The organism is Streptomyces sp. NBC_01244, from assembly GCF_035987325.1.
Lineage (GTDB): Bacteria > Actinomycetota > Actinomycetes > Streptomycetales > Streptomycetaceae > Streptomyces.
In genome coordinates this window covers 1,377,616-1,435,286 of record NZ_CP108488.1, presented here as the reverse complement: position 1 = coordinate 1,435,286, position 57,671 = coordinate 1,377,616, and the positions used below count along the sequence as shown (strand labels likewise).

At 72.7% G+C, this 57,671-nt stretch carries 46 protein-coding genes and 1 pseudogene (2 of these 47 only partly in view); 31 read left to right on the top strand and 16 right to left on the bottom strand.

Annotated elements, in window-relative coordinates:
• The 3 genes in view from OG247_RS06110 to OG247_RS06100 are tightly spaced (at most 34 nt apart) and all read left to right on the top strand, a layout consistent with a single transcriptional unit that may run on beyond the window.
• Positions 1–534: the 3' portion of an oxygenase MpaB family protein gene (locus OG247_RS06110; RefSeq protein WP_327251250.1), read on the top strand. The gene continues 375 nt to the left of window position 1, outside the view; only the last 534 of its 909 coding nucleotides appear in the window; its start codon lies off the left edge, out of view; the stop codon is at positions 532–534.
• A 34-nt stretch (positions 535–568) separates the two neighbouring features.
• Complete coding sequence (locus OG247_RS06105; protein WP_327251249.1) at positions 569–2,695, top strand: serine/threonine-protein kinase; 2,127 nt, start codon at positions 569–571, stop codon at positions 2,693–2,695.
• Positions 2,692–4,266 carry a phytoene desaturase family protein gene (locus OG247_RS06100; RefSeq protein WP_327251248.1) on the top strand — a complete coding sequence of 525 codons (1,575 nt, stop codon included), beginning with the start codon at positions 2,692–2,694 and terminating at the stop codon, positions 4,264–4,266. The genes OG247_RS06105 and OG247_RS06100 overlap by 4 nt, the downstream gene beginning before the upstream one ends.
• A 28-nt stretch (positions 4,267–4,294) precedes the next feature.
• On the opposite strand, the gene OG247_RS06095 is transcribed toward OG247_RS06100, so the two are convergent.
• From OG247_RS06095 to OG247_RS06080, 4 genes are all read right to left on the bottom strand, one after another.
• A complete protein-coding gene (locus OG247_RS06095; RefSeq protein ID WP_327251247.1) occupies positions 4,295–5,359 on the bottom strand; it encodes a LamG domain-containing protein in 1,065 nt (354 codons plus the stop codon).
• A complete protein-coding gene (locus OG247_RS06090) occupies positions 5,356–6,147 on the bottom strand; it encodes an endonuclease/exonuclease/phosphatase family protein (protein WP_327251246.1) in 792 nt (263 codons plus the stop codon). The genes OG247_RS06095 and OG247_RS06090 overlap by 4 nt, the downstream gene beginning before the upstream one ends.
• Positions 6,148–6,239: 92 nt before the next feature.
• Complete coding sequence (locus OG247_RS06085) at positions 6,240–6,683, bottom strand: nitroreductase family deazaflavin-dependent oxidoreductase (protein ID WP_327251245.1); 444 nt, start codon at positions 6,681–6,683, stop codon at positions 6,240–6,242.
• Positions 6,684–6,764: 81 nt separating this feature from the next.
• Positions 6,765–7,919, bottom strand: coding sequence for an FAD-dependent monooxygenase (locus OG247_RS06080; protein ID WP_327251244.1), 1,155 nt, complete (start codon positions 7,917–7,919; stop codon positions 6,765–6,767).
• A 79-nt stretch (positions 7,920–7,998) separates the two neighbouring features.
• On the opposite strand from OG247_RS06080, the gene OG247_RS06075 reads away from it, so the two are divergent.
• A complete protein-coding gene (locus OG247_RS06075) occupies positions 7,999–8,610 on the top strand; it encodes a TetR/AcrR family transcriptional regulator (RefSeq protein WP_327251243.1) in 612 nt (203 codons plus the stop codon).
• A gap of 37 nt (positions 8,611–8,647) precedes the next feature.
• Here OG247_RS06075 and OG247_RS06070 read toward each other — a convergent pair whose 3' ends face one another.
• The gene (locus OG247_RS06070; RefSeq protein WP_327251242.1) at positions 8,648–10,609 is read right to left on the bottom strand and encodes a serine hydrolase; all 1,962 of its coding nucleotides are present in this window, start codon (positions 10,607–10,609) and stop codon (positions 8,648–8,650) included.
• A 145-nt stretch (positions 10,610–10,754) separates the two neighbouring features.
• On the opposite strand from OG247_RS06070, the gene OG247_RS06065 reads away from it, so the two are divergent.
• The 3 genes from OG247_RS06065 to OG247_RS06055 all read left to right on the top strand — a co-directional run bounded on the left by OG247_RS06065 (position 10,755) and on the right by OG247_RS06055 (position 14,711).
• Positions 10,755–11,861, top strand: coding sequence for a nitronate monooxygenase (locus tag OG247_RS06065; protein WP_327251241.1), 1,107 nt, complete (start codon positions 10,755–10,757; stop codon positions 11,859–11,861).
• 20 nt (positions 11,862–11,881) lie between these two features.
• Positions 11,882–13,435: an acyl-CoA synthetase gene (locus tag OG247_RS06060; RefSeq protein WP_327251240.1), complete on the top strand. Its 1,554-nt coding sequence runs from the start codon at positions 11,882–11,884 to the stop codon at positions 13,433–13,435.
• 136 nt (positions 13,436–13,571) lie between these two features.
• Positions 13,572–14,711, top strand: a complete 1,140-nt coding sequence (locus OG247_RS06055; protein ID WP_327251239.1) for a calcium:proton antiporter — start codon at positions 13,572–13,574, stop codon at positions 14,709–14,711.
• Between the two features lie 63 nt (positions 14,712–14,774).
• Here OG247_RS06055 and OG247_RS06050 read toward each other — a convergent pair whose 3' ends face one another.
• A complete protein-coding gene (locus OG247_RS06050) occupies positions 14,775–17,249 on the bottom strand; it encodes a penicillin acylase family protein (protein WP_442813228.1) in 2,475 nt (824 codons plus the stop codon).
• A 191-nt stretch (positions 17,250–17,440) separates the two neighbouring features.
• On the opposite strand from OG247_RS06050, the gene OG247_RS06045 reads away from it, so the two are divergent.
• Positions 17,441–18,970 carry a fatty acyl-CoA synthetase gene (locus OG247_RS06045; RefSeq protein ID WP_327251238.1) on the top strand — a complete coding sequence of 510 codons (1,530 nt, stop codon included), beginning with the start codon at positions 17,441–17,443 and terminating at the stop codon, positions 18,968–18,970.
• A 6-nt stretch (positions 18,971–18,976) separates the two neighbouring features.
• Here OG247_RS06045 and OG247_RS06040 read toward each other — a convergent pair whose 3' ends face one another.
• From OG247_RS06040 to paaK, 3 genes are all read right to left on the bottom strand, one after another.
• Positions 18,977–19,501, bottom strand: coding sequence for a GNAT family N-acetyltransferase (locus tag OG247_RS06040; protein WP_327251237.1), 525 nt, complete (start codon positions 19,499–19,501; stop codon positions 18,977–18,979).
• Positions 19,502–19,575: 74 nt separating this feature from the next.
• Positions 19,576–20,391: a YhjD/YihY/BrkB family envelope integrity protein gene (locus OG247_RS06035; RefSeq protein ID WP_327251236.1), complete on the bottom strand. Its 816-nt coding sequence runs from the start codon at positions 20,389–20,391 to the stop codon at positions 19,576–19,578.
• A gap of 164 nt (positions 20,392–20,555) precedes the next feature.
• Positions 20,556–21,866 (bottom strand): phenylacetate--CoA ligase PaaK, encoded by a 1,311-nt coding sequence (gene paaK, locus OG247_RS06030; RefSeq protein WP_327251235.1) that lies wholly within the window; start codon positions 21,864–21,866, stop codon positions 20,556–20,558.
• A gap of 108 nt (positions 21,867–21,974) precedes the next feature.
• Here paaK and OG247_RS06025 point away from each other — a divergent pair, with 108 nt between their 5' ends.
• Complete coding sequence (locus tag OG247_RS06025) at positions 21,975–22,865, top strand: alpha/beta fold hydrolase (RefSeq protein WP_327251234.1); 891 nt, start codon at positions 21,975–21,977, stop codon at positions 22,863–22,865.
• Between the two features lie 134 nt (positions 22,866–22,999).
• Here OG247_RS06025 and OG247_RS06020 read toward each other — a convergent pair whose 3' ends face one another.
• Positions 23,000–24,643: an acyl-CoA synthetase gene (locus OG247_RS06020; protein ID WP_327251233.1), complete on the bottom strand. Its 1,644-nt coding sequence runs from the start codon at positions 24,641–24,643 to the stop codon at positions 23,000–23,002.
• Positions 24,644–24,817: 174 nt separating this feature from the next.
• Between OG247_RS06020 and OG247_RS06015 the strand changes: the two genes are divergently transcribed.
• From OG247_RS06015 to OG247_RS05975, 9 genes are all read left to right on the top strand, one after another.
• Entirely contained in the window at positions 24,818–25,618 is an 801-nt protein-coding gene (locus tag OG247_RS06015) for a crotonase/enoyl-CoA hydratase family protein (RefSeq protein WP_327251232.1), read from the top strand.
• A gap of 357 nt (positions 25,619–25,975) precedes the next feature.
• Positions 25,976–26,938: an OB-fold nucleic acid binding domain-containing protein gene (locus tag OG247_RS06010; protein ID WP_327251231.1), complete on the top strand. Its 963-nt coding sequence runs from the start codon at positions 25,976–25,978 to the stop codon at positions 26,936–26,938.
• Positions 26,938–27,996, top strand: coding sequence for a thiolase domain-containing protein (locus OG247_RS06005; protein ID WP_327251230.1), 1,059 nt, complete (start codon positions 26,938–26,940; stop codon positions 27,994–27,996). Before OG247_RS06010 ends, OG247_RS06005 begins: the two co-directional genes overlap by 1 nt.
• The gene (locus OG247_RS06000) at positions 27,993–29,168 is read left to right on the top strand and encodes a thiolase domain-containing protein (RefSeq protein WP_266911458.1); all 1,176 of its coding nucleotides are present in this window, start codon (positions 27,993–27,995) and stop codon (positions 29,166–29,168) included. The genes OG247_RS06005 and OG247_RS06000 overlap by 4 nt, the downstream gene beginning before the upstream one ends.
• 141 nt (positions 29,169–29,309) lie before the next feature.
• Complete coding sequence (locus OG247_RS05995; RefSeq protein ID WP_388495840.1) at positions 29,310–29,537, top strand: DUF397 domain-containing protein; 228 nt, start codon at positions 29,310–29,312, stop codon at positions 29,535–29,537.
• 149 nt (positions 29,538–29,686) lie between these two features.
• A complete protein-coding gene (locus OG247_RS05990; protein WP_327251228.1) occupies positions 29,687–30,133 on the top strand; it encodes a hypothetical protein in 447 nt (148 codons plus the stop codon).
• A 144-nt stretch (positions 30,134–30,277) separates the two neighbouring features.
• The gene (locus tag OG247_RS05985) at positions 30,278–30,694 is read left to right on the top strand and encodes an ACT domain-containing protein (RefSeq protein WP_327251227.1); all 417 of its coding nucleotides are present in this window, start codon (positions 30,278–30,280) and stop codon (positions 30,692–30,694) included.
• A gap of 125 nt (positions 30,695–30,819) precedes the next feature.
• Positions 30,820–33,537 (top strand): ATP-binding protein, encoded by a 2,718-nt coding sequence (locus tag OG247_RS05980; RefSeq protein ID WP_327251226.1) that lies wholly within the window; start codon positions 30,820–30,822, stop codon positions 33,535–33,537.
• A 442-nt stretch (positions 33,538–33,979) separates the two neighbouring features.
• Positions 33,980–34,480 carry a hypothetical protein gene (locus tag OG247_RS05975; RefSeq protein ID WP_266911468.1) on the top strand — a complete coding sequence of 167 codons (501 nt, stop codon included), beginning with the start codon at positions 33,980–33,982 and terminating at the stop codon, positions 34,478–34,480.
• Between the two features lie 43 nt (positions 34,481–34,523).
• Here OG247_RS05975 and kstD read toward each other — a convergent pair whose 3' ends face one another.
• The 3 genes from kstD to OG247_RS05960 form a co-directional block, all read right to left on the bottom strand.
• Complete coding sequence (gene kstD / locus OG247_RS05970; protein WP_327251225.1) at positions 34,524–36,320, bottom strand: 3-oxosteroid 1-dehydrogenase; 1,797 nt, start codon at positions 36,318–36,320, stop codon at positions 34,524–34,526.
• A gap of 201 nt (positions 36,321–36,521) precedes the next feature.
• Positions 36,522–36,725, bottom strand: a complete 204-nt coding sequence (locus OG247_RS05965) for a hypothetical protein (RefSeq protein WP_327251224.1) — start codon at positions 36,723–36,725, stop codon at positions 36,522–36,524.
• Between the two features lie 120 nt (positions 36,726–36,845).
• On the bottom strand, positions 36,846–37,970 hold the full coding sequence (locus tag OG247_RS05960; protein ID WP_327251223.1) for an aminoglycoside phosphotransferase family protein: 1,125 nt from the start codon (positions 37,968–37,970) through the stop codon (positions 36,846–36,848).
• A gap of 230 nt (positions 37,971–38,200) precedes the next feature.
• Here OG247_RS05960 and OG247_RS05955 point away from each other — a divergent pair, with 230 nt between their 5' ends.
• Positions 38,201–39,682, top strand: a complete 1,482-nt coding sequence (locus OG247_RS05955; protein ID WP_327251222.1) for a DNA-binding protein NsdB — start codon at positions 38,201–38,203, stop codon at positions 39,680–39,682.
• Between the two features lie 145 nt (positions 39,683–39,827).
• Here the strand turns inward: OG247_RS05955 and OG247_RS05950 are convergent, their stop codons facing one another.
• Complete coding sequence (locus OG247_RS05950) at positions 39,828–41,255, bottom strand: PP2C family protein-serine/threonine phosphatase (RefSeq protein ID WP_327251221.1); 1,428 nt, start codon at positions 41,253–41,255, stop codon at positions 39,828–39,830.
• 665 nt (positions 41,256–41,920) lie between these two features.
• On the opposite strand from OG247_RS05950, the gene OG247_RS05945 reads away from it, so the two are divergent.
• From OG247_RS05945 to OG247_RS05935, 3 genes are all read left to right on the top strand, one after another.
• Positions 41,921–44,155, top strand: a complete 2,235-nt coding sequence (locus tag OG247_RS05945; protein ID WP_327251220.1) for a xanthine dehydrogenase family protein molybdopterin-binding subunit — start codon at positions 41,921–41,923, stop codon at positions 44,153–44,155.
• Positions 44,156–44,179: 24 nt separating this feature from the next.
• Complete coding sequence (locus OG247_RS05940; protein WP_327251219.1) at positions 44,180–44,635, top strand: (2Fe-2S)-binding protein; 456 nt, start codon at positions 44,180–44,182, stop codon at positions 44,633–44,635.
• A 67-nt stretch (positions 44,636–44,702) separates the two neighbouring features.
• Positions 44,703–46,679 carry an APC family permease gene (locus OG247_RS05935; RefSeq protein WP_327251218.1) on the top strand — a complete coding sequence of 659 codons (1,977 nt, stop codon included), beginning with the start codon at positions 44,703–44,705 and terminating at the stop codon, positions 46,677–46,679.
• Here OG247_RS05935 and OG247_RS05930 read toward each other — a convergent pair.
• Entirely contained in the window at positions 46,561–47,820 is a 1,260-nt protein-coding gene (locus OG247_RS05930) for a helix-turn-helix domain-containing protein (RefSeq protein ID WP_327251217.1), read from the bottom strand. The two genes, OG247_RS05935 and OG247_RS05930, sit on opposite strands and share 119 nt — an antisense overlap.
• Positions 47,821–47,964: 144 nt before the next feature.
• Between OG247_RS05930 and OG247_RS05925 the strand changes: the two genes are divergently transcribed.
• The 3 genes from OG247_RS05925 to OG247_RS05915 all read left to right on the top strand — a co-directional run bounded on the left by OG247_RS05925 (position 47,965) and on the right by OG247_RS05915 (position 50,279).
• On the top strand, positions 47,965–48,537 hold the full coding sequence (locus tag OG247_RS05925) for a TetR/AcrR family transcriptional regulator (protein ID WP_327251216.1): 573 nt from the start codon (positions 47,965–47,967) through the stop codon (positions 48,535–48,537).
• An 88-nt stretch (positions 48,538–48,625) separates the two neighbouring features.
• Complete coding sequence (locus tag OG247_RS05920; RefSeq protein ID WP_327251215.1) at positions 48,626–49,270, top strand: DUF6461 domain-containing protein; 645 nt, start codon at positions 48,626–48,628, stop codon at positions 49,268–49,270.
• A gap of 55 nt (positions 49,271–49,325) precedes the next feature.
• Complete coding sequence (locus OG247_RS05915; RefSeq protein ID WP_327251214.1) at positions 49,326–50,279, top strand: DUF4304 domain-containing protein; 954 nt, start codon at positions 49,326–49,328, stop codon at positions 50,277–50,279.
• A gap of 50 nt (positions 50,280–50,329) precedes the next feature.
• On the opposite strand, the gene OG247_RS05910 is transcribed toward OG247_RS05915, so the two are convergent.
• On the bottom strand, positions 50,330–51,226 hold the full coding sequence (locus tag OG247_RS05910; RefSeq protein ID WP_327251213.1) for a LysR family transcriptional regulator: 897 nt from the start codon (positions 51,224–51,226) through the stop codon (positions 50,330–50,332).
• A 202-nt stretch (positions 51,227–51,428) separates the two neighbouring features.
• On the opposite strand from OG247_RS05910, the pseudogene OG247_RS05905 reads away from it, so the two are divergent.
• From OG247_RS05905 to OG247_RS05880, 6 genes and pseudogenes are all read left to right on the top strand, one after another.
• Positions 51,429–51,596: pseudogene (locus OG247_RS05905) on the top strand (helix-turn-helix domain-containing protein); the annotation flags it as partial.
• A 197-nt stretch (positions 51,597–51,793) separates the two neighbouring features.
• Positions 51,794–52,192, top strand: a complete 399-nt coding sequence (locus tag OG247_RS05900; RefSeq protein WP_327251212.1) for a hypothetical protein — start codon at positions 51,794–51,796, stop codon at positions 52,190–52,192.
• The gene (locus OG247_RS05895) at positions 52,189–52,962 is read left to right on the top strand and encodes a transcriptional regulator (RefSeq protein WP_327251211.1); all 774 of its coding nucleotides are present in this window, start codon (positions 52,189–52,191) and stop codon (positions 52,960–52,962) included. Before OG247_RS05900 ends, OG247_RS05895 begins: the two co-directional genes overlap by 4 nt.
• A gap of 71 nt (positions 52,963–53,033) precedes the next feature.
• Entirely contained in the window at positions 53,034–53,462 is a 429-nt protein-coding gene (locus tag OG247_RS05890; RefSeq protein WP_327251210.1) for a roadblock/LC7 domain-containing protein, read from the top strand.
• A gap of 111 nt (positions 53,463–53,573) precedes the next feature.
• Entirely contained in the window at positions 53,574–53,948 is a 375-nt protein-coding gene (locus OG247_RS05885) for a hypothetical protein (protein ID WP_327251209.1), read from the top strand.
• 162 nt (positions 53,949–54,110) lie between these two features.
• Positions 54,111–57,671: the 5' portion of a bifunctional glycosyltransferase/CDP-glycerol:glycerophosphate glycerophosphotransferase gene (locus OG247_RS05880; RefSeq protein WP_327251208.1), read on the top strand. It continues 15 nt past the right edge of the window; 3,561 of the gene's 3,576 nt are visible here — the first part of the coding sequence; its start codon is at positions 54,111–54,113; the stop codon falls past the right edge of the window.

Sequence of the window (57,671 nt, the reverse complement as noted above, 5' to 3'; positions counted from 1 at the left end):
CAGATCGACAGTTTCCTGCACGTCCTGCGCCGCTCCGGGGTCCCGCTCACCCCCGCGCAGGCGGACCGTTACGTGGCCGAGAACCGCGTCAACGCCCGTCTTGTCGGCCTCGACCCGTCCGGGGTACCGGGGGACACCGCTGCCCTGTCCGCCTACTTCGAGCGGATCCGCCCCGAGCTCACCGCCGGACCCGACGCCCGCGCCGTCGACGCCTTCCTGTGCGCCCCGCCCATCCACCCTCTCCTCGTCCCTGGCCGAAACCTGGTGTGGCGCCCACTCGCGGCCCTCGCCTACGGATCCCTCCCCGGCTGGGCGCACCAGCTGTACGGCCGCCCCGCACCGGCCCCGCGCAGCGTCACGCGCCGCCTGCGTCTCACCGGTAGCCTGCTGCGCAGCATTCCCGCAGGTCTGCGCTGGCAGCTGCCTCCAGGTCACATCTTGAAAGCGATGCGCCGCATGGGCCCCGGGAGCCGCCCCGCGCCGTACACACTGCGTACATCAGCGGCCATACTGGACCGGCCGGGGAGGGCGTAGGACGCAGGGCGACACACGGGGGCGACTTCAAGACATGGCGGAGTCCAGACTGATCCACGGCCGGTACAGGTCGCTCGATCTGATCGGCCGCGGCGGCATGGGCGAGGTGTGGCGGGCCCGCGACGAGTCGCTGGGCCGGCAGGTCGCCGTCAAATGCCTCAAGCCCATGGGGCCCGAGCAGGACACCCACTTCACCCAGGTGCTGCGCGAGCGCTTCCGCCGCGAGGCCCGCGTCGCCGCCTCCCTCCAGCACCGCGGCGTCACCGTCGTCCACGACTTCGGCGACGACAGCGCCGCCGGCGGGCCCCTCTACCTCGTCATGGAGCTCCTCGAAGGCCGCAACCTCAGCCAGCTCCTGGAGGACAACGACGCGCGCCCGCTCCCCGTGGACGTGGTCGTCGACATCGCCGAGCAGATGGCCGCCGCCCTCGGCTACACCCACGAGCAGGGCGTCGTCCACCGCGACCTGAAGCCCGCCAACATCATGCGGCTCACCGACGGCACGGTGAAGATCTGCGACTTCGGCATCGCCCGGCTCGCCGCCGACATCGGCTTCACCGCGAAGCTGACCGGCGGCGGCATGGCCATGGGCACCCCGCACTACATGTCGCCCGAGCAGATCGCGGGCGGCGAGGTGGACCATCGCAGCGACCTCTACTCCCTCGGCTGCGTCCTGTACGAGATCGCCACCGGAGCCCCGCCCTTCGACCTCGGCGACTCCTGGTCCGTGCTGGTCGGCCACCGCGACACCGCGCCCGTGCCGCCGCGCGAGCACCGCCCCGAACTGCCGCTCTCCTTCGAGCGGCTGGTGCTCGACCTGCTCGCCAAATGCCCCGAGGACCGGCCGGGCGACGCCCGCCACCTGCACCGGCAGCTCGTCGAGGCCAGGCTGGGCCCCGGCGCGGCGACCGGAGCGCACCCGCCGCTGCCCGAGTGGGCCGACGGGATGACCGCCGGACGCAAGGCCGGCATCGAGGCCCGCCCCGCGAGCGGGGAGTGGGCCGTCCTCACCGGCTCCTGGACCGCCGCACGCCCGGACGGGGAGCAGCGGACGACCGCCGGAGCCGCCATCGCCCCCACCGGCACCGCCGCCCGGGCCACGCCGACCGTCGTACGCCCGCGTCCGGCCGAGGACCCCCGGCTCACCGCCGTCTACGGGTTCCCGCACGGCCCCGGCTCCGCCGAGGATCCTCGGGGTGGCGTGGCCGCGCTCGACGCCGGCCATGCGCGGGCCTTCGCCCTCAGCAGGGCCGGCCGTACCGAGGAGGCCCTCGCCGGGTACGCGGCCGTCGCCGAAGGACGCACCCGGGTGCTCGGAGCCGACCACCCGGACACCCTCGCCGCGCGGCAGGAGGCGGCGTACGAGACGGGCCTGCTCGGCCGCCACCAGGAGGCGTACGAGGGCTACCGCGCGGTGCTCACCGCCCGGGAGCGCACCGTGGGCCGGATCCACCCCGACACCCTGCGCTGCCGGCACAACCTGGCCTGCGCGCTGGGCGCCCTCGGCCGCTTCGCCGAGGCCCACGCCGCCGCCGCCGAGGCGGCCGCCGACCGGGCGGCCGTCCTGGGGGCGGAGCACGCGGACACACTGCTGACCCGGTACGAGGTGGCGTACGCGCTGGGCCGCCTGGAACGCTGGGAGGAGGCCCTGGAGGCCTTCCGCCACATCGCGGCCGTACGGGAGCGGGTGCTCGGCCGCGACCACCCCGACACCCTGGCCGCCCGCTACGAGGCCGGGATCGCGCTCGGCCGGACCGGGCGCTCGGCCGAGGCCCTGGAGCTGTTCCGGGACCTGGTCCGCGACCGCACCCGCGCCTACGGGGCCGCCGACCCGGAGACCCTGCGCGCCCGGCACGTCCTCGGGGTGAACCTCGGGCGCCTGGAACGCTGGGAGGAAGCGGTGGCCGAAGCCCGGGAGGTGGGCGAGGCACGGGCCCGCACGCTCGGCGCCGAACACGCCGACACCCTGGTCAGCCGCCGCGAACTCGCCGTGGGGCTGGGCCGGCTGGGCCGCTGGGACCAGGCGCTGCCGGTCTACCGGGAACTCTCCGGCATCCGCGAGCGGTCGCTGGGCGACGGCCATCCGGACACGGTCGCCGCCCACGCCGACGAAGCGCACTGTCTGGAGCGGCTGGGGCAGGTGTGTTACCAAGAGCCATGACGACCTCGCGCGGCTTTGGGCACGACGTGTACGACGCGGTGATCGTGGGCGGGGGCCACAACGGCCTCGTCGCCGCCGCCTACCTGGCCCGGGCCGGCCGCTCGGTCCTCGTCCTGGAGCGGCTCGGCCGCACCGGCGGGGCCGCCGTGTCCACCCGGCCGTTCCCGGGCGTCGACGCCCGGCTGTCCCGCTACTCCTACCTGGTGTCGCTGCTCCCCGCCAAGATCGTGCGCGAGCTGGGGCTGGACTTCGAGGTGCGCAGGCGCACGGTCTCCTCGTACACCCCCGTCGAGCGCGCCGGACGCCCCGGCGGACTACTGGTCGGCGGCGGCGAGGCGCGCACCCGGGAGTCCTTCGCGCGGTTGACCGGCTCGGAGCGGGAGTACGAGAACTGGCGCGCCTTCTACGGGACCACCGGGCGGGCCGCCGAACGCCTCTTCCCGACGCTGACGGAGCCGCTGCCCACGCGCGCGGAGCTGCGGACGCGGCTGGATGACGAGGCGGCCTGGCGGATGCTGTTCGAGGAGCCGATCGGGCGGGCCGTCGAGCGGGAGTTCGCCGACGACCTGGTGCGCGGGGTCGTCCTCACCGACGCGCTGATCGGCACCTTCGCCGACGCCCACGACCCGGGCCTGGCCCAGAACCGCTGCTTCCTCTACCACGTCATCGGCGGAGGCACCGGCGACTGGGACGTACCCGTCGGCGGCATGGGCGCGCTCACGGACGCGCTGGCGGCCTCCGCGCTGTCGGCCGGGGCGGAGATCGCCACCGGGCACGAGGCGCTGCGCATCGACACCGACGGCACGACCGCCCCGGCCGAGGTGACCTTCCGTACGGCGACGGGCGAGGGGCGGGTCGCCGGCCGGGTGGTGCTCGTCAACGCCTCCCCGCGGGCACTGGCCGAACTCCTGGGCGAGGAACCGCCGCAGCCGGCCCCCGAGGGGGCCCAGCTCAAGGTCAACATGCTGCTGCGCCGCCTGCCCCGGCTGCGGGACACCTCCGTGGACCCGCGCGAGGCCTTCGGCGGCACCTTCCACATCGCGGAGGGGTACGAACAGCTCGCCCGGGCCCACGCGGAGGCCGCCGCCGGCGAACTGCCCTCCGTACCGCCCTCGGAGATCTACTGCCACTCGCTGACGGATCCGACGATCCTGGGGCCCGAGCTGGCGGAGCAGGGCTACCAGACCCTGACCCTCTTCGGACTGCACGCCCCGGCACGGCTGTTCGGACACGACAACCAGGGGGCGCGGGAGGTACTGCTCGCCGCCACCCTCGCCCAGCTCGACGCCCACCTGGCCGAACCGCTCACCGACTGCCTGGCCTTCGACGCCGACGGCCGCCCGTGCATCGAGGCCAAGACCCCGCTCGACCTGGAGCGCGAACTGCGCCTGCCCGGCGGGCACATCTTCCACCGGGATCTGTCCTGGCCCTACTCCGAGGAGGGCGGCGGCCGTTGGGGCGTGGAGACCGCCCACCGCAACGTACTGCTGTGCGGCGCGGGGGCGGTCCGCGGCGGCGGCGTCAGCGGGGTCCCCGGCCACAACGCGGCGATGGCGGTACTGGGGCACTGAGAGGGCGGACGCCGGGCGCGAGGCCCTCCTACGGGGCGGTCGGCGAGACGATGAAGTGACAGACCGCGCTCGTCGTCGAACGGCTCGACGGACCGTCGGTGGTACGTACCCACCAGCCGTACTGGCGCCCCCGTTGCAGGGCTACCGGGACCCGCACCGATACGGTGCCGCTCCCGAGCACCTTGGCACTCGGCGAGTTCTCATCGCCCATCACGATCGGCTGAGGCAGGGTCTTGTCGGCGCTGTCCCAGATCGAGAACTCGGCCCACACTTCGCGGGACGGGTCGGGGTGGGCGACGTACGCGGTCAGCTCCGGGGTGGAGGTGTCCACGGTGCCGAACTCCCCTGGCGTGTTGGCTTTGGCGTGGCAGCCGGGGCCCGTCTCGTCGGTGGTGGTGGGCCGGGTCACGGTCCCCGTCGGCGGGGTGAGCGAGCCGGCGGCCGAGGCGGCCTGCGCGGCGGTCATCGCGTAGTCATAGGCCTTGACGGCCTGGAGGGAGCCCTTGAAGAAGCCGTTCTGGAGCCCCTTGACCTCGTCCCGGCCCACGACGAAGGGACCGGTGGCCGACCAGATGTCCGTGTGGCTCGCGGTGCCGGCCGGGACACCGTTGACGTAGAGGGCGACCGTGTTCGTCGCAGCGTCGAAGGTCCCGGTCAAGTGGGTCCACGTGTTGGTGACGGCGGGCGTCTTGACCTGGTCCACGCTCCACGTGTCGCTGTCGCCCTTCGGGAGGGCGAACCGCCAGGTGCTGTCGGGCTGGTTGCACCAGAGCATCATCCCGCTGATGGTGACGCCGTCCTGGGCCAGGACCACCGAGGTCCCCGCAGTGGTGTCGACCTTGGCCCAGGCGGAGACGGTGAAACCGCGGGTGGTGTCAACCGCGGGACCGGAGGCCGTGATCTGGCCCGTGGTTCCGTTGAGGACGGCCGTACCGCCGTGGTCGTTCGTCCAGCCGACGCCGGTCGTGGCGGTGCCGGTGTGCCCGGCCGCGGTTCCCAGACGCCAGTCCAGTCGCGGACCGCCCTTGACCGAGCCGACGAGGGGCGCGTGGTCGGAGTGTCCGGTGGGCACGCAGCCCTTCGGGTCGGTCACCGTGCAGGCGGTCTGCGCCGAGTAGTCGGCGTCGTCGGCCTGCTCGACGAGCGAATCGCAGGCACCGAAGCTCTTGGGTCGGCCACGGTGTCCCCGGTGTGGTACGCCCGCTGGTCGCACTCGGCCTGCGAGCTGAACAGCGACCGCAGCTTGTCCTTCTGCAGGGTGTTGAAGTCACCCCCGAGAATCACCGGGCGGAACCCCTTCACCTGGTCTGCGACGGCGGCGATCTCGGCCGCGTAGGCATCGTCGGCCGCGGTGATCTCGGCGGTCGTGCGCCTGTCGAAGCTGTTGTAGATGTGGGTGGTGCACAGGTGGGTCTCCCAGCCTGCTACCCCCGCGCACAGAATATTGCTGGTGCCCGCGGTGGGCGGCAGCGGCAGCGCGGTCTCCCGCGACCAGTTGATCTCGCCCTTCACGAGGATCGCCACGCCTACGTCACCGGACAAGACGCCCCGGCACGTCGACGAGGCGGGGGTCGGCTCGGCGGGGGGCGGCGGGTTCTTCGGGGGGCGCATGACGGGCGCCGAGACGGCTGACCACTCGTCCTTGCCGAGCAGTTCGACGATCTGATCGACTTGGCTGGCACCCTTCTTGTCGCTGTTCTTCGTACCCGCGCACACCTCCTGGAGCAGGATGGCGTCCAGCTTCTGCGCGCGCACGAGGTCCGCGATCGCCACGGCCTTGGTCAGGTTCTTGCCATCGGGCGTCTTCGTGTTGCGCTCTGGGCAATACCCGTCCTGCGCCAGGTTCTCGATATCCGCATTCCACGCCCTTTGGTACGACACCCGGCCTGGTGCCCGGATCCGGCCCGGAAACGATCATGGGCCGGATCGAGAGCCTGCCAGATCCGCGATCGTGCTTGGTGCGGGGTTGGCGGCTATGCCACGGGGTCGATCACGACGATCGGGATCTCCCGGCTGGTCTTGGTCTGATACTCGTCGTACGAGGGCCAGTGCTTCACCATCAGCGGCCAGAACCCGGCACGCTCCTCGGAGGTCGCGGTCCGCGCGATGCCCTGGACCACCTTCGGGCCGACCTGCACCCGGACCTCGGGGTGCTCGCTGAGGTTCCGGTACCAGAGCGGGTCCGCGGGGTCGCCGCCCTTGGAGGCGACGATGAGGTAACGGCCGCCGTCCTCGCCGTAGATGAGCGGGGTCCGCACGGGCTTCCCGGACTTGCGGCCGATGGTGGTGAGCAGCAGGGTCTGGGTGTTGTTCCAGTACTGCCCCTCGGTCCCGCCGGACCCGACGTACAGCTTGACGTGATCCAGGGTCCAGCCCGGCTTGGGGTCGATCGGGTTGTCCCAGTCGATGTCGGTCATATGGGTTCGCCTTCCTTCGTGTTGAACGGTCAACGAACCACAACAACGAGCGCCACCGCCACAGGGCACGGCCCTTCCGGCTCAATCCGGAAGTGCGAATCCGCAGAAGAGGTCGTCCATCATGCGCCGCGAGGCGCGGGCCGGGGTGGCGCGGACGGCGAGGTCGCGGGCGGCCGCCGCGAGGGGGTGCGTGAGGGCGGCGACCCGGCCCGCGCGGCGGGAGCGGATGCGCAGGGCGTCGGTGCGGGCGCAGCGGGCCGCGCTGTAGGCGGCCAGGGCGGCCGGTACGTCGGCCCCGTCCAGCAGGTGCGCGAGGACGGCTGCGTCCTCGACGGCCTGGCCCCCGCCCTGGCCGAGGTTCGGGGTCATGGCGTGCGCCGCGTCACCGAGCCACGCCAGCCGGCCCTGGTGGAAGCGGGGGAGCGGGGCGGCGAGGTCGTACAGGTCGTGCTGGAGCACGGCCGCCGGGTCGATCCGCTCCAGCAGGGCGGGGATCGGATCGTGCCAGGTGCCGTAGCGGCGCAGGAGTTCGGCGCGGACGTCGGCGGGCCGGTAGCCCTCGGGCACGACCGCGGTGGCGTAGAGGTACACGCGGCCGTCGGCGAGCGGGACGACGCCGAAACGCTCCCCTCGACCCCAGGTTTCGGCGGCGGCGCGCACGGGCGGGCCGTCGGCGGGAAGGACGGTCCGCCAGGCGGTCTCCCCGCTGTAGCGCAGGCCGGGGTGGGCCGGGAAGTGCTGGCGGCGGACCGGGCTGTGGATGCCGTCGGCGGCGATGACCACGTCGGCGGTGAGGGTGCCGGCCGAGGTGTGGACGACGGGCGGTCCGTCGGCGCCGACGCCGTCGACGGCGGTCACGGCCGTGCCGTACCGCAGGGCGCCCTCGGGGAGCGCGTCGGCCAGGGCGGCGGCGAGGTCCGTGCGGTGCACGGCGAGCGGGGGCCGGCCGTACCTGGCGGCCAGCGCGGCGCCGTCGGCGCGGCTCAGCAGGCGGCCGCCGGGGCGGCGCAGGTCCATCGCGGCGGGGGTGGCGTGCCCGGCCGCGCGGGCGGCGTCGAAACCGATGGCGTCGAAGGCGCGCAGGGCGTTGGGGGCGAGCACGATTCCCGCGCCGACGGCGGACGGCCCCGTGGCGCGCTCGCAGACGGTGATGTCCCAACCGCGGCGGTGCAGGGCGACCGCTGCGGCGAGTCCGCCGATCCCGGCGCCCGCCACCACCGCTCGATGTCGAGTCATGGCAGTTCCCTCCCCGTTCCCTGCGTCCTCTACATCTGTAGAGGACGTGGTCGCCACTCTACACTTGTAGAGTGGCCGTATGCACTCCCCAGAGCGCGGAAGCGACCGCAGAACACTGATCGCGGACAGCGCGATCGACCTCGTGGCCACCGCAGGGCTGCGGGGCCTGACCCACCGGGCGGTCGACGGCGCGGCCGGGCTTCCGGCGGGCAGCACCTCGTACTACTTCCGTACGAGGGAGGCGCTGATCGGCGCCTGCTACGCGCGGCTGGCCGAGCTGGACCTCGGTGACTTCGACGAGGGCGCCGCGCCCTCCGCCTCGTCCGCCTCCTCCTCCCCGATGGGCCGGGACGCCGTTGCCGCGGCGCTCGCCGCGCTGCTGTACCGATGGCTGACCTCGGGGCGGACCCGTCAACTGGCGCGCTTCGAGCTGAGCCTGGAGGCCGCGCGGAACCCGGAGCTGGCGACGGAACTGCACCGGGCCGGCCAGGGCTCGCGGGACCGGGCCGCCGGGATCCTCGCGGCACTCGGCGCCGCCCGGCCGGTCGAGTCCGCCGAACTCCTGGTCGCGTGGGCCGACGGACTCCTCTACGACCGCCTCGCGGGCGCGCTCGCCCGCTCCCGCCCCGCCCCGCAGCTGGCCGAACTGACGTCCGTGACCCGCAGGATGATCGACGCGGCCCTCGCCTAGCCACCGACCCGAGTCCCTGCGGCCGCCCCTGCGGCTTTCAGTCCGCCGAGCGGGACCAGCCCGTCGCCTCGATGCGGGAGGCGTCCGCGGGGCGGTCTTCGGCGAAGAGGAGGTGGGCGGGTTCCGAGACGCGCAGGATGTCCACGTAGGCTCCGCGGCCCACGTAGCGCCCCTGGGCGGTGTGGCGGAAGCGGAGGCGGACCTCGCGGCCGGCCCAGGCGGTGAGCGGGGCTTCGAGCCGGTGCCAGATGCGGCCCGACCAGCCGGAGACGGAACCCTGCGGCCAGTGTTCGGCGGCTCCGCCGGTGGCGCGGACGGTGGTGAAGGGGAGCGGCTCCCAGGTCTGCCCGTCGGCGGAGGCCTCCACGTGGAGCGTTCCCGCGCCGGGCACGGTGTCCCACCACAGCGCACAGCGCAGCCGGGCGGATCCGGTGACCGGGGTGAGGGCCGGGAGGGTCAGGGTGCCCGAACCGCCGGTCTCCATGCCGGAGTACCAGGCCGGGCCGCCGTGCCTCGTGCGGACGGGGATCGCGCGGGCGAAGCGGTTGCCGACGGCGACCCGGGGAGCGCTGCCCGCGCGCCAGGTGCGCACGGGGTGCACGGAGTTGCCCAGGAGGATCAGGAAGGAGTCCGTGGAGGGGTCCAGGACCAGCGAGGTGCCGGTGAAACCGGTGTGGCCGGCGGAGTGCGGGGTGGCCATGGCGCCCATGTACCAGTGCTGGTAGAGCTCGAAGCCCAGGCCGTGGTCGTCTCCGGGGAAGGCGGTGTTGTAGTCGGTGAAGAGGAGCTCGACGGAGGCGGGGCGCAGGATGCGCTTGCCGGCGTAGACCCCGCCGTCGAGGAGGGTGCGGGCGAGGATCGCCAGGTCCCAGGCGGTGCCGAAGACGCCGGCGTGCCCGGCGACGCCGCCCAGCGCGTGCGCGTTCTCGTCGTGGACCTCGCCCCAGACGAGCCCGCGGTCCAGCCCGGACCACGGGGGGCGCTGCACCTCGGTGGCGGCCGTGACCCGGCGCCAGGAGAGCGGTGGGTTGTAACGAGTGCGGTGCATCCCGAGCGGAGCGGTGATCTCGTCCTGGAGCAGGAGATCCAGAGTGTGACCGGTGATCCGTTCCAAGAGCAGTTGGAGGGCGATGAGGTTGAGGTCGGAGTAGCGGTAGACCGTCCCCGGGGTCTCCTGCGGCCTCACCGACCACAGCAGCCGCAACTGACCCGCCCGAGTGGGCTCCTGGTAGAACGGGGCCCAGGACCGCAGCCCCGACGTGTGCGTGAGGAGCTGACGCACGGTGATCGACTCCTTGCCCCCGCCCGTGAACTCCGGGAGGTACCGGTTCACCGGCGCCTCCAGCTCGAGGCGCCCGCGCTCCATCTGCTGCACGGCCAGCAGCGAAGTGAACAGCTTCGAGAGGGAGGCCAGGTCGAAGACCGTGTCCTCGGCCATCGCGATCCGTTGGGCCGCCGGGAACTCCCGGACCCGGTCGGTGCGGCCGTCGTAGTCGGCGTACCGGACGGCGTCGCCGATGGCCCGGTGCAGCGCCACGGTGCGGCCCCGCCCGGCGAGGACCACGGCCCCGGCGTAGTAAGGGTGTTCGGGGGAGGGGCCGAGGAAACGCCGCGCCTCGTTCGCCACCCCTTCGAGATGCCTCTCCAGCAGCCCCGCCTGGCGGGCGGACCCGTACCGCAGCCGCAGTCCCTGGAGCGCGCGCCGCTCGGCGGGCCCCCCGGAGGCCCCCGCGGACCCGGGCAGTGCGGCCTGGAGCACGAGCACACCACCCAGCGCCAACAGCCGCGCCCCGAGCCGCCGCCGACTGAGCCCGCGCACGCTTCCGCCGCCGCCGTCCGCCCCGGGCCCGCCGCCGTCCGTCCCGGCCCCGCCGCCGTCGACCTCTGGCCCGCCGCCGTCCGTCCCGGGCGCGCTGCCGCCTCCGTCGGGCGCCGTCGGGCCGGTCGTGCCGGAGCCCTTCGTGTCACCGTCGTTCCCGGCTGCCCCTGGTGCCTTCATGACCGGTCCTCCCGTCCGCCGCCGTGCCCTCCCGAGTATCTGCCCGCTCACGACGCGGGCCCCGCGGTGACCGGCCGGCAAAGAATCTGACGCTGCATCAGAAAACCTCTTCCCTCGGCGGCCGGGCTGCGGCATCCTGCCGCCCATGGAGACGGAGCTGAGCAGGAAACTGGGAATGGAACACGCCATCTTCGGCTTCACGCCCTTCCCGGCGGTGGCCGCTGCCATCACCCGGGCGGGCGGGTTCGGAGTCCTCGGGGCGGTCCGCTACACCGCCCCCGACGACCTGAAGCGCGACCTCGACTGGATGCAGGAGCACACCGACGGCAAGCCCTACGGGCTCGACGTGGTCATGCCCGCGAAGAAGGCCGTCGACGGCGTCAGCGAGGCCGACATCGAGGCGATGATCCCGGCCGCGCACCGGGAGTACGTCCGCGACACCCTCGCCAAACACCACGTGCCCGAGCTTGCCGAGGGTGAGGCTTCCGGCTGGCGCATCACCGGCTGGATGGAGCAGGTCGCCCGCAACCAGCTCGACGTCGCCTTCGACTACCCCATCAAACTCCTGGCGAACGCGCTCGGTTCCCCGCCCGCCGACGTCATCGCGCGCGCCCACGACCACGGAGTCCTCGTCGCCGCCCTCGCGGGCAGCGCCAAGCACGCCCGCCGGCACGCCGAGGCCGGCATCGACATCGTCGTCGCCCAGGGCTACGAGGCCGGCGGACACACCGGCGACATCGCCACCATGGTCCTGGTCCCCGAGGTCGTCGAGGCCGTCGCCCCGCTCCCGGTCCTCGCCGCCGGCGGCATCGGCAGCGGCGAGCAGATCGCCGCCGGACTGGCCCTCGGCGCCCAGGGCGCCTGGCTCGGCTCCCTCTGGCTGACCACCACCGAAGCGGACATGCACTCCCGCGCCCTCACCGAGAAACTGCTCGCCGCGGGCTCCGGGGACACCGTCCGCTCCCGCGCGCTCACCGGCAAGCCCGCCCGGCAGCTGCGCACCGAGTGGACCGACGCCTGGGACGACCCGGAGGGCCCCGGCGCACTGCCGATGCCCCTGCAAGGACTCCTCGTCGCGGAGGCCGTGTCCCGCATCCAGAAGTACGAGATCCAGCCGCTGCTCGGTACCCCCGTCGGGCAGATCGTCGGCCGGATGAACAGCGAACGCAGCGTCCAGGCCGTCTTCGACGACCTCACCAGCGGCTTCGAGCGCGCCATCGACCGCATCACCCGCATCGCCGGCCGGGCCTGAAGATCCGAGGAGTGGACAAGATGACCGACACGCCCCCCAACGGCTTCTGGGCCCAGGCGGCCGCCGACCCCGAGCGCACCGTCCTCGTCACCCCGGAGGGCGAGACCTGGTCCGCCGCCCGGCTGCACGCCGACGTCAACCGCCTCGTACACGGCCTGCGCGCCGCCGGGCTGGAGCGGGGCGACGTCTTCGCCGTCGTCCTCCCCAACAGCGTCGAGTTCCTCACCGCCTATCTGGCCGCCTCCCAGGCCGGGTTCTACCTCGTCCCGGTCAACCACCACCTCGTCGGCCCCGAGATCGCCTGGATCGTCTCCGACTCCGGAGCCAAGGTCCTGATCGCCCACGAACGGTTCGCCGACGCGGCCACCGCCGCGGCGGACGAGGCGGGCCTGCCCGCGAGCCACCGGTACGCGGTCGGAGCGGTCGCGGGCTTCCGCTCGTACGGCGAACTGCTCGACGGGCAGCCGGACACCGCCCCGGGCGACCGCACGCTCGGCTGGGTCATGAACTACACCTCCGGCACCACCGGCCGGCCGCGCGGCATCCGCCGTCCGCTGCCCGGCAAGCTCCCGGAGGAGACGTACCTCGGCGGCTTCCTCGGGATCTTCGGCATCCGCGCCTTCGACGACAACGTCCACCTCGTGTGCTCGCCGCTCTACCACACGGCCGTCCTGCAATTCGCCGCAGCGGCCCTGCACATCGGGCACCCGCTGGTCCTGATGGACAAGTGGACCGCCGAGGAGATGCTGCGCCTCATCGACGAGCACGCCTGCACGCACACCCACATGGTGCCGACCCAGTTCCACCGGCTCCTCGCGCTCCCGCAGGAGACCAAGGACGCGTACGACGTCTCCTCCATGCGGCACGCCATCCACGGCGCCGCACCCTGCCCCGACCACGTCAAGCGGGCGATGATCGACTGGTGGGGCGGGTGCGTGGAGGAGTACTACGCGGCGAGCGAGGGCGGCGGCGCCTTCGCGACGGCCGAGGACTGGCTGAAGAAGCCGGGAACCGTCGGCAAGGCCTGGCCGATCAGCGAGCTCGCCATCTTCGACGACGACGGCGAGCGGCTGCCCGCCGGCGAGCTCGGCACCGTCTACATCAAGATGAACACCGGCGGCTTCAGCTACCACAAGGACGAGGGCAAGACGAAGAAGAACCGCATCGGCGACTTCTTCACCGTCGGAGACCTCGGCCTGATGGACGAGGAGGGCTACCTCTTCCTCCGCGACCGGAAGATCGACATGATCATCTCGGGCGGGGTGAACATCTACCCGGCCGAGATCGAATCGGCGCTGCTCACCCATCCGGCGGTCGCGGACGCCGCCGCCTTCGGGATCCCGCACCCCTCCTGGGGCGAGGAGGTCAAGGCGGTCATCGAACCGGCCGAGGGCTTCGCGGCGAGCGACGCCCTCGCCGCGGAGATCCTGAACCACTGCGAGCGGCAACTGGCCGGGTACAAGCGGCCCAAGACCGTGGACTTCATCGAGACGATGCCGCGCGACCCCAACGGCAAGCTGTACAAGCGCCGGCTGCGCGAGCCGTACTGGGAGGGCCACGAGCGCGCGATGTGAGGACCGGGCCGGCCCTACGGGGCCGGCCCGTCCCATCCGTCCGCCACGCCCGGAATTTCGTGAGAAGTACCACGTCAAAGGCGTGTAGGCGGCTGTTCGACCGCACAGGCCGGACAGTTCTGGCAAGTTGGCTGATATGAGTACGGCAACCCACAGATCCCCCCTGACCGACTGGACCGTCCTGGTCCCCGTGGTGGCGCTCGTCGCGCTCGTCTTCAGCTGGGGACGCGACCTGCCTTCGCTCGCCGTGGCCCTGGTGGCCCTCTGCCTGGCCGGCGCCGTGCTGGCGGCGGTCCACCACGCCGAGGTCGTCGCGCACCGGGTCGGCGAACCCTTCGGCTCGCTGGTCCTCGCCGTCGCGGTCACCGTCATCGAGGTGGCCCTCATCGTCACCCTGCTGGCCGACGGCGGGGACAAGACCTCCTCCCTCGCGCGGGACACCGTCTTCGCCGCCGTCATGATCACGTGCAACGGCATCGTCGGCCTGTCCCTGCTCGTCGGGGCCCTGCGCAACCGCGTCGCCGTCTTCAACGCCGAGGGATCGGGCGCGGCCCTGGCCACCGTCGCCACGCTGGCCGTACTCAGCCTCGTCCTGCCCACCTTCACCACCACCAAGCCCGGCCCCGAGTTCTCCACGGCCCAGCTCGCCTTCGCCGCCACCGCCTCCCTCGCCCTCTACGGGCTGTTCGTCGCCGTCCAGACGGTCCGCCACCGCGACTACTTCCTGCCCGTCGACACCAAGCGGATCCGCAAGGAGGCGGCGCAGGCGGCCGCCGCCGCGGCCGCCGGTGAGGAGGACGAGCACGCCGAGCCGCCCACCGCCCGAGCCGCCCTGATCAGCCTCGGCCTGCTGCTCGTGGCGCTCGTCGCCGTCGTCGGAAACGCCAAGGCGGTCTCCCCGACCATCGAACGCGGAGTCGCCGACCTCGGCCTGCCCTACGCCGTGGTCGGTGTGATCATCGCCCTGCTCGTCCTGGCACCCGAGACCCTCGCCGCCGTCCGCGCGGCCCGCCGCGACCGCGTGCAGACCAGCCTCAACCTCGCCTACGGCTCCGCCATCGCGAGCATCGGCCTGACCATCCCGGCCATCGCCCTCGCCACGATCTGGCTCTCCGGGCCGTTGGTGCTCGGGCTCGAACCCGTCCACATGGTGCTGCTCGCGCTGACCGTCGTCGTCAGCGCCCTCACCATCGTCCCGGGCCGCGCCACCCTGCTCCAGGGCGGCGTGCACCTCGTGCTGCTGGCCGCGTACCTCTTCCTCGCCGTCAGCCCCTGAGTGCGCCGCGACCCCGTACGACGGGCCCCGGAGGCCTGCCGTACGGGGTCGCGGTCGCACCGGTCAGTGCCGCTCGCGCGGCCAGACCACCTTCAGCCGGGGCGAGGTGAGGATGTCCCGCTCGCAGAACCGTGCCTTCACCCAGCGCTCCTGGGAGAAGAGCCGGGTCTGGTCGGCCGAGTGCGGGGAATTCGGGTTCGAGGACTGGCTGTACGTCAGCAGGGTGCGCGCCACCGGGCAGCGGCCGCCGTCCCAGCCGACGGCCTGGATGTGGCTGGAGCCGTGCAGGACCTCCGGGTAGCCGCCGCCCGCCGCGTTCCACGGAGCCTCGATCTTGTTCCAGACGCCCAGGGCCTCCGTTCCGCCGCCCACCGGCAGCTTCTGCCCGCCGCGCACCACGAACTGGTGCTCCCCGAGCGGGGCGTCGGGTGCGATGCCCGCCTTCCCCAGCTCCGCCACCGTGTCGGCGAGGGCCCGCCCGATCCCGGGCGCCGACTGGTTGAGCGTGCGGGGTGTCCGTACCGGATCCGCCGCGTCGAAGGGCACCAGCCACAGCTCCTTGGCCGCCGTGCTCGCGGTCAGCTTCCGCCAGAACCGGTCGAAGAGCAGGGCGCCGCGGCTCGTGCTGTCGGCCGTACGGTTCCAGGCCGCCAGCACCCCGCAGGCCGCCGACACGTCCACGGCGGCGCCGTCGGAGCCCGTGGCCGTCCCGCCCGGCAGCGCCGCGCAGGCCTTCGCCGCGTCGGCCGCCGCCAGATCACCGGCCGGGACCCGGTTCGCGAACTGCTGCTCCTGCAGGTCCGCCACCGTAAGCCCGCCCCGCCCGGCCATCGAGGAGACGTCCTCCAGGGCGCCCCGGGTCCGCAGTGAGCGCGGGGTCCCGACATTGCCCCAGATCCGCTCGTAGCCGGTGAGCGGCTGCTCCGCGTTGGCCAGCCAGGCGCTGTCGTTGGAGTTCTCGGCGTACGGGGCATCGCGCAGCGTCGGCGCCCTGCCCGGGCCGAAGACCCCGGGCTGGACCGCGTCCGGGTCGGAGCCGGGCGCGCAGTCACCGCGCGAACCGTCCAGCACCGCCAGCCCCGAGGACGGGTACGTGGCCCTGCCCAGCGGGGTCGAGCAGCGCGCGGCGAGCTCGTCCGTGATCCGGGGGAGCACCTGGGACTGGGTGAAGAGGGTGCCGCCCGCCGAGTCGGCGGCCACCGTGTTGACCCAGGGCAGCCCCTGGGTGCGCCGCAGGGCGTCCTGAACGCCGGCCACCGAGCGGGCCCTGCCCATGGCCAGGGCCGTGGCGGAGCCGCGCATGTTCGCGGCATTGGGGTCGGCCAGCGCGTAGGCGGTGGTCGTGGTCCAGGGCAGCGGGAGGCCGGCGCCGAGGCCGGACAGGACCGGGCCGTAGCGGGTCCACCACTGGGTCCGGGTGACCGGGGCGCCGCCCGGGACCGGGACGCTGACGGTCCGTGCGGTCATCCTCTCCGGCTTGCCGTCCACCAGATAGGCGGTCGGGTCGGCCGGGTCGAGGGCCAGCTGGTGGAGGTTGACGGGGGTGCCGGTGGCCACCGTGTGGCTCCAGGCCACCTTCTCGTTGAAGCCGATGTTCACCACGGTGGTGCCGAGCAGCGAGCCGCCCGAGACGTTCAGCTCGCCGGGGATGGTCTGCTGCGACTGCCAGAACCGGCGGCCGCCCTGCCACGGATAGTGCGGGTTGCCGAGGAGCAGGCCGGAGCCGCTCGCGGTGGTGGAGCCGGCGAAGGCCACCGCGTTGGAACCCATGTCGTAGCGGCTGGTGTCGAAGAACTCCCGGGCCGCCTCCGCGGCGGCGGCCGGATCGACGCCGGCCGGATCGACGCCGGCCGTGTCCGGGACGGCCGTGGAGGGCGGGGCGGCTCCCGGGGCGCCCGGGGGCCGCGCCGAGGTGATGCCGTCGACGGCGCGGCCCTGGCCGCCGAGGACCGAGACGGCGAAGCCGCGGGCGGCGATGTCGGTGGTGGTGACCGGGCGCACCCAACCGGCGCCCTTGCAGGCCGGGTCGGTGATCTGGTTCTGGGCCAGCCAGGCGTTGTAGCCGGCGGCCCAGCCCCGCATCAGCTCTTTGACCTCCTTGCCCGGCCCGGCCGGCGCGGGCACGGCCAGCAGCTTCTCCACGGTGCCGGAGTCGCGCACGCCTTTGAAGAACAGGTCGCTGGAGAGGTTCCCGGCGGCGGAGGAGAGCGACCCGTCGGGCGCGGTGTCCGGGCCGAACCACCGCGACCGCTCCCCGGAGACGGTCAGGAACCCGTCGGCGAGCACGCACACCTGGTCGGCGGCCTGCGCCCAGCCGGTGCCGAACCCGAGGTGGGCGTAGTCCCGGGCCAGGATGTGCGGGATCCCGTTCTCGGTGTAGCGGATGACGGCGGAGAGGCCGCCGCCGGACGGGCCGGAGCCCTGGTCCAGGGCGGCGGCCCCGGGTATCGCCGAGACGGCTGCCAGCAGCGCGGTGCCGGTGACGGCGGCGCGGCGGAAGCGCGGACGGGCGCGACGGCGTCCGTGGAGTAGGCGCAACGTACCTCCCAAGTAGCCTGCGGACGGGCGCGATCGCCCGAGCGGGTGGGTGGTGCTGGTGTGCCCCCACACTCATGCAGGCCACCTGACGTCATGTCAACATGCCGTTTGGTATCCCTGGATGTTCCGGCCGGCCATCCACGGCGCCCGGGTCATTGACCCCGGCCGCACGCGCAGACGAAGATCCCGCCATGACCCCGGTGCGGAAGAACACGGTCGACGGACTGCTCCACGACAGCGCGCGGCGCGTCCCGGACCGGGTCGCGGTCCGCTACCGCGAGCGGACCTGGACCTACGCGGAACTCGACGCGGCCGTCTCCACGGGCGCGGCCGTCCTGCGCGGGCGCTACGGGCTGGCCGAGGGGGACCGGGTCGCGACCTTCGGGCACAACTCCGACGCCTACCTCCTCGCCTTCCTCGCCTGCGCCCGGGCCGGGCTCACGCACGTCCCCGTCAACCAGAACCTCACCGGGGAGGACCTCGCGTACATCCTGGAGAACTCCGGGAGCTCCCTCGTCCTCGCGGACCCCGAGCCGTCCGGGAGGGTCCCGGACGGGTTCGCCGTACGCCCGCTGCGCGACGCGCCCGGCTCCTTCCTCGCCCTCCTCGCCGAACCGGCGGAGCCCGCCGGACCCGGGACCTTCACCCGCTCCGGGGACCCGTCCCGGCTGGCGCAGCTGCTGTACACCTCCGGGACCACCGCCCTGCCGAAGGGGGCGATGATGACGCACGAGGCGCTCTGCCACGAGTACGAGAGCGCGATCGCGGCCCTGGACCTGGCGGAGGGCGATCTGCCGGTGCACTCCCTGCCGCTGTACCACTCGGCGCAGATGCACGTGTTCCTGCTGCCGTACCTGGCGGTGGGCGCGCGGAACACGATCGTGGACGCCCCGGTCGCGGAAGAGATCTTCGACCTGGTGGAGGCGGGGGAGGCGGACAGCCTGTTCGCGCCGCCGACGGTGTGGATCGGGCTGGCGAATCACCCCGACTTCGCGGACTTCGCCGTCCGTGACCTGTCCGCCCTGCGCAAGGCCTACTACGGCGCCTCGATCATGCCGGTGCCGGTTTTGGAACGGCTGCGGGCGCGGCTGCCCGGTCTCGGCTTCTACAACTGCTTCGGCCAGAGCGAGATCGGCCCGCTGGCCACGGTGCTGCGGCCGGAGGAGCACGAGGGGCGGATGGACTCGTGCGGTCGGCCGGTGCACCACGTGGAGGCACGGGTCGTCGACGAGGACGGGGCCGAGGTGCCGGACGGCACGGCGGGCGAGGTGGTCTACCGCTCCCCGCAGCTCTGCCTGGGCTACTGGAACGACGCGGAGGCGACGAAGAAGGCCTTCCGGGACGGCTGGTTCCGCTCCGGCGACCTGGCGGTCCGGGACCCGGAGGGGTACTACACGGTCGTGGACCGGGTGAAGGACGTCATCAACTCGGGCGGGGTCCTGGTCGCCTCACGGCAGGTCGAGGACGTGCTCTACACCCACCCGGGCGTGGCCGAGGCGGCGGTGGTCGGCCTCCCGGACGAACGGTGGATCGAGGCCGTCACGGCGGTGGTGGTCCCGCGCGACGGGGTCACGGAGGCGGAACTCCTGGCCTACGCCCGCGAGAAGCTGGCGCACTTCAAGGCCCCGAAACGGATCCTCTTCGTGGACGCCCTGCCCCGCAACGCGAGCGGCAAGATCCTCAAGCGCACCCTGCGCGACCGCTTCTCCTCACCGGCCTGAGCGCAGTCAGCGGAGCTCGTCCGACAGCAGCCCCATGGTGAACATGTCGAACCAACGGCCGTCGCGGCGGAAGACCTGACGCAGGCGGCCCTCCTCGACGAAGCCGACCTTCTCGTAGGCCTTGCGCGCGGCGTGGTTCTCGGTGACCACGGTCAGCGTCACCTTGTGCAGGCGCATGTCCTCGAACCCGTAGCGGCAAGCCGTCCGCACCGCGTCGGTGGCGTAGCCGCGCCCCCAGTACGCCTTCTCGCCCAGGTAGATGTCGAGTTTCGCGATGCCCTTCTCCGGTTCCGCATCGTGCAGGGTGACCAGCCCGACGAGCACGCCGTCGGCGAGCGCTTCGATGCCGAAGAGCAGGTCGCCGTAGGAGTTGCGGGGGCGCTCGGTCAGCCACGTGCGGACGCGCTCCACCGGCTGGGCGTAGTTGTCGTCCATCCAGCGCATGACCTCGGGGTCGTGGTTCCAGCGCCACAGGGCCTCGGCGTCCTCGGGGCCCATCGCCCGCAGTTTCACCAGTTCTCCGAGCGCCATGCCCACCACACCTCTGGTCCATCTCGTGATCATTTTGCGAACCATGAAGTGGTATCACGGCCGGCATCGCACGCTCAATCGAATTCCGCTTCGCGGAGGCGGCGCAGGACGAGGTGCTCGTGGAAGAGCCGGCCGACGAGGGCGCCGCCGTAGACCACGAAGCCGACGCCGACCAGCCAGGACTGGACGACCAGGAGGGTGCCGAAGGGGCCGTAGGTCACGGCGTTGGAGGCGATCAGCGGGGAGAACACCAGCTGCGAGAAGACCCGCAGGCCGAGGAGGCCCAGGCTGGTGCACGCGGCCCCCGGGAGCAGGGCGCGCCAGCGGACCCGCCCGCCGAGGAGGATCCACTGGGAGGTCCAGAAGAACAGGCAGGTGCCGATGAGATCGCCCGTGGTGCCCAGGACCGTGCCGGGCGCATCGTCCGAGGGGGCGGGGATGAGGACCAGCAGCCCGAGGTAGCAGACCAGCAGGGCGAGCCAGACGACGTGCCGCCACATGGTGTGCCAGCGGGCCGTCGGAAGGTCCCAGACCTTCTCGTACCCGGTCTGCACGGCGGAGCCGAAGGTCAGGCCGAAGACCGCGAGGGCGGCGAGACCGAAGGCGGTCGTCCGCTCCAGCGCGAGGTCCGCGGCGCCGAACAGCATCTCCACCCGCTCCCGGGAGAACTCCGTCACCCCGAGGGCCTGACCGAGCCAGCGGCCGAAGCCCGACCCGCTGCCCGGCGCCGCGGCCGCGACGACGACGAGCAGCGGCACCAGGGTGAGGAAGCCGAGGGCGGCGAAACCCATGGCCCGGTGCATCAGCTCCATCTCCCGCCCACGGCTCCACGCCAGCCCGGCATGGGAAGCCTGGAGCCGGTCGTGGAGCCGCCGGAAGGTCGAGGTCACGCCTCTCTCCCTACCCGGATGGGCCCGCGGCTTCCCGGAAGGCCCCCCGAGTGGGCCCGAAGGGGTGGATCCGGCGGCGGTCCGGCCCTCCGGCGCGGGCGCTCGTCCGTCCCGTGTGCGCGGCGGGCTCAGGCTCGAGCTCAGCCTCAGCCTCAGCCTCAGCCTCAGGCGTCCCGGAGGTCCACCAGCCGCTTGATCTTGCCGACCGACCGCTCGAGGGTCTCCGGATCCACCACCTCCACCGTGACCGAGACGCCGACCCCCTCCTTGACGGCCCGCACCACCGAGGCCGCCGCGGCCTCCCGCTGGCCGGCGTCGCTCTCGCGGCGTGCCTCCACCCGTACCGTCAGGGCGTCCAGCCGCCCCTGCCGGGTCAGCCGGAGCTGGAAGTGCGGAGCCAGGGCCGGGGTCCGCAGGAGCACCTCCTCGATCTGGGTGGGGTAGAGGTTCACCCCGCGCAGGATGATCATGTCGTCGCTGCGGCCGGTGATCTTCTCCATCCGGCGGAAGGCCGGCCGGACGGTACCGGGAAGCAGTCGGGTCAGGTCCCGGGTGCGGTAGCGGACGATGGGCATCGCCTCCTTGGTGAGCGAGGTGAAGACCAGCTCCCCGGGCTCGCCCTCCGGCAGCACGGCGCCCGTCAGCGGGTCGACCACCTCCGGATAGAAGTGGTCCTCCCATATGTGAAGACCGTCCTTTGTCTCGGCGAACTCCTGTGCGACACCCGGGCCCATCACCTCCGAGAGCCCGTATATGTCCACCGCGTCGATGTTCAGGCGTTCCTCGATCTCGCGGCGCATCTCCTCGGTCCACGGCTCGGCGCCGAAGATCCCCGTGCGCAGGGAGGTGGCGCGGGGATCGATGCCCTGGCGCTCCATCTCGTCCAGCAGGGTCAGCATGTAGGAGGGGGTCACCATGATGACCTCCGGCCGGAAGTCCTCGATCAGCCGGACCTGCCGGTCCGTCATCCCGCCCGAGGCGGGGACGACCGTACAGCCCAGGCGCTCCGCGCCGTAGTGCGCGCCCAGGCCTCCGGTGAACAGGCCGTACCCGTAGGCGATGTGGACGATCTGGCCGGGCCTGCCGCCCGCCGCGCGGATCGAGCGGGCGACGACATCCGCCCAGGTGGACAGGTCCCCGTCCGTGTACCCGACGACGGTCGGGCGGCCCGTGGTGCCGCTGGACGCGTGGATGCGGCGGACGTCGGAGCGCGGCACGGCGAACATTCCGAAGGGGTACTGGTCGCGCAGATCGGACTTGGTGGTGAAGGGGAACAGCGCGAGATCGGAGAGGGAGCGGCAGTCGTCGGGATGCAGGCCGGCCTTGTCGAAGGCCTGCCGGTAGAAGGGCACCCGGTCGTACGCCCGGCGCAAGGTCGCCCGCAGCCGGGTCAGCTGGAGCGCCGCCAGCTCGTCCCGCCCCATCCGCTCGCCCTCGTCCGCAACGCCGTCGTGGCCCTGTGTGTACGTACCCATGCCGCCCACCCCTTGTCCAAGTAAACCGACCGATCATTCGGTAGATTGCCGGACCCCGGCGGCCAAATCAATTACTCGAACGAGTGATCGTCTGCTGGGATTGTGTCCATGTCGACCTCCACGCACTCCACCTGCACCTTTACCTTCACCGCTGATGACGGAACCGAACTCGCGTACCACGTCCAGGGCGAAGGGGAGCCCCTGATCTGCCTCCCGGGCGGCGCCATGCGGGCCTCCGCCTACCTGGGCGACCTCGGCGGACTGTCCGCCGGGCGCCGGCTGATCCTGCTCGACCTGCGCGGCACCGGGGACTCCGCGGTCCCGGCGGACCCCTCGACGTACCGGGTCGACCACCAGGTGGCCGACGTCGAGGCGTTGCGCATCCACCTCGGCCTGGACGGCGTCGACCTGCTCGCCCATTCCGCCGCCGGCAACCTGGCCCTGCTCTACACGGCGGCCCACCCGCGGCGGGTGCGCCGACTGGCCATGATCACGCCGACCTGCTGGGCCGTGGACCTCACGGAGTCCCCGGAAGCCCGCCTCGCGGACGTCCGCCGCAGGGGCGGCAGCGAGCCCTACGACACGGCCATCGCGGCCTACGAGCGGGCGCTGGCCGCCCTGGCCGCCGGAGAGGTTCCCGCCGAGGCCGACTGGGCGGCGGCGATGCCGCTCGCCTACGGGCGCTGGGACGGGGAGGCGCGCGCCCACGCGGCACTGAGCCCGGTCCAGAAGAACGCCGAGGCCTCCGCCGCCTTCGCCGGTCCGGGAGCCTTCGACCCGCCCGCCACCCGGGCCGCGCTGGGCCGGTTCGCCGGAGAGGTGCTGGTCTTGGCCGGGGAGCTGGACTCCAATCCCTCCCCGGCCCTCGCCGCCCGGCTCGCGCAGCTCTTCGCGCGGGGCGTCGTCGACGTGCAGCGGGGCGGCGGGCACTTCCCGTGGCTGGACGGAGCGCCGTGGTTCGCGGCCCGCGTCGAGCGGTTCCTGGCCACCGGGGCCTGAACGGCGGCCGCACCGGGCCGGGCGCGTACGGTCGAAGCAGGCGCCCGGCCCCGTGCGTACGAACACGCCGGCGGGCCGGGACCCCTCAGGGCCCCGGCCCGCCGGCGGGCGATGCGATGCGATGCGGCGCGTTGTCAGCTCGTGGTGTCCGCGCCCGCGTCCGCCTCCGTGGCCACCGACTTCGCCCACCGGTAGTCCGCCTTGCCGCTCGGAGAGCGCTGGATCGCGGGGGCGACGACGAGCTGGCGCGGGATCTTGTAGCCCGCCAGCTTGGTGCGGCAGTGGGCCTGGATCTCGTCCAGCGTCGGGTCGGCGGCGCCCTCCCGGATCTGGACCACCGCGGCGACGTGGCTGCCCCACTTCGGGTCCGGGACCCCGGCGACCAGGGCGTCGTAGACGTCCGGGTGGGACTTCAGGGCCTGCTCGACCTCCTCCGGGTACACCTTCTCGCCGCCCGTGTTGATGCACTGGGAGCCGCGGCCGAGGACGGTGACGATGCCCTGCTCGTCAACGGTCGCCATGTCGCCGAGCAACACCCACCGCTCGGATCCCTTCTGGAAGAAGGTTTCCGCGGTCTTGACGGGGTCGTTGTAGTAGCCCAGCGGTACGTACCCGCGCTGCGCGAGCCGTCCCGGTTCGCCCACCGGAACCGGCTCGTGGGTGACCGGGTCGACGACCTGCGTACGCTCGTTGACCTCCAGCCGGAAGCCCTTCTCCGGGCTGGAGTCGTTCGTCGCGCGGCCGTTCGAGCCGGACTCGGAAGAGCCGAAGTTGTTCAGGAGCATCACGTTCGGCACGAGCGCCTGGAACTCGGCGCGCACCGTCTCCGACATGATCGCGCCGGAGGAGGAGACGCTGAAGAGGGAGGACAGGTCGGTGCCCTTCAGGGGCCCGTTGAGGGCGTCGATGAGCGGTCGCAGCATGGCGTCGCCCACCAGCGAGACGCTGGAGACCTTCTCCTTCTCGATCGTGCGCAGCACTTCCTCGGGCGCGTACTTGCGGTGGATGACCACCCGCTGCCCGTAGTTGAAGGCGATGAAGGACGTCAGCGTGGACGTGCCGTGCATCAGCGGCGGCGCGGGGAAGAAGGTCAGCCCGGCGCCCTTCGCCGCGACCCGCTCGGCCAGTTCCTCGGGACGCTTCACCGGTTCTCCGGTGGGCTCGCCGCCGAACAGGCCGGCGAAGAAGAGGTCCTCCGCGCGCCACATGACGCCCTTGGGCATACCGGTCGTGCCGCCGGTGTAGATGATGAACAGGTCGTCGGGGGAGCGGGGCGGGAACCCGCGCTCCGGCGTGCCGGCCGCCTCCGCGTCGGCGTACGCGACCGGCGCGATCGAGGGCTCCGGGGCGCCCTCGGGGGTCGGCCCGACGCGGATCAGGTGGCGGAGCTTCGTCGTCTGCGGGAGGGCCGCCGCGACCCGTTCGGTGAACTCGCCCTCGAAGACGAGCGCGGCGAGGTCGGCGTCGTTGTAGAGGTAGACGAGCTCCTCCTCCACGTACCGGTAGTTCACGTTCACCGGTACCAGGCGGGCCTTCAGGCAGGCGAGGACGGTCTGGAGGTACTCGATGCCGTTGTAGAGGTGCAGGCCCAGGTGCTCACCGGCCTTCAGGCCGCTGTCCAGTAGATGGTGCGCGATGCGGTTCGCCGCCGCGTCCAGCTCCGCGTACGTGAGGCGGCGCTCGGCGCCGGTCCCGGGGTGGTCCACGTACACGAGGGCCTCGCGGTCCGGGACCACGTCCACGACCGACTCGAACAGGTCGGCAATGTTGTACTCCACCGGTCCTCCTGACCCAGAAAATCCCATGGCTGGTCTGCTCGGCGGTCATTAGAGCGTCGCCAACCCCAACAGGGAAGGGGACCGTCCAAGAAATCTGACTGGGTGTCAGAAAACTATTGAACTGCACCGGCCCCTCCTGCAACCTGTTCTAGGTCTTGAGACGGGAGGACGGCAATGGGTGGGACAGAACACCTGACCGTGGAACGCCACGGAGCCACGCTGGTGCTCACCATGAACAGGCCCGAGGCGAAGAACGCGCTCTCGCTGCCGCTGCTGGTGGGGCTGTACGACGGCTGGCTGGAGGCCGACGCGGACGACACGATCCGCTCGGTGGTGCTGACGGGGGCCGGCGGGGACTTCTGCGCCGGCATGGACCTGAAGGCCCTGGCCGGCAAGGGCATGGCGGGCGACCAGTACCGGGACCGGCTGAAGGCCGACCCGGACCTGCACTGGAAGGCGATGCTGCGCCACCACCGGCCGCGCAAGCCCATCATCGCGGCGGTCGAGGGCTACTGCGTGGCGGGCGGCACGGAGATCCTCCAGGGCACCGACATCCGGGTCGCGGGGGAGGGAGCCACCTTCGGACTGTTCGAGGTCAAGCGGGGGCTCTTCCCGATCGGCGGCTCGACGGTACGGCTCCCGCGGCAGATCCCGCGGACGCACGCGCTGGAGATGCTGCTGTCCGGGCGGCCGTACGCGGCCGAGGAGGCGGCGCGGATCGGGCTCATCGGGCGGGTGGTACCGGACGGGACGGCGCTGGCCGCGGCGCTGGAGATCGCGGAGCGGATCAACGCGTGTGGGCCGCTTGCGGTGGAGGCGGTGAAGGCGTCCGTCTACGAGACGGCGGAGATGACGGAGTCTGAGGGGCTCGCCTCCGAACTCCTGCGGGGGTGGCCGATCTTCGACACGGCCGACGCCAAGGAGGGCGCGCGGGCGTTCGCCGAGAAGCGGCCCGCGCTGTATCGGCGGGAGTAGTTTCCGCGCCCCCGCGCCGGGCCCACCCGTTCCGGTGGGGCGGTCCGCGGTCCGGGTGCGGCGCCGTTGCCGGGGACCAGTCCCCGGACCCCTGCTCCTCAGACGCCGGAGGGGCTGGATTGGCCCCGGCGGTGCCTGGTTCGCGGGGCGGGGCCGGATGCACGGGTGCGGCGCCGTTGCCGGGGACCAGTCCCCGGACCCCTGCTCCTCAAACGCCGGAGGGGCTGGATTGGCCCCGGCGGTGCCTGATTGGCCCGGCGGTGCCTGATTCGTCCGGCGGAGCCCACGGGGACCTGCAGAGCCTGATTCGCCCGGCGGGGCTGCGAGTGCCCCGCCCCCTACATCGGAGACCCACCCATGACAGCCGCGTCGCCACCCGAGATCCTCCGCGCACCCCTCGTCGTCGAGTTCCCCTTCACCCGCTCCCTCGGACCCGTGCAGAGCGCCTTCCTCACCGGGCTGCGCGAAGGGGTCGTCCTCGGGGTCACGACCGCCGACGGCAAGGTGATGGTGCCGCCCGTCGAGTACGACCCCGTCACCGCCGAGGAGATCCGCGACCTGGTCGAGGTGGGCACCACCGGGACCGTCACCACCTGGGCCTGGAACGGTTCGCCGCGCCCCAACCAGCCCCTCGCCACGCCCTTCGCCTGGGTGCTCGTCCGGCTCGACGGCGCCGACACCGCGATCCTGCACGCCCTCGACGCCCCCGGCCCCGAAGCCGTCACCACCGGCATGCGGGTCCGCGTGCGGTGGGCCGCGGAGCGGACCGGCGCCATCACCGACATCGCCTGCTTCGAGCCCGCCGGGGACGGGGCGGCGGGCGCACAAGCGACGCCGCACAGCGGGGAGTTCGCCGACGCCGTCACCGGGATCGTCGCCGAGGCCCGCCTGGACTACTCGTACAGCCCCGGCCGCGCGCAGACCGCGTACATCGCCGGGCTCTCCGAGCAGAAGACCATCGGCGAGCGCTGCCCCTCCTGCCACAAGGTGTACGTCCCCCCGCGCGGCGCCTGCCCCACCTGCGGGGTGGCGACGAGCGACCGGGTCGAGGTCGGGCCGGCCGGCACCGTCACCACCTACTGCATCGTCAACATCAAGGCCAGGAATCTTGATATCGAAGTGCCGTACGTCTACGCCCACATCGCCCTGGACGGCGCCGGCCTCGCCCTCCACGGCCGGATCGGCGGCATCCCATACGACCAGGTGCGGATGGGGCTGCGGGTCGAACCCGTCTGGACCGAGGGCGGGCGCTACCCCGACCACTACCGCCCCACCGGAGAGCCGGACGCGGACTACGACGTGTACAAGGAGCTCATCTGATGGCCCGATACGCCCGCGAGGTCGCGGTGATCGCCTTCGCGCAGAGCGACCACCTGCGCCGCACCGACGAGCTCAGCGAAGTCGAGATGGTCATGCCGGTCCTGCACCGAGTGCTGGCCGCCACCGGACTGAAGGCGGGGGAGATCGGCTTCACCTGCTCCGGTTCCAGCGACTACCTCGCCGGCCGGGCCTTCTCCTTCACCATGACCCTCGACGGGGTCGGCGCCTGGCCGCCCATCTCCGAATCGCACGTGGAGATGGACGGCGCCTGGGCCCTCTACGAGGCCTGGGTCAAGATCCAGACCGGCGAGGCCGACACCGCGCTCGTCTACTCGTACGGGAAATCCTCGCCGGGGTCGGTGCGCGACGTGCTGACCCGCCAGCTCGACCCGTACTACGTCGCTCCGCTCTGGCCCGACTCGGTGGCCTTGGCCGCCCTCCAGGCCCAGGCGCTCATCGACGCGGGGGAGACCGACGAAGCCGGGCTCGCCGCGATCGGCGCCCGCAGCCGGGCCTCCGCGGGAGCCAACCCGCACGCCCAGCTCAGCGGAGCCGTCGCGCAGGGCGAGTACCAGGTCGCTCCGCTGCGCACCGGCGACTGCCCGCCCATCGGCGACGGTGCGGCCGCCGTCATCCTTGCCGCCGGGGACGTGGCCCGCCGGCTGTGTGAGCGGCCCGCCTGGATCACCGGCATCGACCACCGCATCGAGGCCCACAGCCTCGGACTGCGCGACCTCACCGACTCCCCGTCGACGCGGATCGCCGCCGAACACGCGGGCGTGTTCGAGGCCCCGGTGGACACCGCGGAGCTGCACGCGCCGTTCTCCTCCCAGGAAGTCGTGCTCCGCAAGGCCCTCGGACTCGGCGGGGACGTCGCCGTCAACCCCTCCGGCGGAGCGCTCGCCGCCAACCCGATGATGGCCGCCGGCCTGATCCGGATCGGCGAGGCGGCCGCCCGCATCCACCGCGGCGAGTCCGACCGGGCCGTCGCGCACGCCACCTCCGGCCCCTGCCTCCAGCAGAACCTGGTCGCCGTCCTGGAAGGGGACCGAGCATGAGCACGACGGGCAAGGAGCCGGTGGCCATCGTCGGCATCGGCCAGACCAAGCACGTGGCCGCCCGCCACGACGTCTCCATCGCGGGACTCGTACGGGAAGCCGCCGCGCGGGCGCTCGCGGACGCCGAGCTGACCTGGGCGGACATCGACGCGGTCGTCATCGGCAAGGCCCCCGACTTCTTCGAGGGCGTCATGATGCCGGAGCTGTACCTGGCGGACGCCCTCGGCGCCGTCGGCAAGCCCATGCTCCGCGTGCACACGGCCGGTTCGGTGGGCGGCTCCACGGCGCTCGTCGCCTCCAACCTGGTCGCCGCCAGGGTCCACCGCACGGTGCTGACCCTCGCCTTCGAGAAGCAGTCCGAGTCCAACGCCATGTGGGGACTCTCGCTGCCCGTCCCCTTCCAGCAGCCGCTGCTGGCGGGAGCCGGCGGGTTCTTCGCCCCGCACGTGCGCGCGTACATGCGGCGCACCGGCGCCCCCGACACGGTGGGCTCGCTCGTCGCGTACAAGGACCGCCGCAACGCGCTGAAGAACCCGTACGCGCACCTGCACGAGCACGACATCACCCTGGAGAAGGTCCAGGCGTCCCCCATGCTGTGGGACCCGATCCGGTACTCCGAGACCTGCCCCTCCTCCGACGGGGCGTGCGCGATGATCCTCACCGACCGGGCGGGCGCGGCCCGTTCGCCGAAGCCGCCGGCCTGGGTGCACGGCGGGGCGATGCGCAGCGAGCCGACCCTCTTCGCGGGGAAGGACTTCGTGTCCCCGCAGGCGGGCAAGGACTGCGCGGCCGACGTCTACCGGCAGGCGGGGATCACCGATCCGCGCCGGGAGATCGACGCCGTGGAGATGTACGTGCCGTTCTCCTGGTACGAGCCGATGTGGCTGGAGAACCTCGGCTTCGCCGACGAGGGCGAGGGCTGGAAGCTCACCGAGGCCGGAGTCACGGAGCTCGACGGGGACCTGCCCGTCAACCCCTCGGGCGGCGTGCTGTCCACCAACCCCATCGGCGCCTCGGGCATGATCCGCTTCGCGGAAGCGGCCCTCCAGGTGCGCGGTCAGGCCGGGGAGCACCAAGTCCCGGACGCCCGGCGGGCGATGGGGCACGCGTACGGCGGCGGGGCGCAGTTCTTCGCGATGTGGCTGGTGGGGGCGGAGCAGCCGGGCTCCTGAACGGAAGCCGGATTCCGGGCCGCGTGCCGTACAGGCCACGAGTGACGCACCGTGGCCTGTGCGGCACGGCGCGCGATGGCTAACCTGGCCCCCGGACGACGAACCGGGAGTACCGGGAGGAGCACGCACGTGGCAGAGAGCATGACTTCGAAGGCGCCCGCCGGCTGGGGAAAGCCGGACCTCGACCTGACCGAGGCGGACTGGCAGTCGAGCAGCCGGGGGTCGGGTGACGTCCAGATCGCCTTCGTGGAGGGGTTCATCGCGATGCGCAACGGCGACCGCCCCGAAAGCCCCTCGCTGATCTTCGCGCCGGACGAGTGGCGCAAGTTCGTCCTGAACGCGCGGGGCGGGGAGTTCGACCTGACCTAGTGCTGTGACCGGAAAGGTTCACCGGGCGCGGAGCCGCCGCCCCCGGTGGGCTCCGTAAACCCCTTGCCGGACCCGAAGGGTCCTCGGCATCATGGCCGCCATGACGATCACCCGCCGAAAGGGCGATGCCGCGTAGACGGCCCGGCGCGATGCGCGCCGAACGAGGAACGTACGACAACAGGCGGCCGCCCGCCTGGGCGTGGGAACTCCCGCCCGTGGACCGGCTGTCGTCCGCGGCGGCCGCTGCCGCGCACTGGGCCCGGCCCGGACGCGGCTACGAGATCGTCGACCTGCTGAACCGGTACCGGACCTTCCTGAGCGGTCCCGGCAGCCCCCTGCTCCTGGTCCCCTCCGAGTGCCCGGCCTGCCCCGGCTGCGCACGCGACGACATCGCCGTCGTCCGGGACGACCTGGGAGACCTGTACCGGGAGCTGCCGCCGGTCGCCCGCACCGCGCTGGGCCGCGTGCTGCGGGGCCTGGACGAGGAGTTCCGCCGCCGCACGCTCCCGCACCCGGTCCCGTCCGCCGGGGGGTGGGTGGACTGGAGCGGCCGTCCGCGCGCCTGGTGGCACCGGCGGCTCTACGAGGGCGACTGACCGGGCGACGGACCGAGCGGCGGAGCGGGCGACTGACCGGGCGACTGACCGGGCGAGTGACCCAGCGACGGACCGGACGGCTGGCGAGACAGCCGGCCAGGGGTGTCGTACCGGCCATAACGGGATGACCGGTACGGTGGCGGCATGAGCGGAGAAAACGACCTGCGGAAGCTGCTGAGCGGAATGCGGCCCGAACTGAACGACGGGCTGTACGTGTTCTGCACCATCCCCGGCGACACCGACCCGCAGGCCCTGGCCGGGCTCACCCCCGTCGCCTCCGTCCTGGAACCCGAAGGGCTCACCCTCGTGCTGAGCCAGGAGGACGCCGACGGGGCCGGACTCCCCTACACGTACACCGCCGGCTGGATCACCCTGCGCGTCCACTCCTCCCTCGACGCCGTCGGCCTCACCGCCGCCTTCGCCACCGAACTCGGCGCACACGGCCTGAGCTGCAACGTCATCGCCGGCTACCACCATGACCACCTCTTCGTGGACGCCGCCCGGGCCGCCGAGGCCGTGGCCGTCCTGGAAGCGCTCGCGGAACGCTCCGCACAGGACTGAGCCGTCCGCTTGTACCCCTTCCGGCGGCCCGCCAAAGAAGATCAGCTCTATTTGCCGCACGGGGCTTCCCGGGCGCGTGCGCGGGCGTACGCTGAACCCCCGAACAGGCCTGGGGGGTACCAGCCATGACGGAACGCCGGACCCGCAAACGGCGCACGATGTTCGAACGCGACATGGAGCTCACCGCCGTCGACGAAGCTCTGGACCAGCTCACGGACCCGGGCCCCGACGCCGGCGGAGCGCTGCTGGCCTTCTCCGGACCCGCAGGCCTCGGCAAGACCACGCTCCTCGGCGAAGTCCGCCGCCGCGCCCACACCAAGGCCTGCACCGTCCTCGCGGCCCGCGGCGGCGAACAGGAGCAGAGCCAGCCCTTCCACGTAGCCCGCCAGCTCATCCAGCCCCAACTGGCCGGCACCTCCGACGCGGAACTGCGCGAAGCCCTCGGCAGCTGGTACTCCATCGTCGGCCCCGCCCTCGGCCTCTGCGCGGCCGAACAGAGCGCCCCGCCCGACCCCCAGGGCCTGCGCGACGGACTGGACTGGGTCCTCACCCACCTCGTCGTGCAGCGCGCCCCCGTCGCCCTCGTCCTGGACGACGCCCACTGGGCCGACCCCGAATCCCTCTCCTGGCTCGCCGCCTTCGCCCCGCGCGCCGAACACCTCCCGCTCCTCCTCGTCGTCGCCTACCGCCCCGACGAACTGCCCGCGCACGCCGAGGCCTTCCGTACGCTGCCCGGCCGCGCGGGACACCGCCCACTGAGCCTCGCACCGCTCACCGCCGAGGCCGTCTCCGGCCTGGTCCGCGAAGCCGTCGGAGACCACGCCGACGAGGCGTTCTGCCGCGAGGCCTGGGCCGTCACCACCGGCAACCCCTTCGAAGCCGTCGAGCTCACCGCGAAGGTCCGGGACAAGGGCCTCGCCCCCGTCGAAGCCAGCGCACCGCTGCTGCGCGACCTCGCCGCCGCCCAGCGCGGCAGCGGCCTCGTCGCCCGCCTGCACAGCCTCGGCCCCTCCACCGTCCGCTTCGCCTGGGCCTGCGCCGTCCTCGGCACCGACATCCCCCGGGAACTCGCGGCCCGCGTCGCGGGACTCGGCACCGAGGAGGCCGTCGACGCCACCGGGCGGCTGCGCGACGCCCGCATCCTGTCGGCCGCCGCCGAGGAAGCCGCCGCCGACGAAGCCGCCGGGCTGGAGTTCGTACACCCCCTCATCGCCACCGCCATATACCGCGCGATCCCCGACGCCCTGCGCGTCGCCCTGCACGGCAAGGCCGCCGCGGCCGTGGTCGACGCGGGACTCGGGCCCTCCGCCGCCGCCCGGCACCTGTTGGAGACCCATCCCGAGAACGACCCCTGGGTGGTGCGCACCCTGCGCGAGGCCGCCGGCGAGAACCTCCGGGCCGGCGCCCCCGAAGCCGCCCGCCGGCAGCTCGCACGGGCCCTGCGCGAACCCCCGGACTTCGACGTGCGGGCGGCCGTCCTGTACGAACTGGGCTGCGCCTCCCTGCTCACCGAGCCCGCCAACACCGTCAACCACCTGCGCGCCGCCCTCGCGGAGCCCTTCGAGGACCCGGCGCTGCGCCAGGGCATCGTCATCCGGCTGGCCCAGGTGCTCTCGCACAGCGACCGCCTGGCCGAGGCCTCGGAATGCCTCGCGCGCGAGATCCCGTACACCCAGGACGTACGCGGCCGGCTGCGCCTGCAGTCGGAGCAGTTCATGTGGGACGCCTTCAACGCCGCCGAGCCGGACTCCCCGGCGCGCTCCCGGCGGCTCGCGAAGCTCGCGGACCGGCTGAGCGGGCGGGACCTCACCGAGCGGTACGTCATCGGGCTGCGCGCCTGGGACGCCTGCCTGCGCGGGGAGCCCGTCGACGTGGTCCTCCACCATGCCGGTCGGGTCCTGGAAACCGAGTTCAGCTGGGCGTACGCGGACCGGGGCTTCGAGGTCCCGGTGCTCGTCGCGATGGTGCACATGTACGCCGACCGGCCGGAGCGGGCCGAGGAACTGTTCGAGGCCGGCACCGCCGAGTTCGAGCGGCAGGGCTGGCGCGGGGCGCACCTGTCCTTCGCCTACAGCCTGCGCGCCTACATCCGCTACCGCCGGGGGCGGCTGGCCGAGGCGGAGGAGCTGGCGCGGGCCGGACTGCGCCTCGCCGAGCGCGTCGGACGGCGCACGCCGGTGCACTGGTACGCCATCGCGATCCTCGTCACCACGCTGCTGGCGCGCGGCCGGGCGGAGGAGGCCTGGGAGCTGGCCCGGGAACACGAGTACGGGGAGCCCTTCCCGGCGGCGGTCGTCTTCCCCGACTCCCAGACCGTCTACGCGGAACTGCTGCTGGCCCGCGGCCAGGCGAAGGCCGCGGCGGCGGAGCTGGAGGCGGTGGACCGGCGGCTGACCCCCAGGGGCATCCAGAACCCGTCCTGGTGCCCCTGGCGGCTCCACCTGGCCCGCGCGGTGGCCGCGGAGGACCCGGCGCGTGCGCGGGAGCTGGCCGAGGAGGCGGTACGCAGGGCCCGCGCCTTCGGGGCCGCGTCCGGCATCGGCCAGGCCCTGCGGGTGGCCGCGGAGGTGGCTTCGCCGCAGGACCGCGCGGGCCTCCTGGAGGAGGCCGTGGTGGTCCTGTCGGCTTCGCCGGCGGCCTACGAGCTGGCGCTCGCGCTGGCCGCGCTGGGGGAGGAGCGGGGAGACGCCGACATCCTGCAGCGTGCGGGGGTGGCGGCCCGCGCCTGCGCGGCGGACGGCCTGGTGGCCACCATCATGGACGCGCTGCTCGCCCTCGGCGGGGCGGTGCCGGGCCTCCCCGTGCCGCCCGTGCCCGGCGCCGCCCCGGCCACCGCCCACTGACCGGCCGGTCGGGGCCGTAGCGGAGGAGCAGCCCTGCGGGGCTGTCCCCTACCCGCCCTTCCGCCGTTCCCCGGGCTCTGCCCGGACCCGGTCCTCAAACGCCGGACGGGCTGAATGTGCCGCTGCGCGGCACAATCCAGCCTCGCCGGCGTTTGAGGCGCGGGGTCTGGGGCGGAGCCCCAGGGGGTCCGGGGCACAACCCCGGGGAACGGGCGAAGGGCGGGTAGGGGACTTTGACCCGCGCAGCGGCAAAGGGTGCTGCGGGGACTTTGACCCGCGCAGCGGCAAAGGGTGCTGCGGGGACTTTGACCCGCGCAGCGGCGAGGGGCGATGCGGGGGCTTCGCCCCGTGCAGCGGGACAGCCGGCTTCGGGGCCGGGGGCCGGGCCCCGGGTCAGGGGGTGGAGGGCCGGGAAACGCGGCGGGGCACGTACCATGGCGGCATGTCCTTCCTCCGCCGCCACCGCGCCGCCACACCCGCCGGCCCGGACTTCGACGTCCTGGCCATGGACCCGGGGGACTGGCCGGGCAATCTCGGGGCCGGGCTGCTGCCCGCACCCGACGGCAGCTGCCAGGGTGTCTTTCTCCGCTACGACCTGTTCGGCGGACGCGGCCCCGCAATGATCATCGGAAACCTTCCCGAGGGTTCCCCCGCGCGCGACCTCTCCGAGGGCCAGGTCCCCTTCGAGGTGGCCCAGCTCCTCGACGCCCTCGAGAACGACGAGGACGTCGAGGTCACCGGTGCCGAGGACTGCCCCGTCATGCAGGGCGACAACCTCCTCATCGTCCGGAAGGTCAAGCTCTCCGAGAGCCGGATCAGCTGCGTGCAGTTCGACCGCAGTGACAACGTGCTGGTCACCATCGCGAGCTGGGACCGGCCGATCACGGACGACCTCTACGCGCTGCTGAAGCCGCTCCCGGCCGAGCTCTTCCAGCAGGGCTAGCCGGCGGGGTCGGCCCGCAGCCGCGCCTGCGGGCGTGCGGCGCTCACGCGTCCGCGATGTCGTTGGCGGCCACGTAGCCGAACGTCATCGCGGGACCGATCGTCGACCCGGCTCCCGCGTAGCTGTGCCCCATCACGGCCGCACTCGCGTTGCCCGCCGCCCACAGGCCGCGGATCACGGATCCGTCCGCGCGCAGCGCGCGGGCCCGCGCGTCCGTGACGATGCCGCCCTTCGTGCCCAGGTCACCCGGCACGATCTTGAAGGCGTAGAACGGCGGCGCCCAGATCGGGGCCAGGCAGGAGTTCGGGGTCACGCCCGGATCCGTGTAGTAGTGGTCGTAGGCGGTGTCGCCCCGGTGGAAGTCGGGGTCGGTGCCGTTCCACGCCTGGAGGTTGAACCGGTTGAGGGTGGAGCGCAGGGCGGCCGCCGGCACCCCGATCTGGTTGGCCAGCGCGTCCCAGGTCCACGCCTTCTTCGCGGCGCCCGCCTGGTACCAGGAGTCCGGGAAGACGATCGTCGGCAGGATGTCCTTGAACAGGTACTTGTTGCGGTAGTTCTGATCCACGATCAGCCAGGCCGGAATGTGCGAACCGGTCGCGCCCCGGTCCTTCTCGTACATCACGTGCACCACATCGCTGTACGGGGCGGCCTCGTTGACGAAGCGTGCGCCCTTCGCGTTGACCATCAGGCCGCCGGGCAGGGTGCGTTCGGCCAGGCAGAAGTACGGTTCGTTCGGGAGCGGGATCGAGGGACCCCACCAGGCGTCGTCCATCAACGCCAGTGCCGCACCGGCCCGTTGGCCGGCCCGGATCCCGTCGCCCGTGTTCTCCTTCGCGCCGACCGACCACTGGGTGCCGATCGGCTGCTGCTGGTACTGCGCCCGCATCTCCGCGTTGTGTTCGAAGCCGCCCGAGCCGATGACCACGCCCTTGCGGGCCCGCACCACGCCCCGTACGCCCGCCTTCTCCACCACGACGCCGGTGACCGCGCCGCCCTCCTGGACCAGGTCGACGAGCGGGCTGTTCAGCCACACCGGGACCCCGGCCCGCAGCAGCCCGGCCCGCAGGCCGGTCGCCAGGGCCTGGCCCATGGTCAGCGGCTTCTGCCCGCACAGCGCGGCCGCCGTACCGCGCGCCAGGCACTCGGTGGACACCGCCAGCCCCTTGGCGCTCACGGCGGCGAGGTTGAGCCACTTGTAGTCCTGGCTGAACACCACCATTCCGGCCGGCACGGGCATGTACGCCGGGTTCAGGTGGGCCAGTTCGGCGCCGAGGATGTTCCCGTCGATCTGGTCCGGCTCGATGGAGCGGCCGTTCGGGAGCCCGCCGGGGAGGTTGGGGTAGTAGTCGCTGTAGCCGTCCATGAAACGGAAGCGCAGCGGGCTGTTGGCCATCACGAAGTCCAGCATCCGGGGCCCGTTGGAGAGGAAGGCCGCCTGCCGGTCCGCGGAGGAGCCGTTGCCGACGACGGCCGAGAGGTACTGCGCGGCCTTCGCCGGGGTGTCCGGGACGCCCGCGCCCAGGATCACCGAGTTGTTGGGCAGCCAGATCCCGGCGCCCGACCGGGCGGCCGAACCGCCGAAGGTCGGGGCCTTCTCGACCACGAGCACGCTCAGGCCCCGCTTGGCCGCGGTGAGCGCGGCGGTCATTCCGGCTGCTCCGGAGCCGACCACGACGACGTCGTACTCGCCGAGTGCGGGCCCGTCCGCGGCGTGCGCGACGGCAGCCGGCAGCACGGTGGCGGCGAGCACCCCGGCGCCGGTCCCGGCGAGGACCGTCCGGCGGGAGGGGAGGGCATCGCTTGGTTCGGGACTCGCTGCGGAGACGGTTCTCGCGGTCATGGGCGGGCTCCAGCGGAGAGGGGGGAGGGGATGGATCCAGCATTCTGATGCTGAGTCAGAAAAGGTGTTCGGGGGATCATGTGAAGTCAAGGCATACGCGCCGGTCGCCCATCCGGAGCGGACATGGGAAATCCCGTGGTGTACGCACCGGATGTGCGCACCACGGGATCTCGGGGGCCGGGCCGTCGGGCCCGGGTCATGTCACCGGTCGGCCGTGAAGTCCGCCGCGAGGACGGCCCCGTCCCCGTCGCCCGCCGGGGCGTAGTTGGCGTACGGGGTGGGGCCCGCGATCAGCTGCGCGGATTCGTCCGCTGCCGCTGCCGCTGCTGCCGCCGCCGTCCCGGTACCGGCTGCCGCGAGCCCTGCCGTCAGAGCGACGGCGGCCGCCAGATTGCGTATGCGCATGGTTTTCCTCCCCTGTTCGCCCCGGCGTGCCGCCGGGGCGAACACCAGTGTGCAACACGCCGTAGTCCCGCGGCCGGACGAGCCGCGGGACTACGGGACCAGCGGGCGGCGCGACGAGGGTCAGCGCGTGCCCACCGCCGCGCGGACCGCCCTGCGGGCCATGCCCGCGTCGTCGTGCAGGCGGCGCAGCAGCAGGCGCTGCTCCTCGCCCGAGGACAGGCAGCCGGCAGGCGGCGCCTGAGTCGGGGCGGTCGCCAGCATCGAGCGCTGCACGGCCGTCTCCGACATCCGGATCTCCCGGGTCAGCACCAGCATCAGGTTGACCAGGAACGCGTCCCGCGCGGCCGGTCCGGCCACCTGTGCCAGGCGGCTGATCTGGGCGCGTGCGGCCGGGGCGTCGCCCAGTACCGTCCACAGGGTGGCCAGGTCGTAGCCCGGCCGGTACCAGCCCGCGTGCTCCCAGTCGAGGAGCACGGGACCCGTCGGGGACAGCAGCAGGTTCGACAGCAGCGCGTCGCCGTGGTTGAACTGCCAGGGGTTGCCCGACATCTTCACGCCGTGCAGCAGCTTCTGCAGATCGCCGAAGTCACGGTCGGTCAGCAGGCCGAGCTGGTAGTCCCGGGCGATCCGCCGGTCGTAGTCCAGCGGCCGCCCGAACAGCTCGTCCGCGGGCTGCCAGCCGTTCACCTGGCGCACCGCTCCCAGCGCCGCCCTCAGGTCGGCACGCGGCGGGGCCTCCACCGGATGCCGCTGGAGCGCGGCGACCCGGCCGGCCATCCGCTCGACGATCAGTACGCAGTTCTCCGGATCGGCGGCGATGAGCCGCGGCACCCGGACCTGCGGGCGGTGCCGGACGAACGTCCGGTACGTCGCTATTTCGTGCCGGTACCGCTCGCGCCACTCGGGCGAGTGATCCAGTAATACCTTCGCGACGGCCGTCATCCGTCCGGTGGTTCCCACCAGCAGGACCGACCGGCCGCTGCGCCGCAGTACCTGCACCGGGGCGAACTCCGGACAGATGCGCTGCACGGAGGCGAGCGCGGTGCGCAACTGCGCCCCCTGGGGGCCCGACAGGTCGATTCTCCCGCTGAGCGGCTGCGATCCGGTTCCCGGCATCCGCCGCGCCCGGACGGCGCCCTGCGCCGAGGCCGCGGGGCGGCCGGGTTCGAGGTAGGGGCCGCCGCCCGCGGGGAGCGTGCGGTGCGGCCGGACCGGGGCGGACACGGAGGACGTGGCTGCGTACATGGCGTTACGGATCCCTTCGTGCGCCGACGAGTTGCGTACGCCGCCCCGCCGGATCCCGTGCATCACCCTGGGGAGTTCCGCCGGTGACCGGGTCGGGGAGGCGCATTCCTACCTGACACCCGGGCGTGGGTGGCGGACCACATTGCGTGCCCTGGCGAACCCTGGCGAATAGTCGCTCGGCATCTGACGGGGGGTTACTGTCAACTCAGCCGAGAACCTGGGGGCTTGACGTGAGCAAAGGTCCAAACACCCGTCTGAACGACCTGTTCGGCCTGGCCGGCTGGTCGAAGGGCGAACTGGCGAGGATGGTCAACCGGCAGGCGGCCTCGATGGGCCACCACCAGTTGGCCACCGACACCTCGCGGGTGCGGCGCTGGATCGACATGGGGGAAACCCCGCGCGAACCGGTGCCCACGGTACTGGCAGCACTGTTCACCGAGCGGCTCGGTCGTGTCGTGACCATCGAGGACCTCGGGTTCGTACGACAACGGCGCACCGCCAAACGGCAACCGGACGGGGAGCAGGAGAACCCCGACGGAATGCCCTGGGCGCCCGAACGCACAGCCGCGGTCCTCACCGAATTCACGGGAATGGACCTCATGCTCAACCGTCGCGGTCTGATGAGCGCGGGTGCCGCGCTCACCGCCGGCTCAGCCATCGGCAACGCCATGCACGACTGGCTCCACACCGACCCCACCCGCGCGAAGGACGTGCAGCGCCACGCCGACGCCTTCCAGGCCGACTCGGCGGGCTACGACCGCTACGAGGCCGCGCCCATCGGCTCCCAGGAGATCGAGGCCCTGGAGCGTTCGGTGGACGTCTTCCGCGCCTGGGACGCCTCCAGAGGCGGCGGCCTACAGCGCAAGGCCGTGGTCGGCCAGCTCAACGAGGTGGGCGGCATGCTCGCGTACCACCACCCCGACCACCTCCAGCGCAGACTCTGGGGGGTGGCGGCCAACCTGGCGGTCCTGGCGGGCTGGATGTCCCACGACGTGGGCCTGGAGCCCACCGCGCAGAAGTACTTCGTCATCGCCGCGCACGCGGCCCGCGAGGGCGGCGACCGGCCGCGCGCGGGTGAGGCGCTCTCCCGCGCGGCCCGTCAGATGGTCCACCTGGGCAAGCCGAACGAGGCCCTCGACCTGATGAAGCTGGCACAGTCCGGCTCCGGCGAGCAGACCCTGCCCCGGACCCGCGCCATGCTCCACACCATCGAGGCCTGGGCGCAGGCCGCGCTCGGCAAGGGGCAGGCCATGCGCCGCACCCTGGGTGAGGCCGAGGACCTGTTCGTGTCCACCTCGGGAGACGTGCCGGCGCCGTCCTGGATGCAGCACTTCGACGAGGCCGATCTGCACGGCATGCAGGCGCTGGCCTTCCGGACCCTCGCCGACCACGACCCGTCGGCGGCGACCATCGCGCAGCAGCACGCGAAGGAGGCCCTGCGGCTGCGGGCCGACGGCCACCAGCGCTCGAAGATCTTCGACTACATCTCGATGGCGTCCGCCTGCTTCATCGCCGACGACCCCGAACAGGCCGACCGTTACGCCCGCCTGGCGCTGGTCTCGATGAACGAGACCTCCTCGCACCGGACATGGGACCGGCTGCGCGAGATGTACCGGCTGACCGGTCAGTACTCCGGGTTCGCCGGCATCGAGGAGCTCCGCGAGGAGATCAAGCTGGCCCTTCCGAACAGCCCCGTGGCACGGTCGGTCTGAGACCGGTGGCCGCCGGGGGCCGAGGACGGAAAGGCCGCGCCTTCCGGCGCGGCCCTGAGTCCCGCGAATCGCCCGCGGACCGAATCCCGCAGACCGCAGGTAGCAGACGACAGGTCGCGGACCGAAGCCCGCGGTCCGTCCCTCGCTACGAGCCGATCCGGGCCACCAGTACGCAGGCGTCGTCCTCGCGCTCGCCCTCGCCGAACTCCCCGATCACCAGGCGCACGCAGTCCTGCGCGGACCGGGCGGCGGAGAAGTGCGGTGCCAGCGCCAGCAGCCGCTCGGTCCCGTCGGCCTTGCTGAACTCGATGCTGCGCGGCGTCAGTCCGTCGGTGTGCAGGACGAGCACGTCGCCGACTTCCAGCCGCTCCTCGGCCTGGCCGTACGCGGCTCCGGAGGTCGCTCCCAGCAGGACGCCCTCGGGCGGCAGCAGGGAACGGCCCTGGCCGCGCCGGAACAGCAGGGGGGCGGGGTGGCCGGCCTGGGCCCAGGACAGCACCCGGCGTGCGGGATCGTAGCGGCAGCACACGGCGGATCCCAGCGCGGGCTGGACGGAGGTCTCCAGGAGCTGGTTGAGCCAGCCCATCAGCGGGCCCGGTTCGATGCCGGCCATGGCCATCCCGCGCAGGGCGCCGAGCATCATCGCCATGCCGGAGGTCGCGGTCACTCCGTGCCCGGTGAGGTCACCCACCGTCAGCATCGAGTGTCCGCCGGGGAGTTCGAGCGCGTCGTACCAGTCCCCGCCGATGAGCGCGCTGGTCGCGGAGGGCAGATAGTGCGCCGCGACGTCCAGCGCCCTGGTGTTGTCGTGCGGGAACCGCAGGGAGCCGCGCCACGGGGGGAGCACGGCTTCCTGCAGCTCGACCGCCAGCCGGCGCTCGGTCTGCGCGATCTCCTGCCGGCGCTGCAGCGAGTCCCTGGACTCGCGCACCGCCCGCTGGCTCCGGCGCAGTTCACTCACATCCCGCAGCACGGCCCACATGGAGGCCGTGCAACCGTCGGAGTCGAGTACCGGCTCGCCCCTCATGTGCAGCGTCCGTACGCGGCCGTCGGCCCGGACGATGCGGAACTCGCCGTCTATCGGCTTGCCGTCCACCAGGCAGGCCGTCACCATCGCGGTCAGCAGCGGCTGGTCCTCGGAGAACAGGGTGGAACCCAGCTCGTCGAGGGGCAGCGCACCGGCCTCGGGGGAGCGGCCGAAGATCTGGAAGAGTTCGTCGGACCAACTGACCTCATCGGTCAGCAGGTTCCACTCGGCACTGCCGACCCTGGTCTGCTGTGCCTCGACCCCCGTCTCGGGGGCGGCCTGCGGCAGTGCGGCCGACTCGGGGGAGGCGGGAGGCAGCCCCTCCTTGAGCTGGCCGAGGTGCGCGCGGAGGTCGTCGAGGTGGTGGACGGCGAGATCGCACAGTGCGCGCTGCCAGCGGCCCTGCGCGTCGTCGTCGTCGACGACGGTGTCGCGGCGGACGGCGTCGACTTCTCCCCGGAGCTGTCGGGTCTGCGAGATCAGCGCGTCCACCGACCCTGGCTCGGGGGGTTGCGCGGGGCGGTCCGCGTACAGGTGGGACGGCATCTGAACTCCGATACAGGCGCGGCACGGCCAAGTCTGAGGAGGGACCGGTTCTGAAGGAAGGGCCGGTTACGACTGTTGCACAGCCAGCGACGGCCTGTAAGGCGTTTGGCAACATCTGTGGCGGACTTACCTCAGGCATATGCCCGAGGCCTTCCGGCCCCTCTGGAGCGTGCGAACGAATCCAGTCAGCCCGCGCCGGCGGGGCCGGCGCGCACACCCTGTCGGCCCTCGTCGTCCCCCCGGCGTTCCCCTGCCGTTCCCGGGCTGTCGGACGGTGACCCGTAGCGGGCGAATCGTCGTCGGGCTTGCCCCGTGCGCTCGTGGATGCGCCGGACCGCCTCCGCCGGGGGTGCTTGGGAGCGGCGGCGGCCCGTGTCGCCCGCGGCCGGAAACCGGCCTTCCGGGCGAGGGCGATCGATCGTACGGCCGAGGTGTACGAGGCCCGCCCGGCGCCGTGCCGGCGAAAGACAACGCGGGACCCGGATCAACACGACCGGGCCGGTACCCCCCGAACGAAGGACCCCGCGCCCCGGCTGACGGCATGTCCGATATTTCCCCCGGGATGTGATCCGGACTTCCCACCACACCCCCTGATCGCTACTCTACGTGCCGGTAATGAGCCGGGAGGCTCGCTGGAGCGAGCCGCGCAGGGTGGGGACAACGACATGACCGGGCAGAGCCACGCGCCGACCGACGGGCAGACCCGGCGTTCCTTCCTCACCTATCTGGTCGCCGCTCCGACCCTCGCCCTCGTCACGCGCGCCGGCGCCGACCTCCTCGCCCCGCAGCCCGCGCACGCCGTGATCCCGACCCTGCCCGCCCCGGCCGACCTGGTGGACCTCGGCGACCTGTTCATCCTGGCCGGGGCCCCCACCTCCGCTCTGCTCGCGCTCGTCGTGGAGGCCGACGGAACGATCCGTTTCCGGCTGCCGCGCGAGGAGGTCGGGCAGGGACTCACCACCGCCGTGGCGATGCTCGTCGCCGAGGAACTGGACGCCCCGCTGGCCGCCGTACGGGTCGAACTGGACGACGCGCGCCCCGAGCTGCTCTTCAACCAGCTCACGGGATCCTCCAACTCCATCCGCTCCCTCTACGGCCCGGTCCGCCAGTGCGCCGCCACCGCCCGGGCCCGGCTGGTCGCGGCCGCCGCCGTGCGCTGGAGCCTCCCGGCGTCCACCCTGACCACGGCGAACGGCGTCGTCCGCGCCCCCGACGGCCGCACCGCCTCCTACGGCTCCCTCGCCGCGGCCGCCGCGAACCCCGCCCTGATCGTCCTCGGCGCCACTCCCAAGCCGGCGGCGAAGCACTCCCTGGTCGGCAAGCCCACCAGCCGGATCGACGCCCGCGCCATGGTCACCGGGGCCCAGCGCTACACCCTCGACCTGGACGTGCCCGGGGCCAAGCCCTGCGTGGTCCGCCGCCCGCCCACCTTCGGCGGCAGCGTCCGTTCCGTCGCCAACCTGGCCGCCGTCCGGGCCATGCCCGGCGTGCTGCACGTGGTCACCGTCGCCACCGGGGTCGCCGTCGTCGCCGAGACCTTCGGCCAGGCCCTCGACGCCAAGGCCGCCCTCCAGGTCACGTGGGGCCCGGGCCCGGCCGACCAGCTCTCGGACGCGGCCGTGCGGACGAAGCTGCGCGCCGCCACCCCGCCGCTGCTCGTGCCGCCGCTGCTCACCGCGCACGTGGACGCCGAGTTCGACTTCGCCTTCGTCAGCCACGCGCCGATGGAGACCAACTCGGCCGTCGCCGACGTGCGCGAGGACCGCGCCGAGATCTGGTCCGGGCTCAAATCGCCGATCGTGGCCCGCGAGACGATAGCCGCCGACCTCGGCCTGCCCCTCGACAAGGTCACCGTCCACGTGGTGCAGGCCGGAGGTTCCTTCGGCCGGCGGCTGTTCTTCGACGCCGCGCTGGAAGCGGCCCGGATCTCCAAGGCCTGCCGCCGTCCGGTCCGGCTGATGTGGACCCGGGTGGACGACACCCGGCACGGCCGGATGCGCCCGGCCACCCACCACAAGATCCGGGCGACGCACCTGCTGGGCGAGGTGCTCAGCTTCGAACACCGGGTCGCCGCCGCGGAGACCGACTTCCGGCACGGCCTCGGCGAGATCATCACCGCCACGGCCGCGAGCCTTCCGCTCGGCATCGGCAACGCCACCCTCGCCCAGACGCTGTTCCTCACCACGATCAAGTCCCCGTACCACTTCGGGCTCACCACCCAGGCGCTCACAGAGGTCCCGACCGGAGTGCCCACCGGGTCCTGGCGCTCGGTGTACTCGGCGAACACACGCGGGGCCGAGGAGATCGTGGTGGACGAGCTGGCCGCCGCGACCGGCCGGGACCCGTACCAGTTCCGCCGGACCTTCCTGAAGACGGCCGCCCAGCGCGCCGTACTGGACAAGGCGGCCACGGAAGGGGGCTGGGGCCGGGCCATGCCGGCCGGCTGCGCCCAGGGCATCGCCTTCCACGAGGAGTACAAGTCCCGGACGGCCTGCCTGGTCGAGATCGACACCAGGGACCCGGAGCACATCCGCGTCACGAAGGCGGTCATCGCCGTCGACGTGGGCCTGCCCGTCAACCCGCGCGGTCTGGAGGCCCAGATGATCGGCGGCCTGACCGACGCGATCTCCACCACGCTCAAGGCCGGCCTGCACCTGGACAAGGGGCTCCCGCTGGAAGGCAGTTACAGCCAGTTCCACTGGGCGCAGCAGCGCGACACCCCGAGGGACGTACGCGTCTTCGTGCTCCCGGCGACCGGAACCGAGCCGGGCGGGGCCGGCGAGCTGGGCCTGCCCGCTGCCGTGGGCGCGATCGCCAACGCCTACGCCCGGGCCACCGGCACCAAGCCGCGCAGCTTCCCCCTCGACTTCGACGTCGACTTCACCCCTTACCCGCGCTAGACGACCGACTCCAGGAGCCGAGCCGTGCCCTCGCACACCTTCACCGTCAACGGGCAGAGCGTCACCGTGGACGCGCCCGACGATCTGCCCCTGCTGTGGGTGCTCCGCGACATGCTGGGCGTGCGCGGCCCGAAGTACGGCTGCGGAGTGGACGTCTGCAAGGCCTGCACCAGTCACCTCGACGGAGTGGACGTCCGCCCGTGCGTGGTGCCGGTCTCCGCGTGCGCGGGCAAGACGGTGACCACGATCGAGGGGCTGGCCGACGGCGAGGACCTGCACCCGGTGCAGGAGGCCTGGCTCGAACAGGACGTCGCCCAGTGCGGCTTCTGCCAGCCCGGCCAGATCATGGCGGCCGTCGCCCTGCTGAAGCGGACGAGCACGCCCACGGACGAGGACATCGACGCGATCGCCAACATCTGCCGCTGCGGCACGTACTTCCGCATCCGGGAGGCGATCCGCAGCGCGGCGGCGAAGATGTAGGCGGTTCACTCCATGACACAAGGTTGATATGGGACGAATCATCGCAGATTTGGCTGATCATGCCTGAATGAGGCGTATCAATGCGAAACGTGTGCTGGTCGGCGAACCGCTCGACACCGCGCGCCTGGGCGAGACCCTGCTGCCCAAGCGGCTCGCACTCCCGATCTTCTGCAGCGACCCGCTCTCCTCCGTGGCCTACGCCACCGAGGAGATCCTGCTGATCCTCGCCCTCGGCGGGGTCGCGCTGCTCCACCTCGCCTGGTACGCGGCCGCCGCCATCGTGTTCCTGCTCGTGGTCGTCGTCGCCTCCTACCGGCAGACCTGCTACGCCTACCCGGGCGGCGGCGGCGCCTACATCGTCAGCTCCAAGAACCTCGGCCAGACCGCCGCCCTCACCGCCGCGAGCGCCCTGCTCGTCGACTACGTCATGACGGTCGCCGTCTCCGTGGTCTCCGGCGTCGCCGCGATCACCTCCGCCATCCCCTCCCTCTCCGACCACGAAGTCCCCCTGTCGGTGGGTTTCGTGGTGCTGCTGACCCTCATGAACCTGCGCGGCGTACGGGAATCGGGCCGGGTCTTCGCCATCCCCACCTACGGCTTCGTCCTCGTCATCTACCTGATGTTCGCGGTGGCCGCCTACCGGCTCGCGACCGGCGACACGATCCGCGCCGAATCCGCCGAACTGCCGATCACCGCCGAGGGCAACTACGCCGGCCTCGCGGTGGTGCTCCTCGCCCTGCGCGCCTTCGCCTCCGGCTGTACCGCGCTCACGGGCGTCGAAGCCATCAGCAACGGCGTCCCCGCCTTCCAGAAGCCGAAGAGCAAGAACGCGGCGACCACCCTGGCCGCGATGGGCGTGCTCGCCGTCACCATGTTCGCCGGGATCACCATCCTCGCCATGAGCTACAAGGTGCACGTGGCGGCGGACCCGACCGAGCTGGGCCTGGCCCCCGGAACCCCGATGTCCACCGCGCTCGCGCAGATCGGCCGGGCCACCTTCGGAGACTGGCACTTCCTCTTCTACCTGCTCCAGGCCGTCACGGCCGGCGTCCTGGTCCTCGCCGCCAACACCGCCTTCAACGGCTTCCCGATGCTGGCCTCGATCCTGGCCAAGGACCGGTACGTACCCCGCCAGCTCTTCAACCGCGGTGACCGGCTCGTCTACTCCAACGGCGTCGTCCTGCTGGCGCTCGCCGCCATCGGCCTCATCGTCGCCTTCGACGCCCAGCTGACCCGCCTCATCCAGCTCTACATCATCGGCGTCTTCGTCTCCTTCACCCTCTCCCAGGCGGGCATGGTCCGGCACTGGCGGCAGGAGCTCGCCTCCCCCGAGACCCGCAAGGAGGAGCGGATCCACATCCACCGCCGGCTCGCCATCAACGCCGTCGGCGCCACCATGACCTTCGTGGTCCTGGTCATCGTCCTGATCACCAAATTCACCCACGGAGCCTGGCTCGTCGTCATCGCCATGCCGCTGCTCTTCATCGGCATGAAGGGCGTACGCCGCCACTACGACACCGTGGCGCGGGAACTCGCCGTCGCCCCCGGGGTCAAGCCCCGCAAGCCCGCCCGCCACCACGTCGTCGTCCTCGTCGCCTCCGTGCACGCGCCCACGCTCAAGGCCCTCGGGTTCGCCATGGGGCTGCGCCCCGACACCCTGACGGCCGTCTCGGTGGCCGCCGACGAGGAGAGCGCGAACCGGCTGCGATCGGACTGGGCGGACCACGACCCGGGCATCCCGCTCAAGGTGCTGCACTCCCCGTACCGCGAAGTGGTCGGGCCCGTACTGGCCTACGTCCAGGAACAGGCGGCCGCGGAAGGGACGGACATGCTCTCCGTGGTCATCCCCGAGTACGTGGTCGGGCACTGGTGGGAACAGCCCCTGCACAACCAGAACGCGCTGCGGCTCAAGGCGCGCCTGCTGTTCACGCCCGGGGTCGCGGTGATCGACGTGCCGTACCTGCTGGAGTCCGCGCGGCCGGCGGAGAAGGGGGAGCCGGGGGAGCGGCAGGAGGAGGCGGGGACCCGGCCGGGCGCTGGGTGACCGCCGTATGGGCCAGCGCCAGCTCCACGACGTGTGCGGGATCGGCCAGCGAGCGGCCGGTGAGCTGCTCCAGGCGGCGCAGCCGGTTCGAGACGGTGTTGCGGTGGCAGTACAGCCGCTGGGCGGCGTACGTGGTCGAGCCGCGGCAGGTCAGCCAGGTCCCCAGGGTGGTCAGCAGCACCCTGCGGTCCTCCGCGGCCAGCGCCAGGACCGGACCCAGCACCACCTGGCGCAGTCGGCCCGCGAGTTCGGGCTCGGCCGCGACCAGCGCCGCCGGGAGCCGTTCGTCCAGCAGGGCGGTGTGCGGACCGTCGGCTCCCGGCGCCGCGCACAGCGCGAGGACGGCCAGCCGGCGGGCCCCGGCCAGCTCGCCCGGCGTCTCCACCACCGGGCTCACCCCGGCCCGTAAGCCCAGGGGTGCGAGCAGATCGGTCACGGAGGCGAGCGGCAGCCGGCCCAGCTCCACGAGGCCGGTCTCCCCGTCGGCCCGGATCCGCCACAGCACGCGCGGGGCGCCGCCCTGCGGGGTCGCCCACGCGCCGTCCCCGGCGTCGAGGACCACCACGGCGAACCGCCCGCGCTCCGGCAGCCCGAGCCGCCGCGCAGCCTCGGCGGACCGGCCCGCCGGCCCGCCGCCGTCGAACAGGGCGTCGAGCAGGGCCCCCCGCAGCTCCCGCTCGCGGTCGCCGCGTACGGCCTCGGCCCGGCGGTAGGACTCGGCAGCCGCGTCCGCCATCCGGTCGACCACGTCCCACAGGGCGGGCGCCCCGGGCAGCAGCTGGGGCAGCGCCGCCCGGTCCCGGGCGGCGACGGCCTCCGTCAGGACCTGCCACAGCAGCCGGCCGCAGACCCGGTACACCCGCAGCAGGGAGTCGAGCGGCAGGCCCTGCCGGGCGCGCAGTTCGCCGTCGGCGCGGGCCTCGCCGAGCTCGGGCGGCAGGCCGCGGGCCTCGCGGACCAGTCCGTCGACGGCCTGGCGGAGCAAGTGGTGGACCCGCTCGCGCAGGGCGGCCCGGCCGAGCAGGGCGACGTAGACCGCGCAGGCCGGATCCTCGGCCGGTGACCGGTCCGCGAGCCGCTCGGCGGCCACGGCGATCCGGCGGTCCAGGTCCTCGCGTATCTCCCCGATGATCCGCTCCATGACGGGCAGGGTGGCACGTCGGAGGGGGCGCTGGGGAGGGCCGCGACGAGGCGGTGTCCGCTAGCGTGTCCGAAGCACTGCACGTGCAGTGCATATGCGGCGGTCATACCGGCAGCCGCGCCCACACGGTCAGGGACCCCACCCATGCGCCAGAACCCCGAGCGCCGCGCCGCGCTGCTCGACGCCGCCATCGAAGTCCTCGCCCGCGAGGGCTCACGGGGGCTGACCCTGCGCGCCGTGGACACGGAGGCCGGGGTTCCGACCGGCACCTCCTCCAACTACTTCGCCAACCGCGCCCAGCTCCTCGTGCAGATCCTGCACCGCACCCGCGAGCGGCTGACCCCCGACCCGGCGGACCTGACGGGCCCGTTCGACACGAAGGTGCTGCTGCGCCGGCTCCTGGAACGGATGCGCCGCGAGCGCAGCGTCCACACCGCGATGCTGGAACTGCGCCTGGAGGCCACCCGCCGGCCCGAACTCCAGGAGGCACTGGCCGGGTTCCAGGGCGCCGAACTGGAGGCGAACATCGCCTGGCACCTGGAGGCGGGGCTGCCGGGGGACCGGCAGGGCGTGGTCCTGATCTACCTGGCCATGCTCGGTCTGATCGTGGACGACCTGACCGTGCCCGGACTGCTGGATCCCCAGTCCCCCCACGGAGTCGAGGGGCTCATCGACACGATGGTCAAGCGCCTCCTCCCGGAGGGACCCGCCGACTGACTATCGTGCCGGTAGGGCTGGTTCCGGCGGGACCGGCCGGACCGGCAGGACCGGCTCGCATCGCGGGATCGCGGGAGGAACCGTGGCAATGGCGGACATCACGGGGCAGGGCACGGGCGAGGGCGCCCGCGCCTGCGACGGCGGCATCCAGTGGCTCGCGGACTGGAACGCCTGGTACGTCAGCCTCACCTTCGCCCGGGGCATCGGCCCCGAGGAACTGGCCGCCCGGCTCGGCGCCCTGCCGGACCTGCACCCCGGGCCGCTCGGCGCCATCGACGCGTGGAGCATGGTCACCGAGACGGTGGACGGCGACGGGGTGGCCCGGGTCGGTAGCTGGGGCGGCTGGTCCTTCGCCGTGGAACACGGAGTGCCCGCCGGGGCGCAGCGCCTCGCGGAGGTCTCCCGCTCCGGCGTCGAGGCCGTACACCTCGACCCGCAGCCCGATCACCCGCCCAAGCAGTTCGCGTACGCCCGGGACGGCGAGCTGGTCTGCTGCTTCGGCATCGGCGAGGAACACTGGCGCGGCGGCCACCGGCCCGATTTCCTCCTGCCGGAACTGGTCGAGGCCAAGATCCTCACCCCCGACGGCTGCTACGCCCGCCCCGAGGGCGAACCGGACGGGGAACGCGACCGCCTCACCCTCGCCGTACTGGAACACCGCTTCGCGCTGTCCCTGCCCCGGCGCCTCGTCGAGGAGACCCAGCTGCCGGCCTTCGTGACCTGCACGCAGTAGGAACCGGGGACGGACGGTTTTGGTCGGGGAGGGTGCGGCTTGTGACACTACGGGAGTGAACGCGACCGATTTGTTCCACCAGACGCTGCGCGAGCGGATCGCCCCGGCACTGCGCGACGCGGGTTTCTCCGGAACGGGACTGGAGTACCGGCTCCGCGCCGCCGAACCCGACCACGCGCTGCTCGGCTTCCAGCGGAGCGCTTCGTCCGGGGCCGCCGAGTGCAGGTTCACCGTGAACCTGCGCGCGGTCCCGTACGAGGAACACGAGGCCCTGCGGCGGCTGCGGCCGGCCCTCGGGACCCGGCTCAGCGCCAACCGCGTCGGTCCCGTCGGCTGGCACGCCAGGATCGGACGCCTCCTCGGCCATCCGCACGACCACTGGTGGAGCATCACCGACGAGCGCACCGCCGCCCGCGTCGCCGACGAGGTCACGGACGTGGTGCTGCGCCGCGCCGTCCCCGCGCTGTGGGGCGAGGTGACCGACCGGCCCCCGCTGCCGGGTCCCGTGGTGGATCCGGTGCCCGACTGTCTGGACCCGGCGTGCCTGCGGGTGGACAGCGGTCCGTTCCCCGTCACGAGCGGGGAGGCGCCGCTGCCCGTGGACCTCGAGGGCACCCTCGTCCTGGAGACGGGAGAGCGCCGCCGGGCCTCGCCCTTCCTCACCGTCCACGACGAGCTGACCGACGCGGAAGCCCGCATCGTCATCGATGCCCCCTGGCGGCTGGAGCAGCCGCTCTTCGGCTCGGTCCGGGTCGGCATCGCCGCCGACGGTGACGTCCGGGTCTCCGCCAGCCCGGGCAGCATGCTTCCCGGTCATCCGCTGGCGCTCCTCGGCGAACTGGCCCTGTGCCGGATCAACACGGCCGAGGTCGCCGGCAACGGCTCCCTGCGGCTCACCTTCGAGCAGGGCACGCCGCGCGAGGCCTGCCTCACCGTCTCCGGCGCCCCGCACGCGCTGACCGTCGGCGCACCCTGGCACATCGAGGGCTGGACACCGGCCCGCATCTGACGGCCCGCCGTAGTCGACGGCCGTCACCCGGCCGGCCCGGGCCGGGAGGATCAGCCGCCGAGCTGCCGTGCCAGGTGCCGGATCATCGACTCGGTCGCCGGGTTGCGGTCCCCGGTCCGGACGGTCGCGTAGATGTCCCGTACGAGATGGGCCGGTTCGGCGATGTCGTGGAAGGAGATCTCCGCGCGCCGGTCCGCCGCGCTCTGCGGCACCAGCGCCACCGCGAAGTCGGCGGCCACCAGGGAGAGCAGCATCGGATAGCTGTCGGCGCGGAAGGCGATGTCCGGTTCGAAGCCGGCTGCCCGGCAGATCCCCTCGGTCACCGCCTGGAAGCCGGTGCTGGGCGTGGTCGAGGCCCACGCGGTACGGGCGAACTCGCCGAGCCTGACCGGCCCGTCGAGCGGCGGCCTGGCGTGCGGGGGCACGGCGAGCACCAGCTTCTCCCGGCGCAGCAGCACCTGCCGCAGACCGCGCAGGTCAGGCTCCGGGAGGTGGGGGTACTGGTGGGTGACCGCCAGGTCCAGGCTGCCCGCCGCCAGCGAGGGCAGGGCCAGCTCCGGTTCGAGCTCGGTCAGGCTCACGTCGAGCCCCGGATGGGTCCGCCGGAACGCGGCCAGCGCCGGAACCGTGAAGGGCTCCGCGGCGGAAGCGAAGGTGGCGACCCGCAACTGGCCCTCGCGCAGCCCCGCGATATCGCGCAGCGCCTCCTCCGCGGCCTCGATCTCGGCGAGCACGCGGGTGGCGTGGGATACCAGGGTGTGCCCGGCGGCGGTCAGGCGTACGCTCCGACCGGAGCGCTCCAGCAGCGCACAACCGGCCTGGCGTTCGAGAGCGGACAGCTGCTGGGAAGCGGCGGAGGCGGTGACGTCGGCGCGCAGTGCGGCACCCGCGATGGTGCCCGTGCGCGCGACATCGACGAGGAGCTTCAGTTTCCGGGGGTCGAGCATTAGTTGATCTTATGCTCAGGTTTACGCGAGTCCGCTGGTTTTGAGACCGGTGAGCGACTTTGATGGGTTTGCCAGGCCTCGTACCGGAGCAGGGGGACCACTCATGGGCACCGAACACAGCCAGAAGGACAGTGCGGACGGCGCGGACAGTGCGGACAGTGCGGACGGCGGCAGCGCCGCCACCACCACCGCACCCACCCTCATCGGTTCCGTGCAGCGGGCGTTGCGGCTCGTGGAAGCGATGTACGCGGAGGGCGGGGCGACCGCCAAGCGCCTGGCCCGGGTCACCGGGATCCCGCTGCCCACCGTGTACCACCTGCTGCGCACCCTCAGCCACGAGGGCTACGTCCAGCGCGAGGGCGGGTCCTTCCGGCTCTCGGATGATCTGCCGCTCGCATCGTAATGATCAAAAGGGGTGGGGTTCCGGCCAAGCTGTCACGTGCCATCGTGCATGTTCCAGCGGAAAATGCCAGAACGCCCTTCCGCAGTGTGGAAGTTGAGTAAGTTCCCTTCTGTCGCGCCGCACGACCGTGCACCACGCACGGTCCGGCCGGGAGGGGAGCCCGCGTGCCCGGGATCGACGAATGCCTGCTCGAAGCCATGGCCCTGCCTGGTGCCAGGGGGGCCGCGCTGGTCGACTGGAGCAGCGGACTGGCCCTCGGCACCGCCGGGGAGTCACCGGTGGGGGACCACGAGACCACCGCGGCCGAGACCGCCGAACTGGCCCGGGCGGCCGCCGAGTACGAGTCCTTCGCCCCGGGCGGCACCGGGGCGCAGGACGCCGCCGGGCCACCGGTGGAGGACCTGATCGTCACCACCCGGACCGGCTACCACGTGCTCCGCTTCGTCGAGACCAGCTTCGACAGCAGCGTGTTCCTGCACCTGTGGCTCGACCGGACCGACGGCAACCTCGCCCTCGCCCGGCACAGACTCCGGGCCCTGGCCGAGGAGCTGGTACTGAAGTGACCGCCGCCGTAGCCGCCGTCTCCCCGCTGCTCACGCGGCTCGCCGCCGAGCGGGCGACCGGCGCCCTGTTCCGCGAGCGCGGCACGCTCTTCCTGGAGGACGGCCGCGTGGTGCACGCGGAGAGCCCGGCCACCCCCGGACTGGACGTCCTGCTCACCACCGGCGGGGGTCTCACCCCCGAGCGCTGGACCGACGCCGTGAACCAGGCCGGCGCCCGCCGCCAGGTCGCCCGCTTCCTCGTCGACAGCGGCGGGCTCGCGGGCGGCGAGCTGGAGATATGCCACCTCGCCGCGATCTTCGACGCCGCCTTCTTCGCGCTCTCCCCGGGCAGCGGCCCCTCCCGCTTCCGGCGCGGGGCCACCCACTGGATCGGCTCCGTCCGCTCCGTTCCGGCCGCCGCCGTCGAGCGGGAGACCTGCCGCCGCCGGGAACTGCTCGACGCGGTCTGGCCCTACCCCCTGCTGGACACCTCCCCGGTGGTGCCCCGCCCCGCCGCTCCCGGCCAGACCGTCACCGCACGCCAAAGGATCCTGCTCGACCAGGCCGACGGGGTACGGACACCGGCAGACCTCGCCTGGGTGCTGGGCCGGCCGGCCTTCCACACCCTGCTCGACGTACGACGCCTCGCGGCGGCCGGGCTGGTCGAGACCCCGCACGCGCCGGCACCCGCCGCCGCGGAGACGCCGCTGCCCGACTGGATGACGCAGGCGCAGTCCCCGGACGTGGCGTTGCTGCGCCGGTTACGCGACGCACTGGAGGCAAGCCTGTGAGGCTCCCGCTGCGAGCCGCCCAGCGCGGCGACCGTTCCGAGCGGAGGCAGTCCGAAAGGAGAAGGTCCGACATGAGTACGGTGCCCGCCGAAGCCGAGGCCGAGATACTCGCGGAGCTCCGACGGCTGCGGGCCCGCGTCCCGCAGCTGGGCGGGGCGCTCGCCGCGAGCGTCGACGGCCTGGTCCTGGCCCACGACAGCGCCGCCACCGAGGCGGAATCCGTGGCCGCCCTGACCGCCGCGGCCCTCGGAGTGGCCCAGCGGCTCAGCGACTGCACCGGGCAGGGCGGGTTCCGTGAGCTGCTCGTGCGGGGAGAGGACGGCTACGTCGCCACCTACGCGGCGGGCGACGCGGCCGTGCTGACCCTGATCGCGGAGCCGCGCGTCAACGTCGGCCGCCTCCATCTGGAGGCCCGCCGGTCCAGCCTGCGCATAGCCGAGCTGATCGACCACAGCCTCGGCCGCCGCGGCCCGGCCCCGGGGGCCGGCCAGGGCTCCTGACCCCCTCGACCACGTACGTCCGTACCGACCGATCCGCATTCACCGATCCGCATTCACCGAACCGCGCTGACCGAAAGCGCCCGGGAAACAGAAGAGAAAGAGGAAAACGTCATGGCCAACGTGGAGACATCGCTCAAGGAAGCCACCACCAGTATCGACGGCGTGCTCGGCGTCGCCCTGGTCGATTGCAGCAGCGGTATGGCTCTCGGCACCGTCGGCGGCGGAAAGGACCTCGACCTCACGGTCGCCGCCGCCGGCAATACCGACGTGGTGCGGGCCAAACTCCGCACGATGGAGATGCTCGGTCTGAAGGACGAGATCGAGGACATCCTCATCACCCTCGGAAGCCAGTACCACCTGATCCGTCTCCTGAAGGGCCGGGGCTCCGCGGGGCTCTTCCTCTACCTCGCCCTCGACAAGAAGCGGGCCAACCTCGCGATGGCCCGGCACCAGTTGAAGAAGATCGAGGCAGAGCTCGAAGTCTGATCCGATGACGGCGAGGTGGCGGGCGGCTGAACTCATGGCCGCCCGCCCCGCGGCTTCTCACATATGTCCCGAGACGACCGATTTTCGGCATCGCGCCACCCAGTAGGCTGCGGCAATCACCCGATCATCGCCAATGCCATAAAGCTGGAGAACTCGCCACCCATGCCTCCGCGCCTGAGTATCGTCGTCCCCGTCTACAACGTCGAGCTCTATCTCGACGAGTGCCTGGAATCCATCGCGGCACAGACATTCGGTGACTTCGAGGTCGTACTCGTCGACGACGGATCCACCGACGGCAGCGCGGCACTCGCGCAGGCATTCGCCGACCGTGACGACCGCTTCCGGCTGGTTCTCCAGAAGAACGCGGGACTCGGCGCCGCCCGCAATGCCGGCGCCCGCCACATCAGCCCGGGCACCGAGTACCTGGCATTCGTCGACAGCGACGACACCATGCCGCCGGACGCCTACCGGCGCCTGGTCGACGCCCTCGACGAGACCGGCTCCGACTTCGCGGCGGGCAACGTCAAGCGCTTCCGCTCCGTCGGCATGCAGATGTCCTGGGGACACCGCGCGGCCTTCGGCGCGACCCGGCTGAAGACCCACATCTCCAAGTTCCCGGCGCTGGTCACCGACCGCACCGCGTGGAACAAGGTCTACCGGCGCAGCTTCTGGGACGAGCACGCCTTCCAGTACCCGGAAGGCATCCTCTACGAGGACGCCCCCGTCTCCATTCCGGCGCACTACTTCGCCAAGAGCGTCGACGTCATCGCCGAGTGCGTCTACCACTGGCGCGTCCGCGAAACCGGCGAGCGCTCCATCACCCAGCGCTCCACCGACCCGGTCTCGGTCATCGACCGGGTCGCCTCCGTCCGCCTGGTCCGCGAGGCCCTCCAGGGCAAAGAGGGCGCCGCCTACGCCCACTACCTGCGCGACTACGACCGCAACGTGCTGATCGAGGAACTCCCGCTCATCTACAAGCACGTTGCCGAGGCGGGCCCCGATTTCCGCGCCGCCTTCGCCAAGGAGGCCGGCGGCCTCGTCCGGGAGATCGGCACCGGGCCCTGGCCCGACATGTCGGTCGCGGACCGGCTCAAGGCCTACCTCACCGGGGAGGGCCGGATCGAGGAGTTCGTCGCCCTCCTCCAGCACCAGCGCGACTTCACCCACAGCGTGCCGGTCAGGGGACTGGCCCGCCCGCAGGCCGCCTACCCCTTCCTCAAGGCACCGGTCCCCTCCCACGTCCTCACCCTCGGACCGAGCGAACGCCGCGTCGTCAGCCGCCTGGAGCAAGCCCGCTGGGCCGACGGCAAACTGCTGCTGCGCGGCTACGCCGTGCCCGGACACCTGGGCGCCGAGAGCCGCCTCGGCTCGCGCAAGTTGCTCGTCCTGCGCGAGAAGGGCACGGGCCGCCGGGCCGTCGTCACCTCCCGTACGGTCGCCTCCCCGACGGCCACGGCGAACTCCGCGCACCTCGCCCTGCGCCACGCCGACTGGGCCGGATTCACCGCCGTCATCGACCCCACCGCCTTCCGGACGGGCGGCCGGTGGAACGAAGGCGTATGGGGCACCTCCGTCTTCGTCACCGGAGCCGGAGGCCTGTACCGCGGCCGGCTCAAGGGCGGCGAACACGACAGCGGACAGAACCCGCCCGCGCACTGGGTCGCCCCGGACGTGCGGATCGTCCCGAGCACCACCGGGTCATTCAGCGTCCGGGTCGAGATCGTCCGTGCCCGCGCCCTGGACGTCCGCCCGGCCGGCGACGACGCCGTCGAGGTGTCGGGCGAGCTCGCCGCCGAGGTCGGCGCCGGAGCCGCCCTGCGTGCGGAGTACGGCTCCACCGGCACCGTGCTCAGCTTCCCGCTGGAGACCGCCCCCGCCGTCACGGGCGGCCGGATCCCCTTCACCGTCCGCCTGCCGCTCGCCGATCTGGCCGCCGTCCCGGGGGTCCCGGGCGCACTCGGCGAGTGGACGCCGAAGCCGTGGAGCCTGTCCGTGACCGGAGCCGACGGCACGCGGCACCGGCTGGTGCACGACGAGCGCGCCGGGTTCGCCGGACTGGTCGTCGCGCTGCCGGGCGAGGAGCCCGGCCAGGAACCCGGCCGGTCCCTCTACGTCAAGCGCGACCACACCGGACACCTCGCCCTCTCGGTCCAGTTCCCCCCGCCGCTGATCGACACGGTCGAGGCCGGGGACGGCTCCCTGAGGCTCCGGGGCCGCTTCGCCGCACCACTGGACGAGCCCTACGAACTGGTCCTGCACACCTCGTCCGGCCTGGAGTTCAGCTACCCCGTCACCCGTGACGGCGATGCCTTCGAAGCCTCCTTCGAGCCGGTGCTCCCCGAGAGCCGAGCCGGCCGCACCCCGCTGCCGCAGGGCCGCTGGTGGACCACGCTGCGTCCGGTCTCCCGGGGCGGCGGCACCGCGGGCCTGACCGCCGTCGACCGGGGCGCCCCCCTGCAGTTCTCTCCGACCGCGCTGCACTCGGGGCCGCACGCCGTCACGGCCCGGGGCCGCCGGATACGCGTCGAATGCCGCCTCCACGACCGCGTCGTACTGGTCGCAGACCCGATGGCCGGCCCGCACGACCGCTCGCGCTACGCGCAGCGGGTCGCGCGGGACGTGACGTACCCGGCGCAGAGGGCCCTCCCGGTCAAGGACATCGTGGTCTACGACGCCTTCCAGGGGCACGGCGGCGGCGACTCGCCCCGCGCCGTCCACGAGGAACTCCTGCGCCGCGAGGAGAAGCTGGAACACGTCTGGCTGGTGCGCGACGGCCGCGCCGAGGTCCCGGAGACCGCCCGCGCGGTCCCGTACGACAGCCTCGAATACTGGGAGGTGCTCGCGCGGGCCCGGTACTACGTGGTCAACGACAGCGTGCCGCGCGCCTTCCGCCGCCGCCCCGGCCAGACCGTCGTGCAGACGTGGCACGGTACGCCGCTGAAGCAGATCGGCCACGACTTCGTGCACGACTACTACACCAGCCCCGAGGTGCTGGACGCACTGGAGCACGACAGCGCCCAGTGGTCGCTGCTCGCCTCCCCGGGCTCGTACGCCACGCCGGTCCTGAAGCGGGCCCTGGGCTACGACGGCGAGGTCATCGAATCCGGCAGCCCGCGTACGGACGCGCTGGTGCGGCCCGACGCGGGGCGGATCGCGGAGGTCCGCCGACGGCTGGGCCTGCCGGAGGGAAAGAAGGTCGTCCTCTACATGCCCACGTGGCGGGAGAACCGTCTGGGCTGGTCGGTCTCCTCCGGCTACAAGCTCGACCTGAGGATCGACCTGGACGCGGCGCGCCGTGAGCTGGGCGAGGACCACGTCCTGCTGATCCGGGGCCACCACAAGGTCACCGAGCAGGTACGCGAAGGCGTCCGCGACGGGTTCGTCGTCGACGTGTCGCGCTGGCCCGACCCCACCGACCTGCTGCTCGTCGCCGACGTGCTGATCTCGGACTACTCTTCCGCGATCTTCGACTTCGTGCACACCGACCGGCCGGTCCTGCTCTTCGCGTACGACCTGGAGCACTACCGGGACACGCTCCGCGGCTTCACCTTCGACCTGGAGGAGAAGGCCCCGGGCCCGCTGCTCAGGGACTCGGCGAGCCTGATCGCGGCCGTCCGCAACGCGGACGCGGTGGGCGCGCGGTACGCGCGGGCGAGGGCGGCGTTCCGGGCGGAGTTCTGCGACCTGGACGACGGTCAGGCAGCTCGCCGGATCGTCGACCGC

What these genes read in the sequence shown, in the direction of transcription:
- OG247_RS05925 (WP_327251216.1), top strand. Translation starts at nt 47,965, where the DNA reads ATGCGCCAGAACCCCGAGCGCCGCGCCGCGCTGCTCGACGCCGCCATC.
- OG247_RS05950 (WP_327251221.1), bottom strand. Translation starts at nt 41,255, where the DNA reads ATGCCGTCCCACCTGTACGCGGACCGCCCCGCGCAACCCCCCGAGCCA.
- OG247_RS06000 (WP_266911458.1), top strand. Translation starts at nt 27,993, where the DNA reads ATGAGCACGACGGGCAAGGAGCCGGTGGCCATCGTCGGCATCGGCCAG.
- OG247_RS05995 (WP_388495840.1), top strand. Translation starts at nt 29,310, where the DNA reads ATGACTTCGAAGGCGCCCGCCGGCTGGGGAAAGCCGGACCTCGACCTG.
- OG247_RS06025 (WP_327251234.1), top strand. Translation starts at nt 21,975, where the DNA reads ATGTCGACCTCCACGCACTCCACCTGCACCTTTACCTTCACCGCTGAT.
- OG247_RS05985 (WP_327251227.1), top strand. Translation starts at nt 30,278, where the DNA reads ATGAGCGGAGAAAACGACCTGCGGAAGCTGCTGAGCGGAATGCGGCCC.
- OG247_RS05975 (WP_266911468.1), top strand. Translation starts at nt 33,980, where the DNA reads ATGTCCTTCCTCCGCCGCCACCGCGCCGCCACACCCGCCGGCCCGGAC.
- OG247_RS05935 (WP_327251218.1), top strand. Translation starts at nt 44,703, where the DNA reads ATGAGGCGTATCAATGCGAAACGTGTGCTGGTCGGCGAACCGCTCGAC.
- OG247_RS06065 (WP_327251241.1), top strand. Translation starts at nt 10,755, where the DNA reads ATGGAGACGGAGCTGAGCAGGAAACTGGGAATGGAACACGCCATCTTC.
- OG247_RS05960 (WP_327251223.1), bottom strand. Translation starts at nt 37,970, where the DNA reads ATGTACGCAGCCACGTCCTCCGTGTCCGCCCCGGTCCGGCCGCACCGC.
- OG247_RS06015 (WP_327251232.1), top strand. Translation starts at nt 24,818, where the DNA reads ATGGGTGGGACAGAACACCTGACCGTGGAACGCCACGGAGCCACGCTG.
- OG247_RS06040 (WP_327251237.1), bottom strand. Translation starts at nt 19,501, where the DNA reads ATGGCGCTCGGAGAACTGGTGAAACTGCGGGCGATGGGCCCCGAGGAC.
- OG247_RS06075 (WP_327251243.1), top strand. Translation starts at nt 7,999, where the DNA reads ATGCACTCCCCAGAGCGCGGAAGCGACCGCAGAACACTGATCGCGGAC.
- OG247_RS05930 (WP_327251217.1), bottom strand. Translation starts at nt 47,820, where the DNA reads ATGGAGCGGATCATCGGGGAGATACGCGAGGACCTGGACCGCCGGATC.
- OG247_RS05965 (WP_327251224.1), bottom strand. Translation starts at nt 36,725, where the DNA reads ATGCGCATACGCAATCTGGCGGCCGCCGTCGCTCTGACGGCAGGGCTC.
- OG247_RS06080 (WP_327251244.1), bottom strand. Translation starts at nt 7,919, where the DNA reads ATGACTCGACATCGAGCGGTGGTGGCGGGCGCCGGGATCGGCGGACTC.
- OG247_RS05980 (WP_327251226.1), top strand. Translation starts at nt 30,820, where the DNA reads ATGACGGAACGCCGGACCCGCAAACGGCGCACGATGTTCGAACGCGAC.
- OG247_RS06100 (WP_327251248.1), top strand. Translation starts at nt 2,692, where the DNA reads ATGACGACCTCGCGCGGCTTTGGGCACGACGTGTACGACGCGGTGATC.
- OG247_RS05990 (WP_327251228.1), top strand. Translation starts at nt 29,687, where the DNA reads ATGCGCGCCGAACGAGGAACGTACGACAACAGGCGGCCGCCCGCCTGG.
- OG247_RS05910 (WP_327251213.1), bottom strand. Translation starts at nt 51,226, where the DNA reads ATGCTCGACCCCCGGAAACTGAAGCTCCTCGTCGATGTCGCGCGCACG.
- OG247_RS06085 (WP_327251245.1), bottom strand. Translation starts at nt 6,683, where the DNA reads ATGACCGACATCGACTGGGACAACCCGATCGACCCCAAGCCGGGCTGG.
- OG247_RS06105 (WP_327251249.1), top strand. Translation starts at nt 569, where the DNA reads ATGGCGGAGTCCAGACTGATCCACGGCCGGTACAGGTCGCTCGATCTG.
- kstD (WP_327251225.1), bottom strand. Translation starts at nt 36,320, where the DNA reads ATGACCGCGAGAACCGTCTCCGCAGCGAGTCCCGAACCAAGCGATGCC.
- OG247_RS06045 (WP_327251238.1), top strand. Translation starts at nt 17,441, where the DNA reads ATGACCCCGGTGCGGAAGAACACGGTCGACGGACTGCTCCACGACAGC.
- OG247_RS05945 (WP_327251220.1), top strand. Translation starts at nt 41,921, where the DNA reads ATGACCGGGCAGAGCCACGCGCCGACCGACGGGCAGACCCGGCGTTCC.
- OG247_RS05890 (WP_327251210.1), top strand. Translation starts at nt 53,034, where the DNA reads ATGAGTACGGTGCCCGCCGAAGCCGAGGCCGAGATACTCGCGGAGCTC.
- OG247_RS06010 (WP_327251231.1), top strand. Translation starts at nt 25,976, where the DNA reads ATGACAGCCGCGTCGCCACCCGAGATCCTCCGCGCACCCCTCGTCGTC.
- OG247_RS06060 (WP_327251240.1), top strand. Translation starts at nt 11,882, where the DNA reads ATGACCGACACGCCCCCCAACGGCTTCTGGGCCCAGGCGGCCGCCGAC.
- OG247_RS06070 (WP_327251242.1), bottom strand. Translation starts at nt 10,609, where the DNA reads ATGAAGGCACCAGGGGCAGCCGGGAACGACGGTGACACGAAGGGCTCC.
- OG247_RS05885 (WP_327251209.1), top strand. Translation starts at nt 53,574, where the DNA reads ATGGCCAACGTGGAGACATCGCTCAAGGAAGCCACCACCAGTATCGAC.
- OG247_RS06005 (WP_327251230.1), top strand. Translation starts at nt 26,938, where the DNA reads ATGGCCCGATACGCCCGCGAGGTCGCGGTGATCGCCTTCGCGCAGAGC.
- OG247_RS06055 (WP_327251239.1), top strand. Translation starts at nt 13,572, where the DNA reads ATGAGTACGGCAACCCACAGATCCCCCCTGACCGACTGGACCGTCCTG.
- paaK (WP_327251235.1), bottom strand. Translation starts at nt 21,866, where the DNA reads ATGGGTACGTACACACAGGGCCACGACGGCGTTGCGGACGAGGGCGAG.
- OG247_RS05920 (WP_327251215.1), top strand. Translation starts at nt 48,626, where the DNA reads ATGGCGGACATCACGGGGCAGGGCACGGGCGAGGGCGCCCGCGCCTGC.